Here is a 53,988-nt window from a genome sequence, read left to right as displayed (position 1 = left end):
TGTCCAAATTTTATATTTGGAAACATGAACTTTCTCCTTGGGGATTTTACATCTGGAACACGCTGAAATGATGGCAAGCTGCCATTTAGAACCTTCTAGCGAAAATTCCACTAGTCCTGTGGAAGATAAATGTATCTGATTTCGGTAATTGTTGCATAGGTATAATTCTTGCAGTGTATATCTATAACTTATCATCGATAATTGTTGACTAAGCTTTTACTTCATCAATCCATTTATAACTACATCTAGCAATTCACTAACAGTACTTATTACCTTTGCATTTGCTTGATATGCATGTTGATATTGTATTAAATTTGTTGTTTCTTCATCTATTGAAACTCCTGATTCTGATAATCTATCATTTTCATAAGTTTCTAATTGAGTTTCTGAATTTGCAAGATCACTTGCTACCCCTTTAGTTACTGTAGCTAAGTCACTGATTAAACTCTTATAGTAATTATCCATAGTTGTTCCTGTAGAATTACCATTTAAATCACATAATTCAGTTGAACTTTTAAAGGTAACCCCTGAATTTCCTCCTGCAGCTGAAGTCCTGTTAAAGAAGTCATTTCTTGTAGAAGTACTTGTTACATCAACTTTATTTAAGTCCATTTTTACATTTTTCAAACTAGCTATTGCTAGAGCTCTTGTTCCTGCATGTTCTCCACTTGTATCAGCATCAGTTAATCCACAATTTAATTTTGACGGATCTGTCTGCAGTACTGAATTAACTGTAATATTCTTAGCATTGATACCAGTATCAGTAGCTCCTGCTGTTCCATTACTTGCTTTAGTTACAAAGATTGCATCTTTATTTGTAAGTGGCGATGTTGCAGTTCCATCAGTTCCAGTTTGAATTGCGTTAACTGTATATGCAAGTCCCGCTGCTAATTTATCTAATTGATTCATAGAATTTTGAATCGTAGTTTGTACAGCTTGCTTCCCCCCAACTTCACCAGTCTTTATATCAAAAATTACATTTGCACTATTAGTATTAAAATTACTTAATGTTATTGTTGCATTTCCAGCAGCACTATAAGCTGAAAGACCATTTAAATCATTTGTATTCGTAGAAACATCCTGAACTAGACCATTTTTGTCTCCAACAAGGATTCTATTCTGCATTAACCCTTTTCCTATTGTATCTAATTGAGTTGCATCAGTGGCTGCAGAACCTGTAATTGTTATTGTTTTTATATTAGTTGTATCTCCTGCAACTGCATATGATACTGTAAGTGTTGGTGCTGCTGGATTTGTTGTAGTATCCAAACTTGTTCCTGTAACATAAGATAATCTGTTACAATTTGCACCTGTAAAGTCGTTTCCATCAACAAAACTTACTGTATTTGAACCCAATGTTGTAGTAACATCCACTGCTTCATATTTTTCTCTTTTAGTTGATATTCCAAATTTGTCACTTAATTCGTCAAGCAGATTATCTCTTTTATCCATTAAGTCATTTGGCGACATTCCTATAGCCGATACACCAGCTATCTGCTTATTTAACTCATTAACTTGATCTAACATACTATTGATGTCTGTAACATCACTTCCTAATGTAGTTTGAATATCATTTTTTTTAGTTTCAAGTTCTGTATATCTAGTATTTAATGCACCCGCTAAAGTTTGAGCTTGTTGTAAAGCTACTGTTCTATTACTTGATTTTGTTGGATCCAAAGACAGTGTTTGAAACTTTGCATAAAAATCACTTAAAGCTTGTTGTACCCCTGTATCCGATGTTTCATTTAATATGTCTTCAACTTGTGTTAAATAGCTATTTTTTTCACTTAATGCACCATTAGCTGTTCTTTGAGTTCTAACTTGATAATCTTTGAAGACATCTCTAATTCTTTCTATTGTACTTATTTCTGCACCAGTACCAACTTGTCCAGCTGAACAGCTATCAAATCTTGACATTCCTCCAAAAGGTCTTGTAGTTTGAATTACAGCTCTTTGTCTTGAATATCCTGTTGTACTTGCATTTGAGATATTGTGTGATGTCGTATTGATATTTCCTTGTTGTACATTTAAACCTCTTTTTGCAATGGTAAATGTATCAAATAGTCCTGACATTTATTTTCCTACCTTTCAATAATTCCAACTTCCATGTCATAAAAATTTTTACATCCTTATTGTTTGTTTTATCTTGACAAATTACCATATGAATTATATGTTTTAATTTCTCTATTCGGATTAAGCAACTGTAACATTTTATTATTAAAAACTAGTTGCTGCTTTAATAATAATTCATTGGTTTCTTTTCTGGCTATCACTTGATTCAAATTTTCTTGAATCTCACTATATAATTTCTTTAGTTCATCATCATTTGATTCCGTAACAATCTCTTTAATACTTCTATTTTCTGTTACATTTCTTCTTTCTACTTCATCTTTTGCTATTTTCTTACCACAATCATAAATCTTATCAACTAATCCCTCTAAACCAAACACATCTTTACTCATTATCATATTGTATTGAGTTTCTAATAACTCTAAAAGTTTCCTAAGTTCTTGATCTTGGTTTTGCATTAATTTAATAAGTTCTTTCATCATAGTTACTCATTCTGCTCCTTCATTACATTTAATAAACTTTTTGCAGTTAATCTAGCATCAATACTGTACGTACCACTATCTATCTTATTTTTAATCTCAGTTATCTTTTTTATATTTGCCGCATTATTTTCTAAAGAATAATTTTTAAGACTTTTTCCAAGGTCTGAGATTTCTATTGTGTCCACATTTCTAGTCTTTGCAACTTTATCTACATTTTTACCACTATTAGAATTATAAGCATTTATATATGCTGATCTACTTATTCTATCAATACTCATATCACACGTCTCCATTCCTTATCCTAATATTATAGTTATCGTACAAATTTCAATTAAGTTTACACTTTTTTCTTATAAAAAAAAGAAGAGGCCACCTCTTCTTGATTAATTCAAAAAAACTCCCTTTCGGGAGTTAGTTTATCTTAGCTTCTTTATTCTTTCAACACTGCTTACTATACTAGTTATTCTTATTCCAAAGTTTTCATCAACAACAACAACTTCTCCAAGTGCTATTTGCTTTCCGTTAACTAATATTTCAACTGGTTCTTCTGCAAGCTTATCTAATTCAATTAAGGAACCTGTTCCTAAATTTAAGATATCTTGAATACTCTTCTTTGTTCTACCTAAAACAACTGATATGTCTAATGGAACATCTAAAATTAAATCTATGTTCTTTATAGGTGGAACATTATTTTGAGGTGCCAATGGTTCAAAGGCAGCTGAATGAACTTCTACTGGTTGCTGCATTCTTTGTGGTGGCGCCTCATAATATGGTTGTTGCTCATAATATTGTTGCTGAGGTTGACTATACTGCGGTTCCATACTTGGTGCATTGTTAACAGGTTGTTGTATTTCTTTACTCGCAATACTTTCTTTCGGTGCAGCTTTGGCAGGTTCTGCCTTTGGCTCCTCCTTAGGTTTATCTTCTCCAGTCATTATAGCTACAATATTTTTTGCTGTAGAAATCGGGAATATCTGCATTATATTACTATCTACAATATCTCCAATTGTCATTTTAAATGATACTCTTACAATAGGCTCATCCTCTGGAATAGCCTCTGATATTGGCATATTTCCATCTGTAACAACTCTTGCTGATGGTGGTGAAATATCAACCTTTCTACCAAACATTGTTGCCATAGACGTTGCTGCTGAACCTATCATTTGATTCATGGCTTCTGATACTGCACTAATTTCTATTTCTGATAGTTCATGAACTTCTGTAATGTTTCCATCTCCACCCATCATGAGATTAGATATTACTAAACCATCTGCTATTTTTACTATTAGTATATTTCTTCCAATAATCCCTGTAACATATTCTATATCTAAAACAATATTAGGAGTTTCAAATCCTTCCTTTATTTCTCTTAAAGTTGTTACAGTTACAACTGGTGTAGTTATATTAACTTGTTGATTTATAAGCTGATATAATGCTGTAGAGGCTGAGCCCATGGAAATATTTCCAATTTCCCCAAGCAGATCTTTATCAAGATCAGTTATTACCTCTGCATCTGTGCTAGCTGTTGTTCCATTATCACTTTCAGTAGAAGTTGTATCTTCTCCTGATAATAAAGCATTTATTTCTTCCTGTGACAAAAAGTTATTACTCATACTCATCCACTTCCTTATCTGATATATCTAAAATCATTACACCCATATTCTTTCCTGCTATACCTGGCTTAGCATAGTAGCATTCTTCATTTCCTACATATACCTTTATTGGGGATGAGCTCTTATTATCAAGTCTAATGACATCGCCTACTGTTAATTTTAAGAAATCATCTACAGTAATCTTTGTACATCCAAGTTCAGCTATAATATCAACATCCACTTTATTAATACCTTTTTCTAGTTTTTCTCGTGATTCAGCCATCATAGCTTCATCATCATTTCTAAATGCATATTGAACCACTAATTTATCCAATATTTTTTCTATACTTAGATACGGAAGACACATATTTATAAAAGTGCTTCTTTTATTCATTTCAACCGAGAATGTTATTAACGCTACAGGATCATTTGGGGCCAAAGTTTGATTTACAGCCGGATTAGTTTCAATAGCTTCAACTTCCGGCTCAACTTCGATAATTGTATCCCATGCCATTTTTAAGTTATTGATCATTCCTGTTGTGATTTGTCTCATTATGTTTTTATCAATATCTGTAAACTCTTTAGCTTCAACTTTCCTATCCCCTTTTCCCCCTAATAAAACATCAATTATCTGTAGTGAAAATTGAGGATTAGTTTCAAATATTATATTTCCTACCAATGGTGGCATTTTAAATATTGTAATAAAGGTAGGATTTTGTACAGAGTGTATAAATTCCTCATATGTTATCTGCTCTACAGTTTCAATTTTAACTTTAACATTTAGTCGTGTTTGACCTGTTAAATAATTAGAAATTATTCTAGCATAATTATCATGAATTAATTCAAGAGTTCTTATATGCTCTTTTGAAAATTTTTGAGGACTTCTAAAATCATAAAGTTTAATCTTATGTTTTTCTTCCTCTTTCCCAACCTCTTCTGTTTCTAATTCCCCTGTAGATAAAGCAGATAACAGTGCATCAATTTCACTCTGCGATAAGACATCTGCCATATTTCTCCCTCATTTCAAAATACTAATTTAATAACTTGTCAATATCTATTATTGTAAGAAGTTTATCATCATAATTTAATATTCCTTTTATGTATGCTTGTGACCTGTTTGCATCTTTGTCAACTTTTTGTATATTTTTTTCATCTATATCTAAAACTTCTTCAACTTCGTCAACTGATATACCTATTTCTTCATCCTCGACAGTCAAAATAATTATATTATTTTGTTCTACACCTGGAGTTACATCTAACAATAAGTTTATATCAACAAGAGACTTAATACTACCACGTAAATTAATTAACCCTTTAATATAAGCTGGTGCTTTAGGAACCTTTGTAATTCCCATAGTATCATTAATACTTTGAACTCTTTCTGTTTCCACTGCAAAATGTTCTTCCCCTAATTTAAATACTACTATTTGCATAATTACACCTCCTCTTTCTTCCAATTAACAGTTGAAATTTTAATGTTAACTACTTAGCCTTAAATTCTTTTTAAATTCATAAAAATATAATTCCTAAATCCTAAAAATTTATAACTTTACAGTCAACTCATAACTGTCAACTCATAACTCATAACTAAATAAAATTATCCTACAACTTTTTTAATAGCTTCTAAAACTCTGTCAGCTTGGAATGGTTTTACTATGAAATCCTTAGCTCCAGCTCTTATTGCATCCATAACCATTGATTGTTGTCCCATTGCTGAACACATGATTACTTTAGCATCTGGATCAAAAGCCTTTATTTGTTTAACTGCCTCAATACCATCCATATCAGGCATTGTTATATCCATTGTAACAACATCTGGTTTTTCCTTTTTATACAGGTCAACAGCAACCAATCCATTGTTTGCTTCTCCTACTATTTCAAAATCATTTTTTTCTAAAATATCCTTTATCATCATTCTCATAAAAGCTGCATCATCTACAATTAAAACTTTAGCCATAATTTTTTCCCTCCAAATTTAATTTATTCCTATAGATTGTAATATTCTCTCCAATGACCCCGGCATTGGAATATAATAAAAGTGTCCACCTATATTTTCTTCTGTGTCATAATCTAAAAATACAGTTTCTATATCTAATATATATTCATCATATTGATTAGATTCTATAAATGTTGTTGTGAGTATTGCCCCTAACATATCATATGATGTAGCTGGTACTGATGGTGCAATAGCAAGATTTGTTAACTGTGCAATTGAGTTCATGTATGATGCCGATATTATATTGGCTATCTCGCACAATACAGATTTACCCATTTCACTTTCTGGTGACTGCTCGCTCCCAACTAATTTCCTTATTACATTGTCAGATGTTTTTCTATCGAATACTAAAAGTATATTACCTGCAATATCTCCTAGCACTCTTACAACTGTACCAGCTACTTCTATCTCTCCATTTTCTTCTACTAATGCATCTAATCCTACGACATTTACAGCTGGTACTGTCATATCAATCTTTTTTCCTATCATCATGGAAAGAGCAGTTGCTGCATTTCCTGCACCTATGTTAGAGACTTCTTTAAGTGCATCTAATTGTAAAGCGCTTAAATTAGAATACTCCACTTCTAACCCTCCTTCAAAAATTTTCTACCCTTAAGGGCATTTGGTATGATACATGTCCTCACCTTTTCTATTTTTGAAATAAGATCAAACAACATCTACCTATACTAATTTTAACTATATCAAGTAAACTTAATTAATTCAACTTGAAATTTTTTATAATAATGCACCTATATCTAATATCAATGTTACCAAACCATTACCTAGTATAGTAGCACCAATATATTGATCTAAGTTCTTAAGTGTTTTTCCTAAAGGCTTAATAACTATTTCTTGTTGTCCATGCAATGAATCAACTAATAAACCTATAGTCTTATCACCTACATTTACTATTATAACAAATTTCTTATTAGTTTCGCTAGCCTCTATATCTAAAGTTTCATTTAATCTTATTAATGGAATTACGTTCTCTCTATAAACAATAACTTCTTTTCCATTACTTCTCTTTATATTTTCTTCTTTATAATCAATTACTCTATCGATAAAGCCTAATGAAATTGCTAATGTTTCTTCTCCAACTTTTACAAGTAAAGCTTGTATTATTTGTAGTGTAAGCGGAAGCTTAATTACAAATGTTGAACCTTTTCCTTCTTCACTTAATACATCAACAGTTCCTCCAAGTGCTGCAATTTTTGTCTTAACGACATCCATTCCAACTCCTCTACCAGAAATATCTGTTACTACATCATTTGTACTAAAGCCTTGTGCAAAAATTAGATTCTTAATATCATTTTCTGACATTCCTTCTGTATTAATCCCCTTTTGCTCCGCTTTAGCTTTAACTTTTTCTACATTAATTCCTGCACCATCATCGATTACCTTAATTAATGCTTTAGTTCCTTCTTGATACGCTACTAGCTTAACAGTCCCAACTGGTGATTTACCTTGCGCAACTCTCTTTTCCACTGATTCTATTCCATGGTCAGCTGCATTTCTTAATAAATGTATTAATGGTTCACCTATTTCATCTATTACTGTCCTATCAAGTTCAGTATCAGCACCTTCTATAATGAAATTAATTTCTTTATTTAATTCTACTGATACGTCTCTAATCATTCTTGGGAATCTATTAAATACTGTATCTAATGGTAACATTCTAATTTTCATAACTAAATCTTGAAGATCTGATGTTGTTCTTCCAACTTGTTCTAAAGTTTCATTTAATTCTTGTGATTTTTGAACATTTACAATCTGTTCCAATCTAGTCCTGTAAATTACAAGTTCAGAAACCATATTCATTAAATTATCTATTCTTTCCAAATCTACCCTGACAGATTGATGTGCTTTTTTAACTTCTTTCTTAGGTCCTGCTTTCTTAGCTGTTTCTTTCTTAGCTTCCGCCTTTGGTTCTACTGACTTTTCTTCAACTGGTTTTACTACTTCTTGTTTTACAGTTTCCTCTTTAACAGGAACTTCTTGCTTAGCAGGTGCCTCTTTTTCATCAATTTCTTTTGGAGCCACATCAACACCCTCAAAGCTAATTAATGTCGCTTCAACTTTAGATACTTCAGAAATACTATTCACAACAGATAAAATTTCATCTACACTATTTTTAGTTACTAATATGAATTTTAATTCAAAATCAAATTCCTCATTTTCAATTTCTTGTGTTGATGGTTCTGATTTTAATATTTCGCCATGTTCTTCAAGATCCTTAACAATTAAAAATGCTCTTGCAGATTTTAACAACGTGTTTTCACTTAAAGTAACCACTATCTCAATTGAATTAAAGCCCTTTTCTTTTGCTTGTTTGATTACAGATGAATCATATTGATTTAATTGTAAATCAATAGCTGATGCAGACTTTTGTTCATCTTTTTTATCTTCAACTGCACTATTTCCATTATTTTTAATGTCAGTTAAAGCTTTCATTATACCATCTATATCTATTTTTTCATCTGAGCCCTCTTGAACATTGTCAACCATTTTTTCTAATGTATCAAGACAATCAAACAATACTGTAACCACATCTTGTGTAACTTTTAATTCACCTTCTCTAAACTCCGCTAATACGTCCTCCATTTTATGAGTAAGTTCTGCTAGATCTGTAAATCCCATTGTTGCTGCCATACCTTTAATTGTATGAGCAACTCTGAATATTTCATTAACTTTATCTGTATCCTCTGGATTTTGTTCCAAATCTAATAATGACTCATTCAATGTTTGCAAATTATCTAATGATTCCTCTAAAAACATTGACATATATTGAGATGTATCCATCACGTATTCCTCCTTTATAATTTTTTATAAATAAAGGTTGATGCTTTTTCGAATCCGTAGTCTCTATAATTATATATACTTTCTGTAGCTCCTACAAATAAAAGCCCACCTTTTTTTAATGAATTACTAAACTTTTTATAAATTTCCTGTTTTATGTCATTATTAAAGTAAATAACAACGTTTCTACACACAATCAAATCAAAGCCATTTTCATAATTGTCTAAAATCAAATCATGTTTTTTAAATGTAACCATATTCTTAATTTTAGGCATTATATAATACTTATCGTCTTTTGTACTAAAATATTTACTTAAATCTGTATTATTTACGCCTTTTATTTCATTTTGTGTATATTCACCAATTTTCGCTTTAGAAAGAATAGTGTCATCAATATCTGTTGCAATTATATTATGCCTTCCATTTGGAGTTAATCTATCTAAAATAATTCCTAAAGTATAAGGTTCGCAACCTATAGAACACGCCGCACTCCAAATTTTCAAATTTGGATTATTGGGCAATAATTCTTTAGAAATTTGTTTTTCTAAATCTTGAAATAATTCAGGATTTCTAAAAAACTCTGTTACATTTATCGTAATAAAATCCAAAAACTTTTGCCTTTGTTCTGGATTTTCTTTTATCGCTCTAGTATATTCATCTAATGACTTTATACCCACTCTTGTCATCAAGCTATTTATTCGTCTATTTAACTGTTCTGGTTTATATGCTGATAAATTGATTCCTAATTCTCTATGAACCCATTTGTGAAACTCATTAAAATCCATGTCTCCTTCTATACCCCTTTTACTATTTTTATTATATTATTTGCTACTTGATCTAGCGGAACTACCAAATCTACTTTACCAGTTTCATAAGCTGCTTTAGGCATACCATAAATCGTACATGTTGATTTATCTTCAGAAATTGTTATGCCCCCACTATCTTTTATATTTGCAGTTCCATCAGCACCATCTCTACCCATACCTGTTAAAATAGCCGAAACCAAATTCCCTTTGTATACATTTATAGCTGAATTAAACAACTTATCAACTGCAGGCCTTACACCCCATATTGGTGGTTCTTCATTTAACTTTATTGAACTATTACTTGAAATTGTCATATGCTTTCCACCTTTAGCAATGTATATTGTATCATTGTATATCTTCATTCCATCATCGGCTTCAACCACTTTCATTTCACATGCTTTATCTAATCTTTCTGCGAAGACTTTAGTAAATCCCTCTGGCATATGTTGTACCACAAATACTGGAACTCCCAAATTATATGGCAGTTTTGTTAATACTTCTTGAAGTGCCTTTGGTCCTCCTGTAGATGCTCCTATAACAACTGCATCAATTCTTTTATTTTTAGGTATTGATATAATCCGCTCCATATTCATACTACTTTCTCTCACACTATTCTCTTTAGGTAAGTTTAAGCTGCTTACTACAATATTCTGTTCAACTTTATAATTTGTTTTGTTTTCTAATAAAGCCTTTCTTTTAAACTTCATACTGCTTGTTATACTTTTAATTTGCTCAACTAAATCATTTCTAATTTTTATTATGTCTAGTGAAATACTACCTGATGGTTTAGGTATAAAACTTATAGCACCATTATCTAAACAATCTAAAGTCATTTTAGATCCTTCTGTTGTTGCACTACTAACCATTATTATAGGATAATTTCTCCCTGATTTCTTTAATTCTTTTAATGTTGCAAGCCCATCTAAGTCTTTCATATGTACGTCTAATGTGATAAGGTCAGGATTATATTTATCAACCTTTTCAATTAGTTCTCTTCCATCTCTAAATTTAGCGATAACTTCGAAAGTACTTTCAGATTCTATCATATCCGAAATAGCTTTTCTCATAAACGCCGAGTCATCAACAACTATAATTTTGATTTTATCCACCTAATCACCCTTTCTTGCAATTTTATATTTCCATAACACCTTGTCCTACAACTTTAAGAACTACCTTTCCATCACTTGCGTGAAGAATCATTGTTCTTCCCTTATTTCCTCCTGTCTCTTCTGAGATTACAGGTACAGCTTCATCTTTTAAGGCTTTTTTTACCGCGTCACTGTTTCTTTTACCAATATCACTTATTATACTTTTATCAGTAAAATTAAACATTGATGCCCCCCCTGCAATTTTAGCTATAAGGTTTCTTTTTTTGCAGCCCTCTTTTTCCATTTTTTCTATTAAAATAGGTATAGCAGTATCTGCAAATTTCATAGGGTTAGTGTTATTTTTAAATTGAGTGCTATCAGGAAGCATTATATGTGCCAATCCAGCAACTTTTAATGTTTTATCATATAAAGCTATGCCTATGCATGAGCCTAATCCTATAGTCATTATTGTTCCTGGATCCAGTACCAAATTCAAATCAGCTATTCCAACTTTTATCTCTGCACCTACCATTTTTACCCCCTAAAAGATTCTTTCTTCATCTTCAGAAGATAATATTTTTTCTAAGTCTAGCAAAATAACTATATTTTCTCCAAGCTTTATTAATCCAGAAATGTATTTTTTATCTATTGTAGCTGTTATTGGAGGAGCCTCTTCCATTAAGTCACTATTTACATCTCTTACTTCATATACATTTTCAACAATTATTCCAAATTTATTTGATGCTCTTTTTACAACAATAATTTTTTTATCATCATTATTTATATCTTCTCCAATTCTAAATTTTTTAGACAAACTTATAATTGGAAGTATTCTTTCTTCATAATTAATTACTCCTTTAACAAAAGATGGAGCTTCAGGTAAAACAGTAGGTTCTTGATACCCTAAAATTCTTTCAACTTCCTTTATATCTGTTGCATAATGTTCTCCACCAAGTCCAAATATTAATATCTTAATTTCATTACTCGCCATTAGTTTTATAACCTCCTATAAAATGAACTTATCAATCGTTACGTCTCCATCTTTGTCCAAATATGCCTCTACATTTTTAGAAGAGATATCTAATACCATTTGCTTTTCTCCAAAACAAAAAACTGTATTATAATGTGCTATATCAGCAAAAATACGACCTTTCTTAGAAACCTTCAATATAGTATTAACTCCCGCCTCACTTCCTACTGTCTTTACTCTTATCTCTGAACCAGCGTATAGTGTACCTCCTCTACACACTGCTTTTTCATTTGTAAATTCTATTTTATTTAAAGCGGTAATCTCACATGTATACTGACCTTTTCCAGTTATATAAACATTTCCCGATGCCTCTATAGTTGCTCCTTGTGCATATCCTAGATAGATATCCGCCGGAACCACTATTAACGCCTCTATTTCTTCTATTTCCTCATCAAGCATCTTTTCAAACTTTTCAAGCTCTTTATAGCTTTCCATTTTAAGAGGTCCTAGTCCAATCAATTTGTTTATTATAAAAGTAACCAACTCACTATGTTGAATGCCTTGTGACATGTTGAAATTCAAAACACTTCTTGATAAGTTAGGCAATGCTTTAAATTTATTCTCAATTAGAATCTTAATAATTTCTCCATCTTTTCTATCACCTAATAATTTGTTTCCCTTTACTTGTTCAGCAGAAGCTCGCAATTCTTCCATAATACTTTTATACGTTAACAAATTATCCAAATATTGCTTTCTTTCAACATTTTCACAACCTGCTGTAACTGTTGAATTTAATACGTTACCATTTATTCTTATTTCTCCACCCGATCGCACTGTTGCAGACTCTACATTTTTCCCAATCAGTAATTCATTCCCGGCTTTTACCTCCATACCTTCTAAAACCGCTCCAGTTACTTCAACATTACCAACAAAGTCAATATTACCACTCTTCAAATCAACCTGATCTACCTTATATTGCTTATTTACTGCAAATGTATTGGTTTTGAACGAAGGTTTTCCTTCAGTAGTTGCTATAACTTCATCATGTTCAAGTTTACATCCGTCTCCAATTTTTAATGCAACTTTTTTTGACGTCTTTCTTTTTAATTGTACGCCAAAAACATCTTGTCCATCACTTCCAGTAGTACCATGTATTATTCTACCTATAACATCTCCAACAACAACATTTGCAATTGAAAATCTATTTCTAAAATCAATTTTGTCACTTGTTTCTTCATACCCTTTTAACTCTTCTGATTCCTTGAATAATACCTGAATCTCATCAGGTATGTCATCTTGAGCAGGCATCCCTTTTGCTACAAGTAAATCTTCTACATGATGAACTTGACAAGCTTCTTCCAATGCATCATTAATCATACCATATCGAATACCTTTATTTTGCAGTAAAGCCCTTAATTCATTCACAGTATATTTTGCTGGATGTTTGTCTTCTACCTTTTTCTTTTGAATAACTAAATTCTTACGGTATCCCTGATCAACTAGCTTATATATATGTACAGGATTAGACTTTATACTAAGATAAGCTTCCATTTTATTACTTGTAACTTGTATTTCTGCACTTCTTGTTGGTTCAACTTCTTCAAATTTATATTCTATATTATCACGGGAAGATACTTCTGCAATTTGCCCTGCGAGCTCACCATTAACATATAATTTAATGCCATCACATGGTTTTATTGTGATAACTTCATTGCTATTACCAGAGTCTGTTACTATTATCTTTCCATTCTCTACTTTAGCTCCGTATTCCATATTATCTTCTTCTATATTCTCTGCAACTTTATTTTCAATATCATTTTTTATTATTTCTTGCTCATTTTCTTCTCTCTTATTAAGTTCACTCTCTAATATTTCTATTTCAACGATCTTTTTAAAAAAATGCTTTTCTTCTTTAGTGACCTTATATTTTAAATTTTCTTTAGCAATATTTAATTCACTAGCTGCTTTATCTAGACATTCTCCTAATGATGATGCTGAAAATTTCAAACTCATAATATCTCCCCCTAAAAAATACTCTTTTCTTTTAGTATACCACAGGCTAATATAATTTTATATTCATTTATTTATATTAATTTATGTAATTTTACAAATAAGTGCAAAAATTTCATTTTTCAATGCATTTTTATATATGAATCTATTTCATGATTATATTCTTCAATTAATTTTCTAATTATATCATTGTTAACATTAAAATTTACATTATCAACTTTACTTATTGGTAATATTTTAGGAGATGTACCTGAAATAAACATACCATCCAACTCACCAATATCTGAAGCTTTAAATTCCTCTTCTTTAACTTCTATACCATTTCTTAAAGCTATCTCAATCACTTCGCCTCTGGTAACTCCAGGCAAAACCTTTTTTGACGGAGAAGTAATAAGAATGTTGTCTTTAACCATAAATATGTTTGATCTGCTTCCTTCCGTAATATTTCCTTTTGAATCAACAAGTATTGCTTCATAAACATTTTTGTCTCTTATTTCATTATTAATTCGTTCTCTAAAAGTTGTGTTAATTATTTTTGCATTAGGATTTTCTCTTTCAGCAAAATACAAAATGGTTTTAACTCCATCTTTATACATATCTGATGAAGGATATGAGTGTTCAATAAAAAATATTCTTAATAACTTTTCATTGACCGAATATGTTATTTTTATATTTCCTTCAACTTTTTTTTCACTTTTTATCAATTCTTTTATTTTTTCGCTTATTTCATCATAAGTAATTTTAAAATTTTCATTAATTAATTCAAAAGAATTTTTCATTCTCCTTAAATGATTCTCTAAAAAAAGCGGTTTTCCTTCTAAAACTCGCAAAACTTCATATATTATTTTTTCCTCCATCTCCATCACTCTTTTCTTATCTATCTTTTATTGCCATTTTAGTATTTCAATTTCATGCTTTTTACTATAATTTATTAAATAAGGTTTTCCTACCAAATCCAAAAGAGGTTTATCAGATAAAGAATCCGAAAACATATAAGACTCTTTAAAATCCACTTTGATTTTTTCATCTTTTATTACTTCTTTTAATCTCTTTACCTTCTCCTCTCCCTTGCAATTTCTTCCATTCATTTTTCTTGTAAAAACACCATTTTTAAACCAAAACTTTGTTCCAATTACTCTATCAACTTCTTTTATATTATAAAATTCATTTATATAAAATTCTGGGGATGCAGAAATTAGATATATCAAATATCCTTCATTTTTCAATTTTTTTATCATTTTTAATGCATCTTCATATATTATTGTAGTTAATTTTTCATCATAAAACTTCTTAACGAGAATGGCTAAATCTTTTTCCTCTATTCCATCTATAAATTTCAAGAATTTTTCTTTCACCTTTTGCTCATCATACACTTTTATTCCATACATAATCCCACAAAATATAGCTCTGGGCAAAAAACAAATATTCCTTTTATCATTCTTTATTACAAATTTAAACAATTCCATTAAAGTTTCTTTTTTAGTAATCGTATAATCTATATCAAATATAGCAAGTTTCTCCAAAGTACTATACCTACCTTTTTAATATATAACTCAAGATTCACAAGTCCTAATCAACAATTATCAATTAATAATTGTTCTTTTACCAATAGAACATATACATCCTTAGAGTTAGATATTTATTTAATTCTTGACACTATATATTTTTCCATATTTTAATTATCAATTATTCGTTGCATATTGTCAATTAAAATACTTTTTTATATATTTTACTTAATTTTACTTAAAAATATTGAAATTCTATCTATTCCATTTTCAATTACATCCATAGATGCTGCATATGATAATCTTATATATTCACCTGCTCCAAATCCTGCACCAGGTACAACCGCTACTTTTTCCTCTTCTAATAATACTCTAGCAAAATCTACGGAATTATTAATTTCTTGATCTCTAAAAGTCGTATTTAAGTATGCTGCTATACTCACCATAATATAAAACGCTCCACTAGGTCTGATAATTGATATTTCATTTAACTTTTCCAATTTGTATATCATAAAATTTCTTCTATTCTCAAATTCTTTGACCATATTATTTAAATCTTCCACCGGTCCATTTAAAGCTTCAATAGTTGCGTATTGTGTTATTGTATTTACATTTGATGTCATATGACTTTGAAGACTAGTCATAAGTTTAATTATTTTTTCACTTGCTGCTGCATAACCTAGTCTCCATCCTGTCATTGCATAAGCCTTAGACACACCATTAATTACTATTGTTCTCTCATAGGCATCTTCGTTTAAAGCTGCAATACTAATATGTTTCTCACCATCATATATTAATTTTTCATATATTTCATCTGATATAATTAATAAATTATGCTCTTTTGCAAAATTAGCAATTTCCAATAGTTCTTCTTCATTATATATAGTTCCTGTTGGATTATTAGGACTATTGATTATTATTGCTTTTGTTTGATTTGTGACAGCCTTTTCTAAATCTGCCCTTGTATATTTATAATTACTTTCTTTAGATGTTTCTACAAACACAGGAACTCCATCAGCTAACTTCACTAGTTCAGGATAACTGACCCAATACGGTACCGGAAGCAATACCTCATCCTCAGGATTCAAAACAGCCATAAGTGCATTCGCCAAACACTGCTTTGCACCAGTAGATATTATTATTTGGCTTGGTTTATATTCCAAATTATTATCTTTTTTAAATTTGTCACAAATAGTTTCTTTTAATTCCAACATCCCTCCAGCTGGTGTATACTTAGTCTTCCCATTATTCATAGCATCTATAGCTGCTTGAATTATATTTTGTGGTGTATTAAAATCCGGTTCTCCTGCCCCAAAACCTACCACATCTACCCCTTGACTTTTCAATTCATTAGCCTTAGCTGTGATTGCTAATGTAATAGATGGTGTTATATTCCCCGCCTTTTTAGATAATTGCATTGCTTTATTCCTCCCATTTTGACACTTATGTTCTTTATCAAATTGTATATGTAATTTTATATATTGCACCCTATCGTCACACATTTAAAATATATCATTATTATTTTGAATTGTAAACTATATACAATATTGGAGCAATAGCTTATTAGCCGCCCTTCCTTTACTATATTTTTCCTACAAAAAAGACTTTAGCTAAATATACTAAAGTCTTTTTTATAATATTATTCTTCGCCAACTAGCTCATTTTCATAATAAGCTGATACTTTGTCAAATTCTTCTTCGTCTGGAACTACTAAAGCTTCACCGTCTAATCTAAAAAGATAAACTGAGTCTTCATTTGGGTTTTGAGCTAAATAGTACATATTTCCTTCATACTCAAATTCATCAACTACAGGGCATGTAACTACATTTCCATTTTCATCTTCTAAATCTATAACGAAGTTTTCTTCATCATCACCGCATCCACATCCACATTCGTGATCATGGTCATTTCCACAATTGCATTCATGGTCTTCACCATGATTATGTCCACCACATCCGCAGTTGTTCTCTTCTTCATTATTGCATCCGCATTTTTCTAAATCTTTATCCATTATAAAACCTCCTTTAGGTATATGTATCAAAAAAATAATTATTAATAATATGTCTATATTATGTTGATAAGATAGTGCTTAAAAATTAATTGTATTTACTTACAAAAATATCATTTCATAAAACAAACAATTTTATACAAAATTAATTTTTGATAATGTCTCAATTAATTTTACCTTGTATTTCAATAAAATAAAACCCTAAAATTAATTTTTTTTATTATTTATAAAAAAGAAGCCACAAAAGTGGCTTCTTTTCTTCGCGCAAATTTAGTTATTTATTTCTTAATACTATTTTTGATCAGCTAATTTCTTGTATCCTTCTAATCTTTCCATAGCATCTTGTTTAGTCTTTTCAAATAAAGCTTCAGCTTGTTCTGGGAATGCTTTAGCTAATGAAGAGTATCTAACTTCTCCCATTAAGAATTCCTTGAAGTCTGCTGTTGGTTCTTTTGAATCTAATGAGAATGGATTCTTTCCAGCTTCTTTTAATTCCGGGTTGAATCTGTACATTTGCCAATATCCACATGCACTAGCTCTCTTAGCTTCTTCTTGGCTGTTACCCATACCAATTCTTAATCCATGATTGATACATGGTGCATAAGCAATTATTAATGATGGTCCTTTGTAAGCTTCTGCTTCTGCAAGAGCTTTCATAACTTGGTTCTTATCAGCACCCATGTTAATTTGAGCTACATATACATAACCATAACTCATAGCCATCATACCAAGATCTTTCTTCTTAGTCTTCTTACCACTTGCAGCAAACTTAGCGATTGCAGCAGTTGGAGTAGCTTTAGATGATTGACCACCAGTGTTAGAATAAACTTCTGTATCTACTACTAATATATTTACATCTTCTCCAGAAGCTAATACATGGTCAACTCCACCGTATCCGATATCGTATGCCCATCCGTCTCCTCCGAAGATCCATTGTGATCTCTTAACGAAGTAATCTTTTTGAGCTAAAATTGATTTAGCAGCTTCAGTTCCTGATTTTTCTAGAGCAGCAACTAATGCATTAGCTCTTTCTCTAGTTCCTTCACCTTCATCAACATTGTCTAACCAATCTTGTAATTCAGCTTTTGCTGGATCATTTGCAGCTATAGCAGCTTTTGCTTCTCCTGCAATTCTTTCTCTGATAGCTTTAACTCCTAAGAACATACCTAATCCATATTCAGCATTATCTTCGAATAATGAGTTAGCCCAAGCTGGTCCATGTCCTTCTTTATTCTTAGTATATGGAGTTGAAGGAGCAGATCCTCCCCAAATTGATGTACATCCAGTTGCATTAGCTACCATCATTCTATCACCAACTAATTGAGTTATAGCTTTAACATATGGAGTTTCTCCACAACCTGCACAAGCTCCTGAGAATTCAAGTAATGGTTGCTCAAATTGGCTACCTTTAACTGTCTTTTTGTTCATTGGGTTCTTCTTAACTGAAATATCATGTACTAAGTAATCCCAAGCTGGAATATTTACATGTTGGCTTTCTTGTGGTTGCATAACTAATGCTTTTCCTGGAGCAGGACATACTTGAGCACAGTTTCCACATCCACTACAATCTAATGGAGAAATTCCCATAGCATAGAATAATGGTTCTTCTGTCTTTAATGCCTTAGCAGCAACTGCTTTAACTGATTCTGGAGCAGCATTCTTTTCTGCTTCTGTTAATAAGAATGGTCTTATTACAGCATGTGGACATACTATTGAACATTGGTTACATTGGATACATTTTTCTGAATCCCATTCAGGAACATTTACTGCAATTCCTCTTTTTTCGAATGCTGCAGTACCATTTTCAAAAGTACCATCTTCCATTCCTATAAATGCTGAAACTGGAAGTTGATCTCCTTCTTGTCTGTTCATTGGAATAACTATATCCTTAACAAACTTAGTAATGTGTTTGATTTCTTCTTCTTTTTCATCTTGTGCAGTCTTCCAAGCTTCTGGAATATTGATTGCAACAATTGATTCAACACCTTTATCTATAGCTGCGTTGTTCATGTTAACAACTTTTTCACCCTTCTTACCATAAGAAGTTACAACTGACTCTTTTAAGTGTCTAATAGCATCTTCAACTGGAATAACATTAGCTAACTTAAAGAAAGCTGATTGCATTATCATGTTGATTCTTCCGCCAAGACCGATTTCTTGAGCAATACCTACAGCATTTAAAGTGTAGAACTTAATGTTGTTATTTGCTAAGAATCTCTTATATGAAGCAGGTAATTTTTCTTCTAATTCTTCTGGTGACCAGATAGTATTTAATAAGAAAGTTGAACCTGGCTTTAATCCATCAAGTACATTGTATTTGTGAACATATGATTGGTTAGAACATGAAACAAAGTCTGCTTTGTTAATTAAGTATGGTGACTTAATTGCTTTCTTACCAAATCTTAAGTGAGATACTGTGATTCCTCCTGATTTCTTTGAATCATAGAAGAAGTATGCTTGAGCGTACATATCAGTATTATCTCCGATAATCTTGATTGCACTCTTGTTTGCTCCAACAGTACCATCTGATCCTAATCCCCAGAACTTACAAGATGTAGTTCCTTCTGGAGTAGCATCTATATCTTCAGTTACTTCTAATGAAGTATTTGTAACGTCATCATTAATTCCTATTGTAAACCCATTCTTTGGTGTAGCTTGTGCTAAGTTAGCATAAACTGCAGCAATATGTCCTGGATTTGGATCTTTTGAACCTAAACCGAATCTACCACCAACAATAACTGGTGCATCAGCTTGTCCGAAGAATGCATTTCTAATATCTAAGTATAATGGTTCTCCAGCTGATCCTGGTTCTTTAGTTCTATCTAAAACAGCAATTTTCTTAACTGTCTTTGGAATAGCTGCTAATAATCTTTCATTTGAGAATGGTCTGAATAATCTTACTTTAATAACACCAACTTTTTGTCCATTAGCATTTAAGTAATCTATAGTTTCTTCACAAACGTCAGTAGCTGAACCCATAGCAATGATTACTCTATCAGCATCTGGTGCTCCATAGTAATCGAAACAGTGATATTCTCTACCAGTTAACTTAGTAATTTCAGCCATGTAGCTTTCTACTGTTTCTGGTAATTCATCATAGAATCTATTTACAGATTCTCTTTCTTGGAAATATACATCTGCATTTTGAGCAGTTCCTCTAGTTACAGGATGATTTGGGTTTAATGCTCTTTCTCTGAAAGCTTTAACTGAATCCCAATCAAGTAATTTTGCTAATTCATCATATTCTAAAACTTCAATTTTTTGTACTTCATGAGAAGTTCTGAATCCATCAAAGAAGTTTAAGAATGGAATTCTTGTTTTAATAGCAGTTAAATGAGCTACTGCTGCTAAATCCATTACTTCTTGAACTGATCCTTCTGCAAGCATTGCAAAACCAGTTTGTCTTGCTGCCATAACATCTTGATGATCTCCAAATATATTTAGAGAAGATGTAGCTAATGCTCTAGCTGAAACGTGGAATACTCCTGGTAACATTTCACCAGCAATTTTGTACATGTTTGGTATCATTAATAATAAACCTTGTGAAGCAGTATAAGTAGTTGTTAATGCTCCAGCTTGTAAAGATCCATGAACTGCACCAGCTGCTCCAGCTTCTGATTGCATTTCCATAACTTTTACAGGTTGTCCAAATATGTTCTTTCTTCCTTGTGCTACCCATTCATCTACATGTTCTGCCATTGGTGATGATGGTGTAATTGGGAATATTGCAGAAACTTCTGTAAATGCATAAGATATATGAGCTGCTGCAGTATTACCATCCATAGTTTTCATTTTTCTCATCGCGTTGACCCCTCTTTCAAAATTTAAAAATTAAATTTAGAGTATTTATTAATAAGTTAGTCTTAAAAGACCACCTAATAAACATAATAACATTTGACTAGCTAAAAGTCACACCTCTTAAGCACTATTACAATCAGTTTATTTAACCAATTGTTTACTTAAGTTCATAATCATACTCGAGTGCTTCTTAGTTATTGAATCTTTAACTGCTAAATCTCCAATCACATTAAACCCATATGATGACATCTCATCTTTCCATATTTTCATGAAAGAATTATCAATCCATCCATAGGTAGCAAACAAAATACAATTCTTATTTTCATTCTGATCTTTAAAAGATTCTAACTGTTGAAGAAATGGTCTCATTTCTTCTTGTTCTATTTTAGTTGCATCTAATGCTGGGCAGCCAAAAGCAAGGCAATCTGCTTCTAATACATCTTCTATTGTGGCATCTGCAACATGCTTTAAGTTAACATTTGCACCTTGCTCTCTAGCACCCTCTGCCATTTTGTTTGCTAGAATCTCGATATTACCACCACAACTCCAATATATTATTGACACTTTCTTCATTGAAACAGCACCTCATCTTCTCGTTAAATAATTAACTTACTTATTAACTAAAATAAACTTACTCTTTTATTATATCTCACATATTTTTTTTTGCAAGATTTGATTATATAATTTGTATTATTTTAAATAATATTTATAGATTTTAGCAATCTATTCTCGAATGCTCTTTAATAATACCCCTACTATTGCTTCTACACCATTTTGGGCTTGACTTTTCTCCATATTTCCTATCAATTCTCTTTTTCTCTTCTTTAATTCAATAATTTTATGATATAATACTTTTTCATTAATTTCTTCTTCTTCTATCATTAATGAATATCCTTCTTTTTTAAAGGATTTAGAGTTCAAAATTTGATCTCCTCTACTCGCCTTTTTAGAAAGAGGAATCAATAAAGTTGGTTTTTTTAACGCCAAAAATTCAAATATAGAATTAGCTCCTGCTCTTGATACTATGTAATCTGCAGCAGCCATAAGATTTGGTAGTTCATCGCTTACATATTCAAATTGTTGATATCCACTTCTATCTTTCAAGCTTTCCTCAATATTACCTTTTCCGCAAATGTGAATTATATTAAATTCACTTAAAAGTCTATCTAAGTTCTTTCTTATTTCCTCATTTATCAATTTAGATCCAAGGCTTCCACCCATTATAAGCAATGTTTCCTTATCATTAGTAAATCCACATAGTTTTTTCCCTTTAAATTTATCACCCTTAAGGATTTCTTCTCTTATAGGACTTCCAGTAAGTACACCTTTATCGCCCTTTACATAATTTAAGCTTTCTCTAAAAGTAACACATAATTTATCACAAAAAGGTGCTGATAATTTATTAGCTAAGCCTGGTGTTATATCAGATTCATGGGCTACTACGGGTATTTTTTTCATTGATGCTGCAATAACTACAGGAACTGCAACAAATCCACCTTTTGAAAAAATAATATCCGGTTGCTCCTTTGAAATTATTCTTATAGACTGAATAACTCCTTTCATTATCTTAAATGGATCTGTAAAGTTTTTAACATCAAAATACCTTCTTAATTTCCCACAACTTATTCCAAAGAATGGTATATTGTTTTTTTCTATTATCTCTTTTTCAATACCATTGAAACTACCAATATATTTTATTTCAAATCCTTTTTCTTTCAATTTAGGTATCAACGCTAAATTAGGAGTAACATGCCCTGCTGTTCCTCCTCCGGTCATTATAATTTTATATTTTGACAAAAGACTTCCCTCCCGAAATCACTTAACTATTTATTGAAATCCATGTAAGATCTCTATTTTTCTCATCTCAACTGTAAATTGCAAACTATAAACAATATCTACATCAGTATCTTACTTTGAACAATTGCTATCTCAACTGTACACTGTAAATTGTAAACTGTAAACTTCCTAAATCATCTGTAATTTTGGACTACAATTTGAATACTCGTATTTCCATTATATTCATTAACATTTGGATAAAAAACCAAATCCATCATTATCCCATTATATACTCCATCATAAAGTTTTAACAATTCTTCTTTGCCATACTTATTACTAACTTCTTCTTCAAATTCATAAATATCTCCAAAATATATTGCATCTATTACTTTATTTAATTTAGTCTTTACCTTAAGCTTTAACACATTTCTATTTTTCCCCAATACTACTGCTTTTATTAAACTCACATTTTTTTCAGCAAATAATGGTTTAGAGTTAGCTTTTCCAAACGGTTCTAATCTTTCAATATCATTGATCAAATCATAACTTATTGAATCAAGTGGCAAAACACAATCAATGGTAACCTTTCTAAGTAAATCTTCATCTTTTAAAGCAGTATTTTTATTCAATCTTCTTCTAAATTCATCAATATTTTCTTCCTGCAGTGAAAATCCAGCAGCCATAGGATGCCCCCCAAAGTTTTCAAGTAAATCCTTGCATTTAATAAGTTCCTCATACATATTATATTCCTCTATGGATCTACCAGAACCCTTTACTCCTTTTTCGGACTTTGTGACAACCAAGGTTGGCGCATTGTATTTTTCCCTTATCCTCCCTGCGATTATCCCTGCTAAGCTTTCATGAACATCCGGTATATAAATCACAAGCACCTTGTCATTAATCATCCCGTTCATTTCAACAATTTCTATTGCAGTTTCAACGCCTTTCATTGTCATTTCTTTTCTTTCTTCATTTAACCTTACTAATTCTTTAGCTAAAGTAACTGCTTCCTCTTCTTCTTTTGAAAGCAATAATTGTAATCCTACTTTCGCAGTATCTAGCCTGCCTGATGCATTAATACAGGGTCCTATTATAAATCCAAGATGATATACTGATAATTTTTTTTCATTTAATTCACATTCTCTAAGCAATTCCATTAAACCTAAATTGCTAGTATTATTTATAAGTTCTAATCCTTTTTTAACAAAAATTCTATTCTCATCAACTAAATCTACAACATCGCAAACTGTTGCAATAGCCAAAAATTCTATTAATTTAAACGCTTCTTCCTTATCTATATTAAATTTTTCATAAAGCACTTGAACAAGTTTAAATGCTACTCCTGCTCCACATAATTGCTTAAATTTATATCTACAATCTTCTTGTTTAGGATTCACTATAGCATCTGCTTCTGAACTTATGAATTTTCTATTATTATTTTCATCTTCTACAAACGGAATATCATGATGATCTGTTACAATAACAGTCATTCCCAAATCTTTTGCATATTTAATTGCTTCTATTGCTGATATTCCATTGTCACAAGTTAAGATTGTATCAACTCCATCTTCCTTAGCTTGTTGTATTATATCTTTATTTATACCATAGCCATCTTTAATTCTATCTGGGATTTCATAATCTACTTTTGCATTGCATTTAACTAATGCAGTATATAAAATGTAAATGCTTATAACTCCATCTACATCATAATCTCCAACAATCCGTATTTTTTTATTTAATTCTATTTTTTCTTTAAGGATATTTACAGTTTTATCTAAATCTTTCATATCACTTGCATTTCTAAGTCTTTCAAGACTTGGATTTACATAGCTTCTTATAACTTCATCATTTGTAATATCCCTATTAATAATAAGCTTGCTCATAAATTCTGTAATTCCATATTTTTGTGCTATTTGCTTATAATTAGCTTTTATATTTTTTACAAACCATCTTTCAGCCATCATTTATCCTCTTTCTAGTTTACAATGCACAATTCAAATTATATATCTATTAATTTTTACAATTCAAAATTGTGCATTGCTATTAATTACATCTAACATCTTAACCTATATACATCTTATATAACATTCCTGATGAAATAGCTTCAACCTTATGCTCATACCCTAGCATTTCTAATAATTTATACGAAAAAGCCATTGCAGTTGCTGGTCCTCTACTAGTTATTATATTTTTATCAACCACAACTGCTTCTTCTAAATATTCACAGTTAATTAATTCATCTTCATAACCTGGATATGATGTCATGTTTATTCCTTCAGTCAAACCAGCTTTCCCAAGTACAATTGGCCCTGCACAAATTGCTGCTAATAATTTTCCTTCTTTATTTTGTTTTTTTACAAATTTTATTACCCTTTCGTCATCTCTCAAATTAGTAGCTCCTGGTATACCTCCCGGAATTACAACCAAATCATATTCCATATCCGCATCAAAAATTTTATCTGCTTTAATTTCTAGTCCATGACTTGATTTAACCATTTCATCTTCCATTGAAATTAAATCACAGGTTATATCTGCTCTTCTCATTATATCAGATACAGTTAAAGCTTCTATTTCTTCAAATCCTTCTGCTAATAATACACATACTTTTTTCATATAAACTTCCTCCTCTTATAAGACAAATGAGGATATCCTAACCACTTTAGAACATCCTCATTCTATAATTTATTATTACCTTAATTATAACTCAATTATTTTATAAACACCATATAATATATACTATCTTAATGTAACTTCTTTTATTTCATCATCAAGAACAATAACCATTATATTAGCTCCTCTTCCTGCTCTATTCTGTAATTTAATATCATTTATTTTCATTACCGATTTTTCTTTAGATTTAGAAACGAGCATTACTTCCATATCACTTTCAGACAGAATCACACTATTTCCTTCTCCACTTTTATAATTACTATGATATTTACCAAAAATAACTTCATCCTCATCTCGTAAGCTTATTCCTGTAACTCCTGATGCAATTTTACCCATGGTATTTACATTTTCAACTGGGAATCTTATTGCCATACCTTTTTTAGTAATCATAATTAAATGCCCAAATTTTAATTGTTCTACTTCTGTAGCAATTACTTCATCATCTTCGTACTTAAACTTATAACATACTTGTTTAAAGAAATCGCCTTCAAATTCCTTTAATAAAGTCTTCTTAATCATTCCCTTTTTAGAAAATGTATAAACAGCTAGATCTTCATCAGTATATGAATCTATTGATTTTAAGCTAATTATTTTTTCTCCCTTTTCTAATTTTCCCAAAAATGCTTCTACTTCAATTTCGTCTTTTAATACCTTCTTCATTAGGAATGCTGGGACTTTGTATACAAATCCCTTATTGCTAAACATGAGTATCTCTTTTAAGGAATTGGTTTTAACTTTCAAGGCATCTTCTTTAATTCTTTCAAAAGCCCTAAACTTCTTTTTATCTGTTATTCCAAGATTTATTTCAAAATATTCAAGTTCTTCACTATCTTCAACTTCAATTATTTCATCTTCCTTCGGGAAATTAAATAACTGCATTGGCAATATATTCCTGGATGTATCCTCTAAAGCTTTTACTTCAAGAGTAAATTCTAATCCCAACTTACTTTTAACTCTCAAGAATTTTTGTTCTTCTTCTAGCTCTCTTAAGCATACATCTATTAATTCATCATCTTCTCTAAGCTTTAATGCTTGAAGCTTAGTATATGAAGTTTGGAATTTATCCAATGAACTTAATTTAATTCCACCTTTTTTGGTGATAAATCTAAGAGCATTACTTGGTGAAAAATTATCTATAGATATAGCTGAAACTATTTTTTCCTCTTCAAGGTTTAAAGTTTTAATAATTTCATCAAGCCTTTCTCCTTTTTCCTTCCATTTAAGCTCAGATATATTAATACCCTTTGTCTGATACATAAAGCCTTTATCTGTAAATACAACCAGAGTATCTTTAGTATTTGAATTTACTAAAAAACTCAAACAATCTCCTTCTCTATATTCAATATCTTCAGGATTAGAACTTGATCTATTATAATTTTTAAGAGGCATTCGCTTAACAAATCCGTCTTTTGATACTGTAATTACAACATCTTCTATAACAATTAATTCTTCAAGCTCAATTTTACTTTCACTATCATCATGAACTATTTCAGTTCGTCTTTTATCTGAATATTTATCACTAATTTCTTTTAATTCACTTTTGACTACTTTTAAAAGTTCCTTTTCACTAGATAATATTTTTTCAAGTTTTTTAATAAGTTTGTCAAGTTGTTCATATTCCTTTTGAAACACCTCTATTTCAAGACCTGTTAATCTATACAACATAAGTTCTAATACAGCTTGAGCTTGGTCTTCTGAAAATCCAAATTTATCAATTAAATTTATAGAAGCATCCTTCTTAGATTTCGAACTTCTAATCATTGCTATTACTTCATCTAATATGCTTATAGCCTTAATAAAACCTTCAACAATATGATGTCTCTTCTTTGCTACTTCAAGCTCTTTGCTTGTTCTTCTAGTTATTATTTCTTTTTGATGTTCTACATAATATCGTATTATAGCCTTCAAACTCATAGTTTCAGGCTTTCCATTGGCTAATGCAACCATATTAAAACTAATGTTACACTGCAAATCAGTTTTCTTAAATAAATATTTTAATATCTTATCAGCTACATCTTCACCTGCATTTTTCTTTAATTCAACTACAGCTCTGATTCCATTTCTATCAGATTCATCTCTAATATCTGTTATAGCTTCTAACGCTTTAGCATGCCTTTTGTCTCCCGTCATTTCAGATATAGTTTGAAGAAGTTTAGATTTATTTCTTCTGAATGGGAATTCAGTTATAACTATACCAATTCTACCATTTTCAAGCTTTTCTATGTTAGTTTTAGCCCTATATGCAACTTTTCCTTCTCCGGTTTCATAAGCAGCTAAGATAGATTTTTCTCCAATTAAGATCCCACCTGTCGGTAAGTCTGGACCTTTAATATATTTCATTAACTCACTAGTTGTTATCTCATTATTATCAATATAAGCTAAAACGCCATCCGTCACTTCTCCTAGATTGTGTGGTGGTATATTAGTTGCAAGACCAACAGCTATACCAAACGTTCCATTTACTAAAAGATTAGGATATCTGCTTGGTAATACTTTAGGCTCCATTTCACTGTCCGAATAGTTAGGAACCATATCAACCGTATCTTTTTCAATATCGCGAAGCATTTCCATGGCAATAGGCGATAATCTCGCTTCTGTATACCTCATTGCTGCTGCTCCATCTCCATCTATAGATCCCCAGTTTCCATGACCTTCTATAAGAGGTGCTCTTGTAGAAAAATCTTGTGCTAAAATTACCATAGACTCATAAACTGATGTATCACCGTGTGGATGATATTTACCTAGTATATCCCCAACTATTCTTGCAGACTTATAATATGGTCTATCCGGAAACGCCTTTAACATATACGCTCCATATAAAATTCTTCTATGTACTGGCTTTAATCCATCTCTAACATCTGGAAGTGCTCTATCTTTTGCTACTTCTATTGCATAAGGCAAATAATTTTCTGGCATTGCCTCTTCAATAGGAATGTTAATTATATTATTATCCTTAGGTATGTTATTTTCATTCTTCTTTGCCATAATATATCCCTTCTTCAGTTTACAGTGCACAATTTAAAGTTGTGGAATAAATTCGCCCCTCAACTGTAAATTGTAAATTGTTAACTGTAAACTACCTAAAATTCTCCGTATTTATACATATAATTCTTTCTTGGTTCTACAATATCACCCATAAGCAACGAAATCATCTTTTCTGCCTTAGCTGCATCTTCTATAGTCACTTGAAGCAGTGTTCTACTTTCTGGATTTAATGTTGTATCCCATAACTGATCTGGATTCATTTCCCCAAGACCTTTATATCTTTGAATTAAAGCACCTTTTCCAATTTGCTTTTTAACACCTTCTAATTCATCATCACTATATGCATATTTAACTATATCTTTACCTTTTGATTCCTTATATACCTTGTATAAAGGAGGCTGTGCAAGATATAAATGACCATTTGCTATTAATGGTCGCATATATCTATAGATATATGTCATCCAAAGAGTTCTAATATGATATCCATCAACATCTGCATCACTCATAATTATGATTTTATCATATTTTAAATCTTCTTCTTTATAATTATCTAAGGTCCCTGTTCCAATTGCAGTATTAAATATTTTTAATTCTTCAGAGGCTAATACATTTTCAAGCTTTTGCTTTTCTGTATTCATTATTTTTCCCTTAGATGGCATTATTGTTTGGAATCTTCTATCTCTAGCCTGTTTTGCAGAACCACCTGCCGAATCTCCCTCAACAACTATAAATTCATTTACAAATTTATCTTTTAATGTACATACAGCAACTTTACCTGCAAGCGGTGCAGTTCCTTTACCTATTTTCTTTTTTTCTGCATCATTTATTTTCTTAATTTTGTCTCTTCTTTTTGCTGCTTCTAAAGCATTATTAATTATATTTGTAGCTAAAGTTTTGTTATCTTCAATCCATTCAGAAAATTTAGTGTATACCAAATCATTCATCATGGTATATGCCTCAGTATTTCCGAGTTTAGTTTTAGTTTGCCCTTCGAATATAGGATTTGTAATTTTAATTCTTACAATTGCAGTCATGCCTTCTCTTAAATCGTCACCTTCAAATTCCTTATCCTTTTCCTTAACCAATCCTAACTTCTTAGCCCACTCCTTAAAGGCTCTCGTCATACCAGTTTTAAAACCTGTTTCATGAGTTCCAGCCTCAGTTGTAGGAATATTATTTACATAACTAGCGATATATTCTGTTGTAGAATCAGTAAATTGAATACATATTTCTCCATACATTTGAAGATCTCCAACAACTCTTTCTCCATCAAAAATTATTGGTGTGTCGTGAATGGGTGTCTTGCTTTCATTTAAATAATTAATAAAATCTAAAAGCCCATTTTCAGAGTAATATTCTTTTGTAATTTCCTGTCCTTTTCTCTTATCAACTAATTCTAGAGTAACACCTTTATTTTGAAATGCCAATTCCTGCAGTCTGCTGTCTATTATATCAAACTTAAAATCAATTGTTGAAAATACTTCTTCATCCGGTTTAAATGTAATTTTTGTTCCAACCTTATCAGTTTTTCCTATAATTTTTAATCCACTAACAGCTGTTCCAGGCATTTCTCTTTTCAATTCTTTGTCATAAGCATATTCAAATCTCTGTCTATATATATTTCCATTTTGATATACTTCTACTTCCAGCCATTTTGATAAAGCATTTACAACTGCAGCACCAACTCCATGTAGTCCTCCAGATGTTTTATAATTTTTATTATTAAATTTACCTCCCGTATGAAGTTCAGTAAATACCATTTCGACTCCCGATTTCTTTTTAACTGGATGAATACCTGTAGGAATACCTCTTGCATTATCTATTACAGTAACGCTTTTATCTTCATTTAAGATTATAGTTACTTTATTTCCATAGCCATTAGCTATTTCATCTATGGCATTATCAACTATTTCCCAAATACAATGATGTAGACCTTTGCTTCCTGTAGAACCTATATACATTCCAGGTCTTATCCTTACTGGTTCTAGTTTTTCTAATGATGTTAAATCTGTTACATCATAAGTATTTTTCAATTCCATAAAACTCCTCCGTTTGAACACCAGTTCTTATTTGTTCATTATAAACTTACTCTATAAAATATACTTCCTTTATCGTACAATGTCAAAAAAACTTAACTTCTAATTAATAAAGAGTGCACTATCAAATTAATAATACACTCTTTATACCTCAATAATCAGAAGCTTTATACATCACATATTTCTATTTTTCTAACATGCTTAGTATGGCTCCACTCTTTATTATTCTTGTTTAATATACCTTGTATTGAAATAGGGAACCATGTTATTGTATATAATCCATATAACCAGAATCTATAGAATAAAACAAATTGTTTCTTTCCTAGTAATATCCCTGTTAACACTAAAAATGCTAAATTATATCCAATACTAATTGCTAATGCTACTAACCAATCCCTAGTATTTGTTGCTAAATATGGAACTACAAAAACATTACTTGAATATAAAATTTCCATTAACATGAATTGTTTTGAAATTTTCTTATCTATTAACAACGTAAGTGGTGTCAATAAAAATTGAATAACACAAAATGCTTTAAATGCATCATCACTAAACAAGTAATTAATAATAAAAATATTAACTCCACTGGTATTGGATTGTATTAATGTTAAAATAGTTGATATACCTATTAATACTGTTACAAATGGTTGTAAAACATATAATGCACAGTCGAAAATATAAAATTTTCTTTCTAAAACTGCTTTCTTTAGTAATTTAAAGAAATATCTTGAAGCAACATCAGTAAAACCTTGCATCCATCTTTTTCTTTGCGACCATGACTGCTTTAATTTCAATGGCTTTTCATCATATATTATAGCATCGTGTGCCCATCCTACTTTTTCTCCATTTAACACAAGTTTACAAGTAAATTCTAAATCCTCTGTTAAGCAAGTTGCACCCCATCCTAGTTTTTTTAATGTATTTGTTTCTAAAACAAATCCTGTACCACCAATTTGACTTGTTAATCCCAAATTTGCTTTAGCTAATTGATTCATTCTGTTCTGAGTCCAAAAACCTATAGAATAACTTGATGCTATCCACGAATCTTCAGGGTTTTTACTATCAATGTATCCCTGTACAACTTTATATCCTTCTTGCATTTTGGAATTCATTTCTTTTAAGAAATCTTTATGTACAAGATTGTCTGCATCAAATATTGCAATAGCATCATATTGTTTTTCCATAGCAAATAATTTTGAAAACATCCATTCTAATGCATATCCTTTTCCTCTTTTGTCTTTAGAAAATCTTTCACAAACATTAACACCATAGCCTTTAGCTATTTTAGCTGTATTATCCGTACAATTATCTGCAATTACAAAAACATCATACATTTCCTTAGGATAATCTAATTTCATCATACTCTCTATAAGACTTCCAATAACAACTTCTTCATTATGCGCTGCAATTAACATTGCAAATTTATTCTTAGGCGTATAATTCTTTTTTTCTTCTTTTCTAAATAAACCAGCAATTCCTAAAAACAAATAATAGCATATTATTGCAAAAACCAAAATTTGAAATATAGCTGTTATGGTCAAAATATATTCTCCCATTATGTTCACTCCTAATATTTAATGAGACCTGCTCCCATTTATTATTTTACATACTTATCATCGTACTATACCTACTTAATAATATTTCAATAAAAATAAAAAATCAAGTCTATTTTCTTAAGATAACATTAATATTTCCAAATTTCATTTTTCTGAATTTTAAAATTTCAATTTTAGTAACATCTTTCAAATCAAAGGAACTAATTATAATTTACCCATATTATTATTAAATATTTTATAACTTATGTATCCTGTTAAAACACCACCAACTAAGCCTCCAATATGAGCAAAGTTATCAATATTTGAGATGCTTAATCCTATAAATAAATTTATAATTATAACCTGCATTAAACTAGACATATATTTTTTCTGAATTTTATTTCTCTCTATAAATGCAAAAGCTAAAAGTGCTCCCATCAAACCAAATATTGCTCCTGATGCCCCTACGGATATACTATCTGGATTCATAAAATAACTTAATAATGATGCTGTTACACAGGATACTGTATAAATAATCAAATATTTTCTAGCACCATAAATTTGTTCAATTTGAGGCCCTATTATATACAGAGAATACATATTGCATGCAATATGTATAAAACCTGAATGCAAAAAGGCACAAGTAAATAATCTCCAAATCTGTCCTTGATTTATTAATATATTATCTTTTGCTCCAAAATCAACTAATACCGAATTATTTATTCCATTAATCAAATTATCTATCATATTCTGCGAAACTTTAATAGAGGATGCATTTGCAGCATTAATTAAATTATTAACCTCAATGTTTGTTTTATAATGTATTACCGTTTGAATAACGATAAACAAAACTATATTTATTGCTATTATACAAAATGTAATTATTTTATATTTTAAGAACTTTTCTTTTGAAAAATCCCCTTCTAGTTGACCTTCTAACAATTTCTCAAATATTTGTTTTAATGGAAGACAAGATTCATCACAAGCTATAACATTACCTCTATCTTTATTAATAATAAGCTTATTTATTGGATGTATATGTTCCGTGTATATATAGTCTTTACCAGATAAAATCATCACATTAAGTGAAAATGGTTTATCTAATGTTTTTATGTACTCAAATGCTTCTAGTGAATCTATATTTTCATTTGCTTCATCAGTTATTAAAGCACAGTATATGCCTTCTCGTAATTCTTTAATTGCAATATATACATCTTCTTTATGATAATTGCTATAGTATTGCTTCATATAGAAATCTTCTCTATTTAATAAAGTTTTGTAAAATTCTTCTTTAATATTTTTCATGCTTTACCTATCCCAAATATAATTTCAATGCACAATTGCAATCTCTAAACCAAACTGACAATTGATAATTGGCACTTGATAACTGATAATCTACAATTGTGCATTGTACAAATTTTATTTACCTATCATATCTAAAAGTTCATTAAATCTCTTTATAGTTGCTTCTATAGGTGCATTAGACATCATATCTACACCTGCATTTTTCAAAATACTTATTGGATAATCGCTGCCACCAGCTTTTAAAAAGCCTTTATACTTCTCAACTGAATCTTCTTTGCCTTCTAATATTGATTTTGAGAATGCTGATGCTGCTGCATAACCTGTAGCATATTGATAAACATAAAAATCAGAATAAAAATGAGGAATTCTAGCCCATTCTACATCTATTTCTTTATCTATTATCATTTCACTTCCAAAATATTTAACATTTAAATCGTGCCACGCCTTATTATACTCATCAGCAGTTAATGGAATTCCTTGTTCTAAAGTTTCATGAGTATAAAGCTCAAATTCTGCAAACATCAATTGTCTGAAAACTGTTGTTCTAATTTGTTCTAATTCTTGATTAATTAGATAAAGCTTTTTCTTTTCATCTTTTTCATTTTCAATCAAATAGTGAATAAGCAAAGATTCATTAGTAGTCGATGCAACTTCTGCACAAAATAATGTATAACTCGAATAATGATATGGCTGTTCCTTTCTTGAGTAATAAGAATGTATTGAGTGACCCATTTCGTGAGCTAAAGTTGATACATCCTGCAAATCATTATTATAATTTAAAAGAACATAAGGCATAGTATCATATCCACCCCATGAATATGCACCACCTCTTTTTCCCTTATTTTCATATATATCTATCCATCCATCCTTAATACCACTTTTAAATATATCTAAGTATTCACTTCCAAGAGGTTTTAAAGCTTCTAAAACTGTATCAACTCCAGTATTAAACTCAATTTTTTCCTTTTCTATTTCAATTACCGGAACATATAAATCATACATATGGATTTCATCTAGGCCTAATAACTTTTTCTTAATTTCAACATATCTATGAAGAGAATTTAAGTTGTCATTTATAACTTTAATAGCATTTCTATAAACATCTAATGGAATATTATTAGGCTTTAGTGAAGCTTCCAATGCACTTGAGTATTTTCTTACTTTACTACTAAAATTAAAAGTTTTTATTGAAGCAGTTAAAGAAGTTGCTAGTGTATTTTTTAACTTGTCATATTCTCCGAATAGTCTTTCAAATGCAGCTTTTCTTACATTTATATTTTTACTTTTTATAAATGAAGAGTAATTTCCTTCTGTTAATTCAACTTCATTTCCTTCCTCGTCTTCTAATTTACCAAACGTCATATCTGCATTAGTCAAAATGCTGTGTATTGCTGATGGAGCATCCAAACAATCTGAAGCTGCTGCTAATAATTCTTCCATTTCTTTTGATAGAATATGTGGTTTTTCTTTTAAGATATCTTCAATTAAAAATTTGTAATTCTTTAATTCACTTACTCTATTTATTTCCGCTTCAATAAATTTATCCTCTAGGCTTAAAATTTCTGGAACAAAAAAAGCTGTATAACTTGCAAATTCAGCCATATATATATCAATTTTACTCATTAAAGCTTGATATGTTGTATTTGAAGTATCTTCATCATATTTTAAATGTGCATAAATAAATAAATTTTCTGCTTTTCTTGATATTTCTTCATTAAATTTAAGATATTCTAAGATTTTTTCTCCATTAGTTAATTTCCCTGAATACTCATTTAATTTCATTGCCTGACTTTTTAGACTTTCAAAATCCTTTTCCCATGTTTCGATATTTGTATATATTTTATTAATATTCCATTTAAATTTATCTTCAATTTCTTCTCTTTTTCTTAATTCACTCATCTTAACACCTTCCCTTTCATTTAGTTATGAGTTATGAGTTAACAGTTATGAGCTATTGGTTTAAACTAACTGTTAACAATTCTTATTTTGTTTTTATAATTATAGATATCCAAATTAATAATCAAACTTATAAATGGAATATACATGCATCATCGCGAAATTATAATCTTAACATTACACTAGAAATTAGATACATATTTGTGCAAGCGGCATATGAAATTAAGCTGTGATGGTTGTTAGTGGAAGGTTGTTCCATTTTCTGCTTGTCATAAATTTATTTTAGGAACATGCAGAAATGGGTGCAACCTTCCACTTAGAACCCATCCAGCAAAAATTTCATTAGTCCGCTGGAATAAATATGTGTTTAATTTCGGTAAGTTCTGCATATGTCTAATTCTTGCTTTGGATATCTATAAATTATTCTGAATATATTTCTTCTTTCCCTTTTATAGCTTCAAATACTGCATTCATTTCATTTTCTATTATTGCTACTGCTTCATGTATTTTTTCCTTCATTTCATTATAATCATCTTTATATTCAAATTTTATTATATATGTAGGATTATATTCTTCTTCATCTTCTTCTAATTCATATCCTTTTTCTACAAATGCTTCCTTATTAAATAAATCATATATAGCAGAGTATTCCCATTCTTCTACATCTTTATTTGTATCAAAATACATATTTACAATTCCATCCAATACATAAAGTTTTTTTACAAACAACGCTCCTTCATTTACTTCGAAGCTTCCTAATTCTTTCTTTATAAAACCTGTTTGATTATCTTTTTCTATTAATACTAAACTCGAAAAATCCATAAACACACCATCCTATTACTTTTATTATATTAGTTTTAACACTTTTTTAAACATATATGAATATTTTATTTATTGTGTTAATTAAAAAATAAATAATTATTTAAAATCATCTATATATCACTCTGATTATATCAAAAAAGGCAATTTATAACCATAAAAATAAAATATAGCAATATATATAAATTTCTTAAACAAAATAGACTATCTAAATGTAATAAAAATTTTAATACTTCTATTACATTTAGATAGCCTAATCTTTTCCTATATTACTATTTATCCAACAATAGTCATCTAATTATATTATTTTCTATTTTCTAAGAATTCAGCCAACTTATTAACTGTTGACATATCTTCTCTTTCTAAATCTGTAGGTTGAAGTTTTATTCCTAATTTCTCTTCCAATTTTAGCAATACTTCTATTATTGCTAGTGAATCTAATAATCCTGCATCAAAAAGATTTAAATCTAAATCTTCAGCAATTTCATCATTTCCTGTAACTTCAATAAATATTTCTAATACTTGTTCTTTCATTTTACATACTCCTTTTATTTAAATAAATATCCTGAAAATATTAACATACCAAAACAAACTATATGGAATGTTATTGCTATTTGAACACAATTAAACCATTTTTGGTTCTTATTCTTTTTATAAAAAGTTGATTTTCTTTGATATATATCTGTTAATACTAACGCTACTCCTTGATATAACCCATATAAAATATAATATACAGTTAGCCCATGCCATAAGCCCATAATAAACATTGTAATTATTTGTGCTACATGAGAAGCTGTAAATCTGCTTCTAAATCTTTTCTTCCTCATAGAATCCAATACAAATCTTGAAAAAATATAATCTCCAAACCATCGTGACAAAGAAATATGCCATCGTGTCCAGAATTCTTTCATATCCTTGCTTAAGAAAGGCTTATTGAAATTCTCTGGGGTTTTAATACCAAATATATAACTTGTTCCAATTGCAAATAAACTATATCCTGCAAAGTCAAAAAATAAATACATGGTATAAGCATACATATAATTTATACTATTTATTATATTAACCTCTTTTGGTATATTTAGCAACCAATATGTGTCAATTAAATACGCAATTATAAATTTATATATTATTGCTATAAATATTTTTCTTAATCCAACTAACAAAAATTCATTAACATATTCATTTTTTTCTATTTTAGAATTTAAATTTTCTTCAAATCTCTTCCATCTATCAATAGGTCCAGAACTTAATGTAGGAAAGAATAAAATAAAATTAATAAAATCTATAAATTTAATTTCAGTAATTCTACCATCATAAATTTCAATTATTATTTGGATTGCCTTAAAGTTCAAATATGACAAACCAATAAATCCAATGTATGGCGCAAACCTTGTAAGTCCAGCCACTTTAGTTATTATAACCGGAATTATTGACATAAACAAAAAGGCCCAATATAGATATCTACTATCATTTTTTTTTCGAAGATATAAATATCCGTAAATCAGCGTAATTTCTCCAGCCAGAAACATCAAAAACATAATCAAGCCTATAGTTTTTCCCATTATGAGATAAATCATAGCTATTGATACTATTAATCCATAATATTTAATATTTATTCCTTTTAAGGCTAATACTATAGCTGGAATAAAGGTTAATAATAATAGATATAAATAAAAGTAATCTCCATATTGTGTTAATTTCATTATAGGTCCTCCAATAATTTTTTCCTGTCAATCTTTCCATTCACATTAGTAGGAAATTGTGTAACTATTTTTATGTTTCTTGGGACCATATATGACGGAATTAATTCTCCTAATTCTTTTTTTATTGCGATTCCATTCTTTAATCCACTTAACCCGTTATCTTCCTTTAATTCAATAAAAGCTGTTAAATAAGCAATTTTATCATCTTTATTAACTGGCACAACAGCAGCATTTTTTACATTACTTACTTTTACCAAATTGTTTTCTATGTCTTCTATTTCTATTCTGTAACCATTAAGCTTTATTTGGAAATCCTTTCTACCACAGTAATATAAATTCCCATTTACATAATATCCTAAGTCACCTGTTCTATATGCTCTACAGTTAGTACCATTATATTCATCATAAAAAAATGCTTTATCTGTCATTTCCTTATTGTTAAAGTATCCTTTACTTACACTTGGACCTACAATTATGATTTCTCCCTTTTCTCCTTCATTTACTCTATTTCCAGCTTCATCAACGATTTTCACAACTGAAGTTTTCATTGGATATCCTATAGGAAGGCTACCTTCTTGTGCAAGTGTCTCTCTATTCATATCATTTGCACTTACTGCTACTGTTGCTTCTGTTGGCCCATATCCATTTACAATTCTTGTGCCTGGAAATCTATTTAAAAGTTCCTCGCAAAGAGGTTTTGGAAGAACTTCTCCTACGAATATCATAGCTTTCAAATTAGGAAGCATTATAGAATTGAAGCTTTCTTCTACCACACACATACCTGCAAACGATGGAGTTGACACCCATATATTGATTCCTGATTCTCCCATATCATTAAACATATTTTTTAAATTTGAAAGAGTTTCCTTTGAATATCCATGCAGAGTTTTCCCATAACATAAGCCTGGATATATTGAAGTTACAGATAAATCAAAAGAATATGCAGCTTGATTCATAAATACTTCTTCCGACTCATCTAAATGTAAATAATCTGCTATCCATTCAACAAAGTTATCTAAATTATTACTGCTTATTTGAACCCCCTTTGGCTTTCCTGTACTTCCAGAAGTAAATAAAATATATGCATTTTCATCTTCTTTTACCCAACTACTTTTTTGAACTTCAATATCTTTGTACTCATTTTGTATTTCCATAAGCTGTTCTTCTTTTAATACACGTATATTTTCAAAAGTGTTTTCTTTACTAAAGTCAATAAGCACCTTAGGGTTAACTTCACCTATAATTGCCTCTACTCTTTCTTTAGGATAACTAATGTCAATTGGTATATATGCTCTTCCTGATTTTAGAGCAGCCATCATTACTGCCATCATTAAATTTTCTTTATTTCCATATATGATAATAGGAGTTCTATCATCTCCAAATTCTTTTAATAAAAATGCACCTATAGCTTCCGAAGTTTTATCTAAATCCATATAAGTCATTATATTTCCATCACATTTTAATGCGATTCTATCTGTTTCAGAGTATTTTTTTATGCCTTCTAAAATCTTCATTTTCTTATCTCCTTTAAAATTGATTATATACAAATGGTATTTCATTAAATGGTTCAAATGTTAATATTAAGATTGCTAAAATAACTACTACAGAAGCTATTAAAGCAAAGCTTATCTCTTTATTAGTTTTTAAAATGCTCATAAAGTTCTTCATTTACCTTAGTCCATCCCTTCCATCCTAAATGCATCACATCGCATATAAAATAAGGTGTATATTCTTCATTTTTTAAATTTAAAACTTCAAATCCTCTTTTTCTCGCCATTTCTTCTATTCTGTCAAAGAATTTATCTCTATTTTCCTTAGTCATCCCAGTATAATCATACCATCTTCCATTTGTAGGCGCTAAAATTATATATGGTTTTATATTTAAATCTGAACAAATATCTAAATACAGTTCATAATCTTCATATTCTTTTGAATTCATCAAATCAACATTTTTATTAATATCTTTTTGAGATTGTAAATTATCTTTTAAATATTTATCATAATAGGTGTCATACACCATAAACTCATTATTTGTAACTTGGCTTTTACCTTGTTCTTCAGCCTTTTTATATTCTTCAGTCCAGTTTATTTCTCTTAATTCTGTAGTCTCTTTCTCTGGCAAAGTAATTAATTTTCTATATAATAATCCTTTATCCTTAAGAGTAACAATGTTTTCACGTGCAAAAAAATAAGGCTCAAATAAGCACTTCAATAACTTGTATTGAATACCATCATTAGAATAAATTTTAGCATATAACTTTTCTGGTGCAAATTGAGAAGTCTTTGTTAATACCTGATCTACTCTAGAAGCATACTTTTTTCTATGCTCTTCTGTTATGTTTTTATTTGATAAAAGGGTATAAAACTGTGAAGGTGAAAAATTAGCTTCAAAGCTTGTGTTATCAATTCCAGCACTTCCCATAAACCATTGAAGAGAAAGTATCATTGCAACTTTCCTATCTTTTTTATCACTATCCATGCCGCCAAGCACTGATATTTGTTTTAAATCTTGAGAATAAGCTCTACCTGTAGTTGCAAAATTCTCTAATCCCTTGGCAGGAAACGTATTAACAGGTAATTGCGAAACAGGAGCACCTAATTCTGACGATCCTTCTAATAAAAGGTAATCATTTTGTGTCAAGTATTCATTGTATATGACTCCTCTGTCTTTATACGTGCTTCCATATTCTATATTTATACTTTTTAAGTTTTTTGTGTTTAACAACGTTTGTATTTTTTTATCTAGAAAATTATTTAAAAAAATAACTATTACTATTCCCACAAAAATAGGCATTAGTATCCATAAAATCTTCTTTTTCATTTTCCCCTCCCGGTTTCTTCTCGAACTTCTATTTTATTCTATAATAAGTCGAAATATAATTCAACATTAAAGCATTTATTTATCTTGCAAATCATTTGCAAGAAAGTGTATAATATAATAATGTTTTAAGGAGTTGATTATTTGATTACTATAAAAAATTTAAGTTTCTCTTATACTAAAGGAACAAATTTGTTAACAGATATAAATTTAAATATCCCAAAAGGAGTTTACTTATCTATACTTGGAGAAAACGGAAGCTGCAAAAGCACATTGGTAAAACTTATATTAGGACTATTGAAGCCTGATAATGGTACAATCACATTAGCCTCCAATAAAATATCCTATGTTCCACAGAGAATGGATAATTTCAATGCAGACTTTCCAATAACAATTAAAGAATTATTATCTTGTCATGCTAAGACTATTGGTCTTAAAAACCCAAAATGTATCACTGATTCTTTGGAAAAAGTTAATATGCTTGAGTTTTCTAAAAGCTTGATTGGTAATCTTTCTGGTGGACAGCAGCAAAGAATTTTTATTGCAAGAGCTCTTATGGGAGATCCAGATTTAATAATACTGGATGAGCCATCAACTGGAGTTGATGAAAAAAGTCAAAGTGAAATTTATCCTTTACTTCAAAGTTTAAATAAAAATTTTGGAAAAACTATTATTTCTGTCGAACATAATACAAGAATAGCTTTAAAATATTCAACCCACATTTTAAAGGTTGAAAATGCTAATATAAAATTATATTCTAAGGAAGAATTTTCAAATAGTATAGATGACGATTGTTCTTTTTCCAAAATAATATAAAATTCCATAATATCAAATGAGTATTTTTAGAAAGGTAATATTTTATGTTTGAATTAGGTTTTATGCAAAATGCATTTATTGCAGGTTTTCTTGTTTCTATTCTTTGTCCATTTATAGGACTGTTTATTGTTCTTAAGCGTTATTCAATGATTGGAGATACCTTGTCCCATTCTTCCTTTGCAGGTGTAGCAATCGGGTTGCTTACAGGTACAAATCCACTTATAACAGCTTTTGCATTTACTAGTGCCTGCGCAATAATTATAGAGTTTTTAAGAACTTATTATAAAAAATATAGTGAGCTAGTAATGTCTATTGTTTTAACCCTAAGCTTAGGTATTGCTATCATCTTAATAAGTAGTGGGAAAGCTTCTGCAAAAGTAGATTCATTCTTATTTGGTAGTATTCTAACTGTAACCGAGTCAGATATTATGTTAATTTCCATTGTCGGTGGTATTTGCTTTATAACGCTTCTATTTCTTTATAACAAATTAATATATGTAACCTTTGATGAAAATGGTGCAAAGACAGCAGGTATAAATGTTAAATTAATTAATTACATTTTCACTTTACTTGTAGGTGCTACAATTTCACTTTCTATAAGAGTTATGGGAATACTTGTAGTTTCTTCGATTATAGTTGTTCCTGTAGCAACAGCTATGCAATTAAAAAAAGGTTTTACAAAAACATTAATTTTTGCAATTGTCTTTGGTTTTTTAGATGTAATGATTGGACTAGTCCTTTCTTATTTTGTAAACAGTGCTCCTGGTGGTACAATTGCTATAACTTCAGTAACAATGCTTATACTAACTTTAATAATAAAAAAATTTACAGCTAGTAACATGTAAATTATGAAAAGAAAAGTTTTGCTAACTATTTATCAGATAGGTAGACAAAACTTTTCTTTAAACTATTTTTTTATAACATTATAATAATTTGATTACTCTTCATAGTTTGCTTGCAACTGAGTGAAATATTCCTCTAATAATTCTATAAACTTAAGCATATTTTCTGGATATATTTGTCCTATATTGGCTATTCTAAAAGTATTTTTTGATGTTATCTTTCCAGGATATATTGTAAAGCCTCTATTATATAAGAAATTGTGCATTTCATTAAAATTATACCCACCTATTTTGGGTTCTATTATTGATGTTAGCAGCATAGATGAAACTTTTTCACTCACTAACTTTCTTAATTTTAATTTATCTAATCCAGTCCATAAAACTTTACAACATTCTTTGTATCTTTCGTACCTTGCATAAATAGTCTCCTCTTTAGTCTCAATTATAGCTTGTCTTAATGCATAAAGCACTTGTACTGGCGGTGTAAATCTCATTTGATAATTATCCTTAAAATAAATATATTGTTTATAGAGATTTAAATAGAGATTTCTTGACTTAATATTTTTTGTTTTAATCAATGCTTCTTTATTTGCTATAACAAAGCTTATTCCAGCCATTCCTTGTATACACTTATTTGAACTTGAAGCCAAGTATGTTATATTCATTTCATCCATGTCTATTGGAATTCCAGCAAATGAACTCATAGCATCAACTATCATATCAATATTATATTTTTTACAAAGCTCACCTATTAATCCTATATCGTTTAATATTCCTGTTGTAGTTTCGTGATGAATTACTGCCAGATGGCTTATACCAACTTCACTATTATCATCTGAATTATGCATTTTTATTATATCTTCTAACTCATTCAAATTAATTTCTTCTATAGCTGAACTTTCAAATTCTATATAACTTAAATTATATATCTCAGCCATTTCACAAATTCTTTTACCATAAGCACCATTATTAATTATTAAAACTTTTCCATTATCCACTACTGAACTTATAATCGCCTCAACAGCAGCTGTTCCAGATCCGCCAAACAGTATTGTTGTATAAGTATCATTAGAACCAACAAAGTTAGTAAGTTCTTTTGACACAAATTCCATTACATCACCAAATTCTTTTTCTCTGGGACATATATCTGGTACAACCTGTGAAAATTTCACTGTATCAGTAGTAGTTGCAGGTCCTGGATTTAATAATATATTTCTCTTAATGTCCATATTAACGCTCCTTATTTTTCTGCTAATTATAGTTTAAAATTTATAAATCTAAAAACTTCATGAATGCATTTTTATTTTCAATTGGTGTCGTTGTAGGTCTTCCTAAATCTTTTCTTGCTCCTTTTTTTACCTTTATTTCTATAAATAGAGGCCCTTCAAGATCTTTTGCTTTCTCCAATAACTCTTCCAATTTTAATTTCGAATCGCATGAATAACAATTTTCAAATCCACAAGCTTCTGCTATTTTACTTATATCAACGTCAAACCCGACAGTTTCTTGACCCCCAACAGAATCATGAGCACCATTATTAATTAAAATATGTCTAAAATTATTTGGTTTCTGATTTCCTATTATAGCCAACCCACCAAGATGCATTAACAAAGCTCCATCACCATCAACACAATACACAACCTTGTCTTTCTTATTTAAAGCAATTGCCAACCCAATTTGAGATGCATGGCCCATAGATCCTACTGTTAAAAAATCTTTATTATGATCATGGCTCTTTTTTTCTCTTATTTCAAAGAGTTCCCTAGATGCCATTCCTGTTGTAGAAATAATAACTGAATTATCATTAATCTCATTTACTAATGTTTCTATTGCCTCTTCCCTTGTCATTTCAAAATTATAAGCATTCTTATTCTTAAGTTCATATTCAACAAATGTGTTCTTTTTAACCACCAACGCATATGGCTCATTTTTTTCTTTCATATATATATGTGCTTTTTTCAATTCAGACTTCATTTTATTATTACTAGTAAATTCATCTAATACCTTATATTGTATTCCTAATATATCTAATATCTGAGTTGTAATTAAACCTTGCTTTTTATGCTGAGGTTCATCTTTTTTGTTCGGTTCTCCCCTCCAGCCTATTATTAATAACATTGGTATACTATAAACTAGTTCATCCGCAAGAGAAGCAAGTGGGTTTAATGCATTTCCGAGCCCAGAGTTTTGCATATATACTACTCCAATTTTCCTTGTTGCTAAATAATATCCACTTGCTAAAGCCACTGCATTGCCCTCATTTGCAGCAATAATATTCTTTTCATTACTAATATTATCCTTAATATATGCACAAAAAGATTTCAATAAAGAATCAGGCACCCCCGCAAAAAAATCCATTTCATTTTCTAATAACTCATTATAAAACTCATTAACATCAATCATCCACTTCAACTCCAAACTGCAAACTCATAACTCCTAACTATAAACTGTGCCCTGTTAACTGCTCTACATTCCTCCTGGAATTAAAGTCAATATTTCTTTTATCGGCATACAATTAATTGATGCTTCTTTTGACCTTCCATTTTCCAAAATACTCTTTGCCGTATTTACCATTGCTGGATAAGCACTTCGTATTAAATGATTTGCATATATAACAACACTAACTCCTAATTCAATTAGTTCATCTTCTTTCATAAAATTATATGAAGTTGGAACTACCACTAATGGAACTTTATTTTCAAACTCATTATATCTTCTACAAAATTCTATTATCTCTTCACCATTTTTTTCTTTACTATGGATCATAATTCCATCTGTTCCTGCCTCAATATAAGCTTTTGCCCTTTCAATAGCATCTTCCATTCCAGCTCCTGCAATCAAACTTTCAATTCTTGAAATTATCATAAAATCACTAGTAACCCGAGCTTCTCTTCCAGCTCTGATCTTATCTGAAAAATGTTCTATGGTATCCTGTATTTGAACAACAGCTGTACCAAATAATGAATTTTTCTTAAGTCCAGTTTTATCTTCAATAATAATAGCTGATACACCTAATCTTTCTAAGGTTTTAACAGTATAAACAAAATGTTCAATTTGTCCACCTGTATCTCCATCAACTATTATAGGTTTTGTAGTAACTTCCAAAATATCGTTAATTGTATTTAATCTAGAGGTTAAATCTACTAATTCAATATCTGGCTTACCCTTTGCGGTTGAATCACACAAAGAACTTACCCACATACCATCAAACTCTTTTATTTTCCCTTCTTTTTCAACCTTTGTTTTTTCTACGATAAGTCCTGTTAATCCATTGTGAGCTTCAAGTATCCTAACTGGTTTTTTGGAATAAATTAGTTCCTTAAGACTTTTCATTCTCATCTGAGGTGTTATTCCTATCTGCGCCAATTCTTCATCTAATTTTGAAATAGAAACCCCTTGGGTATATGGAACCTCAACAAGTTTTCCTCCCCATTCACTTATTGCTTCAATTACTTTATCTCTAAGTTCTTTTTGTACTCCTTCTTTCCAATCATCACCATGGAGAACATAATCAGGTTTAATTTCTCTAATATTAGGTACTTGATCCAAACTATTTTGCGGAACTACTGATACAACTCCCTTGATATTACTTACAACTTCTTTTCTCTCTTCATATTTCATTATAGGATTTCTCCAATACCCCCTTATTACATCATCTGTATGCAATCCAACTATTACATCTCCAAATTTTCTTGCTTCATTTAATACATTTAAATGTCCTTGATGAATAATATCTGCGCTCATTGCTACATAAACTGTTTTCATATATTACACTCCTCAACCTTTCATTTTTTTAATTTTCATATATAGATATCAATTTTAAGAATCAAACTTATAAATAGAATATACATGCATCATTGAGAAATTATAATCGTAACACTACACTAGAAATCAGATACATTTTTCTGGAAGCAGGCATGTGAAATTGAGCTGATGATGGTTCTTAATGGGGGCTTGTTTCATTTCAGCTTGTCCAGATTTTACATCTGGAACACGCTGAAATGACTACAAGCTGCCATTTAGAACCTTCCAGCGAAAATTTCACTAGTCCTGCAGAAGACAAATGTATTGGATTTCGGTAAGTTTCTCATAAATCTAATTCTCGCGTTGGATATCTATAAATGTAAATATTCTAAATTATTAATTGTTCTTCAGTATTTTTTTCTAATTTAGGGAGTACAACTTTTTCTATTCTTTCAAGATGTTTTCTATCATCAATTTCTCCCCAAACTAAATTTTCAACTTTTAAATATCCAACTTTTCTTTTTCTTGCAGCATCAAATATGGCATTTTCATAATCATATTTTTTTGTTGTTCTTTTTTCATTTTCAAAAATATAATCTCTATCATCCTCTACATTATAAGAGTTAAACTCTTTATATTGCCTTATCATCTCTCTATACAGATCTAGTGATATTTTAGAAATTCCAACTAGTTCTCCATATACCCTTTCTATTTCTTCTTTGTTTTTAGAGATCTTATATAAATTATCATCCCTAACTTCAACATAACATTCATCTCCAGAATTTGTCCTGCCACTCAATAATACACAATCAGCAGCAGCGTGATTCAAAACTCTAATTAATGCATAAACTTCATATATTAAATCACTTTCAAGCAGTAAGAAATCTTCTTTAAGTTCATCTTCTAATATTGCTAGAGAAGTCATACTACCTGTTGCTTTATATTTTCTATTTCTTCTAGTTTGAATATAATTTTTATCTTTTGCTAAATCATCATAAAATTCATTTAAATGACCTGTAACAATATATATTTTTTCAATACCTAAGCACCTTAATTTATCAATAGATCTTTCAATTAAGCTTTTACCATTTATCTTTATAAAACCTTTTGGCATTAAATCATTAGTTACATCTTGTAATCTTGTCCCCATACCTGCAGCCAAGATTACTGCTGTTTTTATCTTTCCCATACATTTACTTCCCCTTTCCTAGACATTTTTTATAGAAATCATTTCTAAGTTCATTTTTTGAACAAGATTATATTAACATCTTTCATTGTTCAAAACAATATGTTCATGCTTAAAATTTACAATTTTTAATATTTTTCTGATATGAAATTTGCATAAAATAAAAAAAGCTATATAAAAATAACGGAAAGTTATTTTTATATAGCTTAGATTTATTTTAATACTATTTTGCTATTGCATTTGAAGTTACCTTTGATGGAGTTAGTATTTTTTGAAGATCTGCCTGTGTAACTTTAAGTACACTAGTTGGCAAAGTAATTTCTTTAACTTCACTCTTAGCAGCTGATGATTTCACATTTAATGATACATCTCCAAAATCTTTAACTTTTAAATTCACACTAAAATCTGAATTATAACTTGTATCTGTAAATGTTTCTTTAGATGAAATAGTAGAACCTGCTAATGCTGCTTTAACTTCAGCTAATCCTTTATCAAACTCCGAACTATTAACTGCTGCTTTCATTTGTGTAATACTTTCAGCTGGTAGTCCCATTTTAAAGCTAGTATTGATATTGTCTAAATTATTAGTTGCAGCTTTTATAGCTTTTACAGCTAAATCTGTAGTTTGATCAGAATTAAGGTTTAATGAATATTCTCTTCCATTTTGAACAAATGGCAAATCTAAATCATTCTTTTCTCCAAATATTAATTTAGTAAATTGAGACATTGCATCTGGTTGACATAATGCTTTAATCTTATCCTTATCTAGTCCTGAAGATGCTAAATCGAAACTTAAATATTCTTCCTTAATTTGAGCTAATCCACTTGGAACAGCTTGTCCTGTTAAAGTATAAATTTCTTCAAAATAACCTTTGTTTATATCCACACTTCCTGATGCTAAATCAACATACTCATTAATTTCTGGTAGTTTAATTAATCCTGTTGGATCTGTAAGTTTTATATTTACGTATGCCTTATCTTTAGCTTTGTATCCTGTAGCCGTAAAATTGATTTGCTTACTTATTCCTTTTGCGTCAATTTTGAACGTACCATCAAGATTTGATGTTGTTGCTTCCCATTTAGCAGTATTTGAAAGTTCCTGTGAATAATTTAGAGTTGCTTGATTACATCCAGCTAATGTGCCGGCTGCTAAAGCTGCTGTCATAATAATTGCTAGTGTTTTTTTCATTTTCATTTTTGTTTCCCCCTGTTATACTAATTTATTTATGATAAAAATACAATTCATGTTGAAAAATAGTTTGTGCTATATTTTTATTATACATATCTTCTATTATTAAATTCTAATATAAAATTTAATAATCATTAAAAAATCCTTAATTAGGTAATTGTTTATTATTACACTTACTTAATTGAAGTCCCTGTAGCTGCTGGAATAGTAGCCTTTGCAGTTGTTGATACACCTAACATTTTGTCAAATTCCTCTTCTGTAAGTTTAATCTTACTAGATGGCATTTCAACTACTTTTCCTTCTGTTTTACTAGTTGTTGATTTCATTCCAAAGTAAAGTTTTCCAAAATCTTTAACTTGTAAATTCATATTGAAATCACTAGTATAACTATTATCAGTAAATGTATTTTTTGAACTAATAGATGTACCATTTAAAGCCATCTTTATTTCAGCTAATTTTGAAGTAAAGTTTGTATTATTAATTTCCTTTTTTGCTTCTGCAATTTGTTCTGCAGTCAACTTTAACTTAAAAGTACTATTTAAATTATCTAAATTATTTGCACCCGCTATAATAGCTTTTGCTGCTAAATCTACTGTTTGGTTTCCATCAAGATATAAAGTATATTCCCTTCCATTTTGAACATATGGTAAATCTAAATCATTATTTTCACCAAAAATTAATTTTCCTAATTTCATTAAAGCATCAGGATCATTAGCTAATGCTTTTATTTGTTCTACATTAGCATTAGTTTTAGCATTATTTGAATTTACATCTGTTCCAATATATTCTTCTTTTATATTTGTCAACTCATTAGGAACAGCTTGTCCTGTTGAAGTATATATTCCTTCTAAAAAGCTCTTATTTATATATATTGTATTTTCATCACAATATAATTTAAGTTCAGGAATATTAATTTTCCCGTTTGGATCTTTAAATTTAATATCTGCATACTCATTTTCTTTTGCTTTGTAAGCTGTACACGTAAAGGATATATCCTGCTTTATCCCTTGTGCATCTACACCAACTGACCCTGTTATATCTGAAGTTGTTGATTCCCACTTTTCTACATTATTAACTTCCTTAATATAATTTTGAGTAGCTTGACTACATCCAGCCATTGTTCCAACAGTCAAAACTGCTGCCATAATAATTCCTAAAGTTTTTCTTAATTTCATTTCTCTTTCCCCCTACAATATTGAATCTTATCATAAGAATACAATACAAGTTAATTATTTACTTTAATAGCATATATTTATTATACCTTCTTTTAATAAATATAGAATAGTTTTAATATTAAATTAAACTTAATTTTCACTTAAGTTTTTAGCATTAATTAAAGTACTTCTAATTATAACAAGCTTATATCTCTACTATACTTAACATTATTCAATTATAAAAACTTGAAATTTACCTATTTCTTTTCTTCTCAACAAAAACACTTAAAAAAGTTGCACCTATTGCAATCCAAAGAACTGTTAATATACTCATCAGAAATTCCTCCTTATCAAACTAATCTAATATTAAATTAGCTACTAATATATTTTATACTTCTTTTTTCATACAAATTTTATATGATACCAAATACGAGCAATATCCAATAATCATTAAAATTAAAATGCTACAAGATGTTAAAATAACTTCATTATTTAAAATAACCTCTAATAAATATCCTAATTCTTTTTTAATAAATTCTGGTAGCATTATTACTAATACAGCTGGTACAATTCCTATAATATTTAGTATTGTTTTTTTCCCATCAAAGCCAATCTTATAACTTAATGGGTATTGAATAAATAAAAATATTAATACTGCTATTTCAGATAAAAACATTATTATAATTTCATTATTATCAATTTGATTTATACTAAACATATATATCATTAACATAATTTCAACAGAAAATATGCATATGAACCACAAGAGCAAGTAAAGAAATCTTCCTAAAACCATTTTAGATATCTTAGCTGGAAAAATATAATGTAACTTCTCTATATTTTCATTTCCTTGTGCAATAAATGGCGTATTTACAAAAACCATTTGAATTAAAAGAAAATATCCCTTTCCATAATAATACATTTTTCTTTCAAAAAATAAATATAATACTATTACCAATATCGGCAACATCATTAACAAAGTTCTTTTACTCAACCTTAAATCAAGTTTTAGGTATCTAATAGCATCTTTCATATTTCTCTAAACCTCTTTTCTATAAAAAATCCAACATGAAACTTTATACGATAAATAACATATAAACCCTATACTAAGTAAGTTCAAAACAATAAAGCTTTTTTTATTATTTATAATTAAGTTTCCTATACAATTTAATTGATTTGAATATCTCAAGCCCGCCTCTTCCATTTCTATTGGAATAAATATTATAAATGATATCATAGCCAATGAAGCAATTATAAGTATGGCAGTTTTAATTACATCTCTTTTAGATTTTTGAGCTTCATAATATAGAGGATAACTTATGCACATAAGAATTATAGAGATATTTACTACTATTATTAATTCTGTTACAAATAATAGCTCCGGTGAATTGAAATTAAAATAATACAGACTTGTTCCTCCCAATATACAAATTGTTATTACTACAGTTAAAATTAGATATATAAATCTTCCCCAAACTATACTGGAGTATTTATTTGGCAGTAAACTATAAATATTCTCTAATTTATCTCCATTTTCATTTGCAAAAGGTATTCCTATATACAAAATTACAAAAAACATAAATGCTGCTAATCCAATATCAATATATTTCATCATTATAAATGTAAAGATTGGAATCAGAATTAAATAGATATATTGCATTTTTGCTTTCATAATCCTCATATCAAATTTAAAACAATTTACGGCTTCCCTCATATTATTTTCCCCTTGTTCCATTAATATAAAAAACCATAATTTCCTCCATAGAAGGCTTCTCAAACAATAAATTTTCATCTAAATAATTTTTGTCTTCTGAATGAATCAATCCTGTAAAACTTATATTTGACAATTTATAACCAATTAACTTTTCTTTCACCTCTTCTCTTAACTCTCCTGTTCCACCTTTAACTAACAGATGATTTTCTAAGATGTTTTCTGTTGTGTCAAAAAATACTTTTTCTCCATCATTAATAAAATAAAGATAATCTGTAATCTTTTCTAAATCACTCATAATATGAGTGGAAAATATAACACTTCTCTCTCCATCTGATATATAGTCCTGTAATATTTCTAAAACTTCACTTCTAACTATTGGATCAAGGCCACTAGTTGGCTCATCTAATAAAAGTAGTTTTGTTTCCCTTGATAAAACAGTTGCAAAAGCCAATTTTGCTTTCATTCCCTTAGAAAATTCCTTTATCTTTTTCTTATAAGGCAACCCCCATTTTTTTGCATATTGGTCAAACTTCCCTTCGTCAAACGAAGAATAGAAATCTTTTAATGTGTTAATAATCTCTTTAAGTGTAAAACATATTGGAAAATAGCAGTCATCTCCAATAAAACCTATCATATCTTTATATCCTGCCTCATCCTCATCATATTCTTTACCAAATACTCTTATTTCTCCACTATTTCTCTTTAGGTGATTCATTATAAGTTTTATTGTAGTAGTTTTCCCTGCTCCATTTTGTCCTATATACCCAAGAATATATCCTTTAGGTAATTCTAAATTTATATTTTTAATATTAAATCCCTTAAGATTCTTATTTAAATTTTTTATTTCAAGCGCATTCATATCTTCATTCTCCCTAAATTGATTTTTAGCATTATATACTTTTCAATTAACAATTATTTATGAAGTAAGCAAACTCCCTCTTAATACAAAGTTACTCATTATTCAAAATTACTCATTCATAAGAGTTTTCAAAATAAGCATTAATTCATCATTTGATATATTTGCTGCCTTTCCATTTTCTATTGCGATTGTAAATGCCTCTTCAATTTTTTTTAAATACTGTTCTTTTACCATTTCTGCATCTTTCGGAAGTACATAACTTCCTTTTCCCCTAAGGGTCGCTATAAATCCTTCACTTTCAAGATCAGAATAAGCTCTTGTCGTTGTGATAACACTAATTCCCAAATCCTTTGCTAGCTGTCTTATTGATGGTAAGAATTCATTTTCTGCAATAGAACCCGTTAAAATCTGCTCTTTTATTTGTCCTTTAATTTGTTCATAAATAGGCAAATCGGATTTATTTGAAAGTAATATTTTCAAACTTCACTTCTACCTCCTCATTGTTCATACTGTATATATACAATATATACAGTATGAACAGTTTTGTCAATACTTTTATATATTTTTTTGAAAAACCTATAATCTCAATTTATCTCTTAATACTGTGTATCTAAGTTTAATTCTTATCTAATAATTTTGAAATTTGCGTACAAAAAAAAGACCTTTATATGACTATTATTATCACATAAAGATCTTTTAATTAACGATATATTATTTAATTAGCTTCAGCTATAATTTTATCATTTGAATTAAAAACTTCTTTATCTAATTCATTGAAACTCTTAGCAACTGTTACTGCTGAAACCATTGCTCCATCAACATTAAGTGCTGTTCTTGCCATATCTAATATTGGATCAATTGCAAGTATTCCTCCTGCAAGTGGGAAGAAACTTCCCATTCCCATACCTGATATTACAACAGATACAGACATTATCGCTGTTCCTGGCAACCCTGCAATTCCAAAAGAACTTATAATTATTGTAATTACTAGCATTGCATAAAAACTGAAGTCCATTGTAGTCCCAGACATATTAGCAATTGTTATAGCCATTAATGCAGGATATATAGCTGCACAGCCATTCATTCCCATGTTAGCTCCAAGACTTCCTGCAAAACTTGCAATTCCTTTTTCAACTCCAACTTTTTTATTTAGAGTTTCTATTGTAACAGGTAATGTTCCAAGACTTGATCTTGAGGTAAAGGCTAAAACTAATGGTTCAGTTACATTTTTTGCATACTGAATTGGATTTAATCCATTAAGTGAAACTATTATAAGGTGTACAATAAATACAATAATAACACTCACATATAATGCAATTATGAAGCTAAGTACATTTGTTATTGCCGATATTCCATTTGATGCAATTGTATTTGCAAGTAATGGCAAAACAGCATACGGCATAAACCTTATAACTGTTCTAGCAACACTTGTCATAATACTATAAAATGCTTCAATTATATCTACTGCAGGTTTTATAACATCTTTATTGCTCTTATTTAATTTTCTTATTGCTATTCCAAGAAATGCTGCAAATATAACAACCGCTACTATATTAGCATCAGCCATTACTTTTATTGGATTTGATGGTAGAAGACCTCTTATTGTATCTACAAATGGAACTATTTCTTTCATTTCTGCTTTGCTTTGAACTGCCTCTACTCCTACTCCAAGTTTAAATAAATTACCAACTATTATTGCAATTATTGAAGATATTGCTGTAGTCCCTAGCAAAACTGATATAGATCTAAAAGTAATTTTTCCTAAACTTTTTTGAGCATCCATAGTTATTATAACCCTTAACATTGATATGAAAACCAGT

The 53,988-nt window shown here is 29.7% G+C and carries 47 protein-coding genes (1 of these 47 cut by a window edge); 2 read left to right on the top strand and 45 right to left on the bottom strand.

The window, feature by feature from the left end:
• Positions 1–216: 216 nt before the first annotated feature.
• The 34 genes from flgK to dltD form a co-directional block, all read right to left on the bottom strand.
• Positions 217–2,073, bottom strand: coding sequence for a flagellar hook-associated protein FlgK (flgK, locus tag L3B98_RS23770; RefSeq protein ID WP_238918486.1), 1,857 nt, complete (start codon positions 2,071–2,073; stop codon positions 217–219).
• A 68-nt stretch (positions 2,074–2,141) separates the two neighbouring features.
• Positions 2,142–2,552 (bottom strand): flagellar export chaperone FlgN, encoded by a 411-nt coding sequence (gene flgN / locus L3B98_RS23765; protein WP_077365677.1) that lies wholly within the window; start codon positions 2,550–2,552, stop codon positions 2,142–2,144.
• Between the two features lie 2 nt (positions 2,553–2,554).
• A complete protein-coding gene (locus L3B98_RS23760; protein ID WP_238918485.1) occupies positions 2,555–2,830 on the bottom strand; it encodes a flagellar biosynthesis anti-sigma factor FlgM in 276 nt (91 codons plus the stop codon).
• 138 nt (positions 2,831–2,968) lie between these two features.
• Positions 2,969–4,171, bottom strand: coding sequence for a flagellar motor switch phosphatase FliY (gene fliY, locus L3B98_RS23755; RefSeq protein WP_015394648.1), 1,203 nt, complete (start codon positions 4,169–4,171; stop codon positions 2,969–2,971).
• On the bottom strand, positions 4,158–5,153 hold the full coding sequence (fliM, locus tag L3B98_RS23750; RefSeq protein WP_015394649.1) for a flagellar motor switch protein FliM: 996 nt from the start codon (positions 5,151–5,153) through the stop codon (positions 4,158–4,160). The genes fliY and fliM overlap by 14 nt, the downstream gene beginning before the upstream one ends.
• A gap of 22 nt (positions 5,154–5,175) precedes the next feature.
• Positions 5,176–5,577 carry a chemotaxis protein CheW gene (locus tag L3B98_RS23745; RefSeq protein WP_015394650.1) on the bottom strand — a complete coding sequence of 134 codons (402 nt, stop codon included), beginning with the start codon at positions 5,575–5,577 and terminating at the stop codon, positions 5,176–5,178.
• A 164-nt stretch (positions 5,578–5,741) separates the two neighbouring features.
• Positions 5,742–6,101 (bottom strand): response regulator, encoded by a 360-nt coding sequence (locus tag L3B98_RS23740; protein ID WP_015394651.1) that lies wholly within the window; start codon positions 6,099–6,101, stop codon positions 5,742–5,744.
• 18 nt (positions 6,102–6,119) lie between these two features.
• Positions 6,120–6,722 carry a chemotaxis protein CheC gene (locus tag L3B98_RS23735; protein ID WP_015394652.1) on the bottom strand — a complete coding sequence of 201 codons (603 nt, stop codon included), beginning with the start codon at positions 6,720–6,722 and terminating at the stop codon, positions 6,120–6,122.
• A gap of 153 nt (positions 6,723–6,875) precedes the next feature.
• A complete protein-coding gene (locus L3B98_RS23730) occupies positions 6,876–8,939 on the bottom strand; it encodes a chemotaxis protein CheA (protein WP_238918484.1) in 2,064 nt (687 codons plus the stop codon).
• Between the two features lie 14 nt (positions 8,940–8,953).
• Positions 8,954–9,721, bottom strand: coding sequence for a protein-glutamate O-methyltransferase CheR (locus L3B98_RS23725; RefSeq protein WP_015394654.1), 768 nt, complete (start codon positions 9,719–9,721; stop codon positions 8,954–8,956).
• 8 nt (positions 9,722–9,729) lie between these two features.
• A complete protein-coding gene (locus L3B98_RS23720) occupies positions 9,730–10,851 on the bottom strand; it encodes a chemotaxis response regulator protein-glutamate methylesterase (RefSeq protein ID WP_238918483.1) in 1,122 nt (373 codons plus the stop codon).
• Positions 10,852–10,873: 22 nt separating this feature from the next.
• On the bottom strand, positions 10,874–11,362 hold the full coding sequence (locus tag L3B98_RS23715) for a chemoreceptor glutamine deamidase CheD (RefSeq protein WP_015394656.1): 489 nt from the start codon (positions 11,360–11,362) through the stop codon (positions 10,874–10,876).
• Between the two features lie 9 nt (positions 11,363–11,371).
• A complete protein-coding gene (locus L3B98_RS23710) occupies positions 11,372–11,821 on the bottom strand; it encodes a chemotaxis protein CheW (protein ID WP_015394657.1) in 450 nt (149 codons plus the stop codon).
• Positions 11,822–11,836: 15 nt separating this feature from the next.
• The gene (locus L3B98_RS23705; protein ID WP_238918482.1) at positions 11,837–13,813 is read right to left on the bottom strand and encodes a FapA family protein; all 1,977 of its coding nucleotides are present in this window, start codon (positions 13,811–13,813) and stop codon (positions 11,837–11,839) included.
• A gap of 119 nt (positions 13,814–13,932) precedes the next feature.
• A complete protein-coding gene (locus L3B98_RS23700; RefSeq protein WP_238918481.1) occupies positions 13,933–14,667 on the bottom strand; it encodes an aminotransferase class IV in 735 nt (244 codons plus the stop codon).
• Between the two features lie 27 nt (positions 14,668–14,694).
• Entirely contained in the window at positions 14,695–15,333 is a 639-nt protein-coding gene (locus L3B98_RS23695; protein WP_238918480.1) for an HAD-IB family hydrolase, read from the bottom strand.
• A 206-nt stretch (positions 15,334–15,539) separates the two neighbouring features.
• The gene (locus L3B98_RS23690; protein WP_238918479.1) at positions 15,540–16,733 is read right to left on the bottom strand and encodes a pyridoxal phosphate-dependent aminotransferase; all 1,194 of its coding nucleotides are present in this window, start codon (positions 16,731–16,733) and stop codon (positions 15,540–15,542) included.
• 221 nt (positions 16,734–16,954) lie between these two features.
• Entirely contained in the window at positions 16,955–17,326 is a 372-nt protein-coding gene (locus L3B98_RS23685) for a DUF1292 domain-containing protein (protein ID WP_238918478.1), read from the bottom strand.
• 288 nt (positions 17,327–17,614) lie between these two features.
• Positions 17,615–21,124: a pyruvate:ferredoxin (flavodoxin) oxidoreductase gene (gene nifJ / locus L3B98_RS23680; protein ID WP_238918477.1), complete on the bottom strand. Its 3,510-nt coding sequence runs from the start codon at positions 21,122–21,124 to the stop codon at positions 17,615–17,617.
• Positions 21,125–21,262: 138 nt separating this feature from the next.
• Positions 21,263–21,694, bottom strand: coding sequence for a flavodoxin domain-containing protein (locus L3B98_RS23675; RefSeq protein WP_015394664.1), 432 nt, complete (start codon positions 21,692–21,694; stop codon positions 21,263–21,265).
• A 150-nt stretch (positions 21,695–21,844) separates the two neighbouring features.
• The gene (locus tag L3B98_RS23670) at positions 21,845–22,918 is read right to left on the bottom strand and encodes an undecaprenyldiphospho-muramoylpentapeptide beta-N-acetylglucosaminyltransferase (RefSeq protein WP_238918476.1); all 1,074 of its coding nucleotides are present in this window, start codon (positions 22,916–22,918) and stop codon (positions 21,845–21,847) included.
• 173 nt (positions 22,919–23,091) lie between these two features.
• Complete coding sequence (gene recJ / locus L3B98_RS23665; protein WP_238918475.1) at positions 23,092–24,858, bottom strand: single-stranded-DNA-specific exonuclease RecJ; 1,767 nt, start codon at positions 24,856–24,858, stop codon at positions 23,092–23,094.
• A gap of 100 nt (positions 24,859–24,958) precedes the next feature.
• Positions 24,959–25,510 (bottom strand): DJ-1 family glyoxalase III, encoded by a 552-nt coding sequence (locus tag L3B98_RS23660; protein ID WP_238918474.1) that lies wholly within the window; start codon positions 25,508–25,510, stop codon positions 24,959–24,961.
• 123 nt (positions 25,511–25,633) lie between these two features.
• The gene (locus L3B98_RS23655; protein WP_238918473.1) at positions 25,634–28,552 is read right to left on the bottom strand and encodes a DNA topoisomerase IV subunit A; all 2,919 of its coding nucleotides are present in this window, start codon (positions 28,550–28,552) and stop codon (positions 25,634–25,636) included.
• 95 nt (positions 28,553–28,647) lie between these two features.
• Positions 28,648–30,591 (bottom strand): DNA topoisomerase IV subunit B, encoded by a 1,944-nt coding sequence (locus L3B98_RS23650; RefSeq protein ID WP_015394669.1) that lies wholly within the window; start codon positions 30,589–30,591, stop codon positions 28,648–28,650.
• A 164-nt stretch (positions 30,592–30,755) separates the two neighbouring features.
• Entirely contained in the window at positions 30,756–32,144 is a 1,389-nt protein-coding gene (locus L3B98_RS23645) for a glycosyltransferase family 2 protein (protein WP_015394670.1), read from the bottom strand.
• Positions 32,145–32,348: 204 nt separating this feature from the next.
• On the bottom strand, positions 32,349–33,428 hold the full coding sequence (locus tag L3B98_RS23640) for a rhomboid family intramembrane serine protease (protein WP_238918472.1): 1,080 nt from the start codon (positions 33,426–33,428) through the stop codon (positions 32,349–32,351).
• Between the two features lie 114 nt (positions 33,429–33,542).
• Complete coding sequence (gene pepF / locus L3B98_RS23635) at positions 33,543–35,327, bottom strand: oligoendopeptidase F (protein ID WP_238918471.1); 1,785 nt, start codon at positions 35,325–35,327, stop codon at positions 33,543–33,545.
• 417 nt (positions 35,328–35,744) lie between these two features.
• Complete coding sequence (locus L3B98_RS23630) at positions 35,745–36,146, bottom strand: DUF6762 family protein (protein ID WP_238918470.1); 402 nt, start codon at positions 36,144–36,146, stop codon at positions 35,745–35,747.
• A 300-nt stretch (positions 36,147–36,446) separates the two neighbouring features.
• Positions 36,447–36,677 carry a D-alanine--poly(phosphoribitol) ligase subunit DltC gene (gene dltC / locus L3B98_RS23625; RefSeq protein WP_015394674.1) on the bottom strand — a complete coding sequence of 77 codons (231 nt, stop codon included), beginning with the start codon at positions 36,675–36,677 and terminating at the stop codon, positions 36,447–36,449.
• 14 nt (positions 36,678–36,691) lie between these two features.
• Positions 36,692–37,846, bottom strand: coding sequence for a D-alanyl-lipoteichoic acid biosynthesis protein DltB (gene dltB, locus L3B98_RS23620; RefSeq protein WP_015394675.1), 1,155 nt, complete (start codon positions 37,844–37,846; stop codon positions 36,692–36,694).
• Positions 37,846–39,360, bottom strand: a complete 1,515-nt coding sequence (gene dltA / locus L3B98_RS23615; RefSeq protein ID WP_238918469.1) for a D-alanine--poly(phosphoribitol) ligase subunit DltA — start codon at positions 39,358–39,360, stop codon at positions 37,846–37,848. The genes dltB and dltA overlap by 1 nt, the downstream gene beginning before the upstream one ends.
• A gap of 13 nt (positions 39,361–39,373) precedes the next feature.
• Positions 39,374–39,502, bottom strand: coding sequence for a hypothetical protein (locus tag L3B98_RS29020; protein WP_275298488.1), 129 nt, complete (start codon positions 39,500–39,502; stop codon positions 39,374–39,376).
• On the bottom strand, positions 39,483–40,667 hold the full coding sequence (gene dltD, locus L3B98_RS23610; protein WP_238918468.1) for a D-alanyl-lipoteichoic acid biosynthesis protein DltD: 1,185 nt from the start codon (positions 40,665–40,667) through the stop codon (positions 39,483–39,485). Before dltD ends, L3B98_RS29020 begins: the two co-directional genes overlap by 20 nt.
• Positions 40,668–40,808: 141 nt before the next feature.
• Here dltD and L3B98_RS23605 point away from each other — a divergent pair, with 141 nt between their 5' ends.
• Complete coding sequence (locus L3B98_RS23605; protein ID WP_238918467.1) at positions 40,809–41,480, top strand: metal ABC transporter ATP-binding protein; 672 nt, start codon at positions 40,809–40,811, stop codon at positions 41,478–41,480.
• Positions 41,481–41,524: 44 nt separating this feature from the next.
• Positions 41,525–42,325: a metal ABC transporter permease gene (locus tag L3B98_RS23600; RefSeq protein ID WP_015394680.1), complete on the top strand. Its 801-nt coding sequence runs from the start codon at positions 41,525–41,527 to the stop codon at positions 42,323–42,325.
• Positions 42,326–42,417: 92 nt separating this feature from the next.
• Here the strand turns inward: L3B98_RS23600 and L3B98_RS23595 are convergent, their stop codons facing one another.
• The 11 genes from L3B98_RS23595 to L3B98_RS23545 all read right to left on the bottom strand — a co-directional run.
• A complete protein-coding gene (locus L3B98_RS23595; protein ID WP_238918466.1) occupies positions 42,418–43,551 on the bottom strand; it encodes a 2-aminoethylphosphonate aminotransferase in 1,134 nt (377 codons plus the stop codon).
• Positions 43,552–43,591: 40 nt separating this feature from the next.
• Positions 43,592–44,725, bottom strand: a complete 1,134-nt coding sequence (gene aepY, locus L3B98_RS23590) for a phosphonopyruvate decarboxylase (protein WP_238918465.1) — start codon at positions 44,723–44,725, stop codon at positions 43,592–43,594.
• Positions 44,726–44,788: 63 nt separating this feature from the next.
• Positions 44,789–46,087 (bottom strand): phosphoenolpyruvate mutase, encoded by a 1,299-nt coding sequence (gene aepX, locus L3B98_RS23585; protein WP_238918464.1) that lies wholly within the window; start codon positions 46,085–46,087, stop codon positions 44,789–44,791.
• Between the two features lie 367 nt (positions 46,088–46,454).
• Positions 46,455–47,255 carry a phosphocholine cytidylyltransferase family protein gene (locus L3B98_RS23580; RefSeq protein ID WP_238918463.1) on the bottom strand — a complete coding sequence of 267 codons (801 nt, stop codon included), beginning with the start codon at positions 47,253–47,255 and terminating at the stop codon, positions 46,455–46,457.
• Positions 47,256–47,475: 220 nt separating this feature from the next.
• Positions 47,476–48,447 carry a hypothetical protein gene (locus L3B98_RS23575; RefSeq protein ID WP_238918462.1) on the bottom strand — a complete coding sequence of 324 codons (972 nt, stop codon included), beginning with the start codon at positions 48,445–48,447 and terminating at the stop codon, positions 47,476–47,478.
• A gap of 167 nt (positions 48,448–48,614) precedes the next feature.
• Positions 48,615–49,616, bottom strand: a complete 1,002-nt coding sequence (locus L3B98_RS23570) for a hypothetical protein (protein WP_238918461.1) — start codon at positions 49,614–49,616, stop codon at positions 48,615–48,617.
• Between the two features lie 367 nt (positions 49,617–49,983).
• Positions 49,984–50,628: an ABC-2 transporter permease gene (locus tag L3B98_RS23565; protein WP_238918460.1), complete on the bottom strand. Its 645-nt coding sequence runs from the start codon at positions 50,626–50,628 to the stop codon at positions 49,984–49,986.
• A 6-nt stretch (positions 50,629–50,634) separates the two neighbouring features.
• Positions 50,635–51,309 (bottom strand): ABC-2 transporter permease, encoded by a 675-nt coding sequence (locus L3B98_RS23560; protein ID WP_238918459.1) that lies wholly within the window; start codon positions 51,307–51,309, stop codon positions 50,635–50,637.
• A 1-nt stretch (position 51,310) separates the two neighbouring features.
• Complete coding sequence (locus L3B98_RS23555) at positions 51,311–52,168, bottom strand: ABC transporter ATP-binding protein (protein WP_238918458.1); 858 nt, start codon at positions 52,166–52,168, stop codon at positions 51,311–51,313.
• A 108-nt stretch (positions 52,169–52,276) separates the two neighbouring features.
• Positions 52,277–52,648 carry a GntR family transcriptional regulator gene (locus L3B98_RS23550; protein WP_238918457.1) on the bottom strand — a complete coding sequence of 124 codons (372 nt, stop codon included), beginning with the start codon at positions 52,646–52,648 and terminating at the stop codon, positions 52,277–52,279.
• Positions 52,649–52,883: 235 nt separating this feature from the next.
• Positions 52,884–53,988: the 3' portion of a cation:dicarboxylase symporter family transporter gene (locus L3B98_RS23545; protein ID WP_238918456.1), read on the bottom strand. The gene runs 296 nt beyond the window's last position; the window shows 1,105 of its 1,401 coding nt (coding positions 297–1,401); the start codon falls outside the window, past its right edge; the stop codon is at positions 52,884–52,886.

The organism is Clostridium sp. YIM B02555, assembly GCF_022320955.1.
GTDB lineage: Bacteria > Bacillota > Clostridia > Clostridiales > Clostridiaceae > Clostridium > Clostridium saccharoperbutylacetonicum.
This window is presented reverse-complemented; position numbering and strand designations above follow the sequence as displayed.

What these genes read in the sequence shown, in the direction of transcription:
- L3B98_RS23690 (WP_238918479.1), bottom strand. Translation starts at nt 16,733, where the DNA reads ATGCAATTATCTAAAAAGGCGGGGAATATAACACCATCTATTACATTA.
- fliY (WP_015394648.1), bottom strand. Translation starts at nt 4,171, where the DNA reads ATGAGTATGAGTAATAACTTTTTGTCACAGGAAGAAATAAATGCTTTA.
- L3B98_RS23575 (WP_238918462.1), bottom strand. Translation starts at nt 48,447, where the DNA reads ATGAAAATGAAAAAAACACTAGCAATTATTATGACAGCAGCTTTAGCA.
- L3B98_RS23700 (WP_238918481.1), bottom strand. Translation starts at nt 14,667, where the DNA reads ATGGAGGAAAAAATAATATATGAAGTTTTGCGAGTTTTAGAAGGAAAA.
- L3B98_RS23760 (WP_238918485.1), bottom strand. Translation starts at nt 2,830, where the DNA reads ATGAGTATTGATAGAATAAGTAGATCAGCATATATAAATGCTTATAAT.
- L3B98_RS23725 (WP_015394654.1), bottom strand. Translation starts at nt 9,721, where the DNA reads ATGGATTTTAATGAGTTTCACAAATGGGTTCATAGAGAATTAGGAATC.
- L3B98_RS23630 (WP_238918470.1), bottom strand. Translation starts at nt 36,146, where the DNA reads ATGGATTTTTCGAGTTTAGTATTAATAGAAAAAGATAATCAAACAGGT.
- L3B98_RS23675 (WP_015394664.1), bottom strand. Translation starts at nt 21,694, where the DNA reads ATGAAGAAAGTGTCAATAATATATTGGAGTTGTGGTGGTAATATCGAG.
- flgK (WP_238918486.1), bottom strand. Translation starts at nt 2,073, where the DNA reads ATGTCAGGACTATTTGATACATTTACCATTGCAAAAAGAGGTTTAAAT.
- dltA (WP_238918469.1), bottom strand. Translation starts at nt 39,360, where the DNA reads ATGAAGATTTTAGAAGGCATAAAAAAATACTCTGAAACAGATAGAATC.
- recJ (WP_238918475.1), bottom strand. Translation starts at nt 24,858, where the DNA reads ATGGCTGAAAGATGGTTTGTAAAAAATATAAAAGCTAATTATAAGCAA.
- L3B98_RS23580 (WP_238918463.1), bottom strand. Translation starts at nt 47,255, where the DNA reads ATGGGAAAGATAAAAACAGCAGTAATCTTGGCTGCAGGTATGGGGACA.
- L3B98_RS23705 (WP_238918482.1), bottom strand. Translation starts at nt 13,813, where the DNA reads ATGAGTTTGAAATTTTCAGCATCATCATTAGGAGAATGTCTAGATAAA.
- L3B98_RS23730 (WP_238918484.1), bottom strand. Translation starts at nt 8,939, where the DNA reads ATGGATACATCTCAATATATGTCAATGTTTTTAGAGGAATCATTAGAT.
- flgN (WP_077365677.1), bottom strand. Translation starts at nt 2,552, where the DNA reads ATGATGAAAGAACTTATTAAATTAATGCAAAACCAAGATCAAGAACTT.
- L3B98_RS23740 (WP_015394651.1), bottom strand. Translation starts at nt 6,101, where the DNA reads ATGGCTAAAGTTTTAATTGTAGATGATGCAGCTTTTATGAGAATGATG.
- L3B98_RS23650 (WP_015394669.1), bottom strand. Translation starts at nt 30,591, where the DNA reads ATGGAATTGAAAAATACTTATGATGTAACAGATTTAACATCATTAGAA.
- L3B98_RS23565 (WP_238918460.1), bottom strand. Translation starts at nt 50,628, where the DNA reads ATGAAAGATGCTATTAGATACCTAAAACTTGATTTAAGGTTGAGTAAA.
- L3B98_RS23655 (WP_238918473.1), bottom strand. Translation starts at nt 28,552, where the DNA reads ATGGCAAAGAAGAATGAAAATAACATACCTAAGGATAATAATATAATT.
- L3B98_RS23745 (WP_015394650.1), bottom strand. Translation starts at nt 5,577, where the DNA reads ATGCAAATAGTAGTATTTAAATTAGGGGAAGAACATTTTGCAGTGGAA.
- L3B98_RS23710 (WP_015394657.1), bottom strand. Translation starts at nt 11,821, where the DNA reads ATGGCGAGTAATGAAATTAAGATATTAATATTTGGACTTGGTGGAGAA.
- aepX (WP_238918464.1), bottom strand. Translation starts at nt 46,087, where the DNA reads ATGAAAACAGTTTATGTAGCAATGAGCGCAGATATTATTCATCAAGGA.
- fliM (WP_015394649.1), bottom strand. Translation starts at nt 5,153, where the DNA reads ATGGCAGATGTCTTATCGCAGAGTGAAATTGATGCACTGTTATCTGCT.
- L3B98_RS23570 (WP_238918461.1), bottom strand. Translation starts at nt 49,616, where the DNA reads ATGAAATTAAGAAAAACTTTAGGAATTATTATGGCAGCAGTTTTGACT.
- dltB (WP_015394675.1), bottom strand. Translation starts at nt 37,846, where the DNA reads ATGAAATTAACACAATATGGAGATTACTTTTATTTATATCTATTATTA.
- L3B98_RS23555 (WP_238918458.1), bottom strand. Translation starts at nt 52,168, where the DNA reads ATGAATGCGCTTGAAATAAAAAATTTAAATAAGAATCTTAAGGGATTT.
- L3B98_RS23560 (WP_238918459.1), bottom strand. Translation starts at nt 51,309, where the DNA reads ATGAGGGAAGCCGTAAATTGTTTTAAATTTGATATGAGGATTATGAAA.
- L3B98_RS23645 (WP_015394670.1), bottom strand. Translation starts at nt 32,144, where the DNA reads ATGGGAGAATATATTTTGACCATAACAGCTATATTTCAAATTTTGGTT.
- L3B98_RS23640 (WP_238918472.1), bottom strand. Translation starts at nt 33,428, where the DNA reads ATGAAAAATATTAAAGAAGAATTTTACAAAACTTTATTAAATAGAGAA.
- L3B98_RS23600 (WP_015394680.1), top strand. Translation starts at nt 41,525, where the DNA reads ATGTTTGAATTAGGTTTTATGCAAAATGCATTTATTGCAGGTTTTCTT.
- L3B98_RS29020 (WP_275298488.1), bottom strand. Translation starts at nt 39,502, where the DNA reads ATGAGCATTTTAAAAACTAATAAAGAGATAAGCTTTGCTTTAATAGCT.
- L3B98_RS23685 (WP_238918478.1), bottom strand. Translation starts at nt 17,326, where the DNA reads ATGGATAAAGATTTAGAAAAATGCGGATGCAATAATGAAGAAGAGAAC.
- pepF (WP_238918471.1), bottom strand. Translation starts at nt 35,327, where the DNA reads ATGAGTGAATTAAGAAAAAGAGAAGAAATTGAAGATAAATTTAAATGG.
- L3B98_RS23595 (WP_238918466.1), bottom strand. Translation starts at nt 43,551, where the DNA reads ATGGACATTAAGAGAAATATATTATTAAATCCAGGACCTGCAACTACT.
- nifJ (WP_238918477.1), bottom strand. Translation starts at nt 21,124, where the DNA reads ATGAGAAAAATGAAAACTATGGATGGTAATACTGCAGCAGCTCATATA.
- dltD (WP_238918468.1), bottom strand. Translation starts at nt 40,667, where the DNA reads ATGAAAAAGAAGATTTTATGGATACTAATGCCTATTTTTGTGGGAATA.
- L3B98_RS23715 (WP_015394656.1), bottom strand. Translation starts at nt 11,362, where the DNA reads ATGGTAGGTGCAGAGATAAAAGTTGGAATAGCTGATTTGAATTTGGTA.
- dltC (WP_015394674.1), bottom strand. Translation starts at nt 36,677, where the DNA reads ATGAAAGAACAAGTATTAGAAATATTTATTGAAGTTACAGGAAATGAT.
- L3B98_RS23660 (WP_238918474.1), bottom strand. Translation starts at nt 25,510, where the DNA reads ATGAAAAAAGTATGTGTATTATTAGCAGAAGGATTTGAAGAAATAGAA.
- aepY (WP_238918465.1), bottom strand. Translation starts at nt 44,725, where the DNA reads ATGATTGATGTTAATGAGTTTTATAATGAGTTATTAGAAAATGAAATG.